Here is a 57,657-nt window from a genome sequence, read left to right on the forward strand (position 1 = left end):
AAGGGTTAAAATATGTAGGTAAAAATAGTTAACCACTTTTAACCCCATAAATAATAAAAGCAACGCCAAGAAAGATCCAAACAAATTTTCCAAACGCAATTTTATCGGCTATCCCAAAAAGACCTATAGTGGTAGTGATAATGAGAATAGTTGGCCCAATCAATGCGAGTGAACTATTGATGACCAATGCTTTTTCTACGTCATTATATTTAATCATAAGAAATGCTGCGAATATTTCAATACTTCCAGATAGTAATCGAAGTAGTGCCATGCCAATGACGGCTTTTTCTAATAAGGTAATCATTCTTGGCCTCCTAATGGGTATACTCGTTCCATTATATGTATTACTTGTCCACATCATCACAGAAAATTGCTAAGGGATTTGTATAAGTTTTCTAATTAAATTCGTAGCACGAAATGAAGGTTTCAACATAATCATTTTTCTCTCCACATAAAATGGACAAGAGAGGTTGTCCGCGGGGTGAAATGATGAAAAAATTAATAATATCCTATATCCTTTTATTATTTGGAGCCTTCTTGCAGGGGTTATCCATGTCTTTTTTTCTATTTCCACATTCAATCCCCTCAGGCGGTGCGGCGGGTTTGGCGCTACTCGTTAATCACTGGTTTGGATTTCCCCTCGGTTTATCGTTATGGCTGGCAAATGCTGTTTTTTTAGTGTTTGCTTATCAATATTTTGGTTCTTCGTGGACTTTTCGAACAATTATTGCTGTAGCAACGACCTCTACGACGATCAGTATTTTGGCGTCACAGGTTCCGTTTCCGCATGTACATATTATTTTAGATATTTTGGCTGGTAGCCTATTTTTTGGAATTGGGGTTGGGATATTGATAAGGGTTGGCTCTTCAAGCGGCGGGATGGTGATTCCGGCCTTGATGATTGCATCTTATAAAAACTGGAGTCCTGGCAAGGTGATGATGGTGATTAACCTGATGGTTTTTTTATTAACTTCTCTTGTCATCGATTATAAAATCGTCGTATTTGCCGTCATTTGCCAGTTTCTTTCAACTCGTGTAATTGACTATATTTATGAGCTGAGAATACATAGGATAGCCCTTTTAAGCCCTTATTGGAGAAAAAAATGAGAAGAACCTTAAAAGGAATCTTCTCAAAATAAGATTTTGTATTCTTTTAAATAGGTTAAAACGATGTTTAATGATTCTTCAATCGTCATTTTATCGGCTTCAATGACGATTTCAGGATTGTACGGAACCTCATAAGGCGAACTAATGCCTGTAAAATCTGGGATTTCGCCAATTCTTGCTTTTTTATATAAACCTTTAGGATCACGTTCTTCACACACAGATAGGGGACAATCCATAAATACTTCAATAAATTCTCCTTGTTCAAACATGCTTCGAACAAGCTGTCGATCCTCATCAAAAGGAGAAATAAAAGCAGAAGAAACGATTTGACCACTATCTACAAACAGTTTTGCCACTTCACCGATTCTACGGATATTCTCTTTCCGATCCTCTGCTTTAAAGCTTAAATCTCGATTTAATCCATGGCGGATATTATCTCCATCTAGCACATAGCTGTTAAATCCTCTGTGAAATAATTCAACATCTAAAGCATTTGCCAATGATGATTTTCCCGAACCGGATAAACCAGTAAACCAGAGAACACAGCTTTTATGGCCGTTCCTAAACTTACGATCACTTTTTGTTACTAATGCATCGTGCCATACAATATGACTGCTTTTTCCCATGTCATCACCTTCAATGCAAGATATAGGCTTCAGTTAATCCTTCAATAAGCGTCTCAACAACCTCTGGACGACTAAATTCCTTTGGAGGATGTTCCCCATTTTTTAACATTTCCCTTACTTTTGTACCTGATAAAATGACGTGATATTTCGATTCATGTGGGCATGTTTTCTCCGATGCCATGTTTTCACATTTTTTACAGTAAAAGCTATGTTCAAAAAATAGTGGTTGGATGCCTAGTTCTTCTTCTGTAAAATGACTGAAAATTTTTTGTGCGTCATATGTTCCGTAATAATTTCCAACCCCAGCATGATCTCTCCCAACGATAAAATGAGTACAGCCAAAGTTTTTTCTAACAATCGCATGGAATATAGCTTCTCGAGGTCCAGCATAACGCATGGCAGCCGGGAAAACGGACAAAAACACACGGTTTTTTGGGTAGTAGTTTTCAAGTAAAATTTGATAGCTTTTCATTCTGATTTCACTTGGAATATCATCTGATTTTGTTTCTCCAACAAGTGGATTTAAGAAAAGTCCATCTACGATCTCTAATGCCGATTTTTGAATATACTCATGTGCTCGATGGACAGGGTTCCTTGTTTGGAAGCCAACTATCGATTTCCATCCGAATTCCGTAAATTTCTTTCTTGTTTCAATTGGATCTAAATAATAGGAAGGAAACATAGTTTTTTCAGGTTTTCTAATAAGGGTGATTGGACCAGAAATATAGAATTCCGGTCTTTCGAAAAGCTTGTTTACACCGGGATGATTGGAATCAGTCGTTTGGTACACCAATTTCGCTTCAACATATTTGTCTGGTTTATATTTTTCTTTTACTTCCATTACTCCATAAACGGTGTCGTTATGAACAAGATTGATCGTTTCCCCTTCGTTGATTTCCCAATCGTCTACTGCTAACGTAATAGGGATGGACCATGGAATCCCGTTTTCAAGTCTCATATTGTGGACAACGGAATGATAGTCGGCTTCTCCCATAAACCCTTTTAGAGGACTATACGCACCATTTGCAATCAATTCCAAATCACTCAGTTCCAGATTATCAAGTTCTACATAGTTAAGAGAAAGGTCTACAATAGCTGAGAGATTCATTCGGTTAATCAAATTTCCCCCATGTGGCTTAATGCTCAATTGTTTTACCTCCTTTTATGACGGATGAAGTCCGCATTCGAGTTTCGTAGTGCCTGCCCATCGCCCGGAACGAAGGTCAACATGATTAAGAACGGCAGAAGTACACGGCCAACAGCCAATACTTGGATATCCTTGATCATGAAGAGGATTGTACGGCAGATTATTTAATTGGATATACGATAAAATATCGTCCCAAGTCCAATGGATGAGTGGACAAATTTTGATATTCGAAAACTTATGATCTTTATTAATAAATTGGGTATTGCTTCTTGTCGGGGATTGCTCGCGCCTTAAACCGGAAATCCACGCTTTTACATCTTTTAAAGCTTCTTGCAGGGGCAGCACCTTTCTAATATTGCAGCACTGATTAGGATTATGGGACCATAATTCCTCGCCAAACATCGCTGTTTGCTCCTCTACAGTAATTTTAGGTTTAACCATTTCGATATTTAGAGAGGGAAAACGGTTTTTCACTGTTTCAATCAATTCATACGTTTCGGGAAAATGAAGTCCTGTATCAAGAAAGATAATGGTTGCATGAGGATTTACTTTACTTATTAAATCAATTAATACGACACCTTCCGCACCGAAGCTGCATGCATACACAATTTCATCTCCATATTCCTGAAAAGCCCATTTTATGATATCCATATAATCTGGATATTCTTGCAAAATATGATTAATTTTTTCTTCATTCCAATTATGGTAGCTTAAGATGTCCGACATATCTTCACCCCATTTCGATTTAAGTGAGTATGGTAGATGCTTGCTCTTCCATAAAAAACGTTTCGCATCGTAGCCCACGACGTTGTGTCTCCAAAACTAAAACATCACTTAGTTTTACATTGCCTACATTCACATTGGGGCCAATTTCATTAATGAAGAACATTTGCTGTTTTGGCGTCGGAGCTTCAAAAATGATTTTTCTATAATCGAGATCTTCAAGTAGACTTGAGATTAAGTTTGCTTTAATATTGCCATTTCGATCATAAATTCCAGCGGTTCCAGAATCTCTTCCTTCCGTAATGACGTAATCACATCCTGCATTTAATAACAGCTCAATTTCGTTCTTCCATTCCGATACACCCATTTGGTGATTGATATCTTTTGAGCCAACTTCTGCAATTACATGAAAATCTTTCACAAATTGTGAGATGAGATTCAAGCGTTCCTGAATTGGAATGTTTAGCGTTCCTGCTGAAACCTCAATCCATTCAATTCCAAGTTGCTTTAAATAATTTACGTATTCAGAAATTTTATTTTGAAAATAACATTTTTCAAAAAATGTACCTCCACAATAAGGCTTTACATGATATTCCTTATATAACTCGATTTTTTCCTTAAGGTTCGGAGTTACATAAGCAGTGCCAATACCAAATTTAACCACATCTATATATTGACTGTAGTCCATTAACGTATTTTTTAATTCTTTGTAAGGCGTACCTAAATCAATAATTGACGTTAAACCATACGTTCTTGGTTTTGCTGTTCGATCAGGTAATTGCAAAAAGTTCATAGGGAAAATGCCTCCTCTATTTTTCTAGGTTAGCCTATTCGAAAAATGGGCGAATGTGTAAAGAATGGGCTTTTACCACGGAAAATAGGCGTTTGCCCTGTATAAAAAGGGAGGTCCATTCAAACAATAAAAAGACATTTGCAGCAGGGGAGGAACAGCTTTGCCAAAGAAAAAACCAAAAGGCGGGACCATTCTTGCTATTAGTTCGATCCCGCTCATCCTTGTTCTAGGAAACTCTATGCTTATTCCAATAATGCCGAAAATGAAATCGGTATTGGATGTATCGCAATTTAAAATAAGCTTAATCATTACCGTATTTTCAATCGCTGCCGCGGTTTCGATTCCTGTTTTAGGATATTTATCCGACCGTTTTTCGAGAAAAGCGATTATCATCCCTGCACTTATTTTGTATGGCGTTGGAGGAATATTAGCAGGAGTGGCAGCAGCTTGGTTTTCAAACGCCTATACGTGGATTCTTGCCGGGCGCATTTTGCAAGGAGTAGGAGCAGCTGGGACTGCTCCCATAGCGATGGCTTTAACCGGAGATTTATTTAAAGGGGGAGAGCAAAGTAAAGTATTAGGATTAGTGGAAGCATCAAACGGAGTTGGAAAAGTGATTAGCCCAATTATTGGTTCTTTATTAGCCCTTATTATTTGGTATGCAGCATTTTTTGCCTTTCCTATTTTCTGCCTTATCGCCATCTTATTAACGATGTTTTTTGTAAAAGAAAAGAAAAAGGATCAAGAACCTCCACCGTTTGGGGACTATGTAAAAGGTCTCGTTTCCGTCTTTAAAACAGAGGGCCGTTGGTTGTTAGTGGCGTATTTGACAGGAGCCACTTGTTTATTTGCTTTATTTGGTATTTTATTTTACATTTCCGATATCCTAGAGAAGGATCATCAAATTGATGGGGTGCTAAAAGGTGGCGTTTTAGCTATTCCATTATTGTTCATGACGACAACCTCATATATTACCGGAGCTAAGATTGGAAAAAATATGAGGTTGATGAAAGGTTTAATTGTTTTAGGGTTATTGCTCATGACGGTGTCGTTTTCAACACTCGTGTTCTTCAAAAACTTGATTCCATTTTTTTTAGTTCTCGTTATAAGTAGTATTGGAACCGGCCTTGTCCTTCCTTGTATTAACAGCTTTATTACAGGATCAGTGCCTTCCGATAGAAGAGGATTCGTTACATCTTTATATGGTTCTGTCCGTTTTTTAGGTGTTGCGATCGGCCCCCCTGTTTACACGACTTTGATGGATTGGTCGCGTACAGGAATGTTTTTATCCACCGCTGGTTTAACCTTGTTTGTTGCATTTCTATGTTTAGTCCTCATTCGTGTTGGGAAGAAAGAGCCCACGGAAGAAAACGATACCCTATTTGAAAAATTGGAGTTTACGTAAAGGAGTGCCATTACATGGAAATTTATTTTTCACCAGAGATCATGACTCAACATTATCAACTCTTAAATGTTGTGGATTCAAGAAATAAAGCTGTTGGGAATGTGGCGATCTTATTTGATGAAAAAAAGCTGTATGTATACGGGATATTGGAAGAGGAAGGAGTCGGAGCGGATTTTAAAGATTTGGTCACACCTTACGTAAAAGGATTAGCAAAAGCGTATCCCGATGTGGACATTTTTTCTTGTTTATATGTAGGTTGTAAGAAGATTGAATTGAAAGTCGATGAAAAGGAAGAGAAATAGTTCGAAAAAAAATGATGAATGTTTTATCATCTAGCATCATAAAGGAATAGCCCTCAAGGGTGAAACAAAAGTAGCCACTGATGTGACTAAATATAAAGAATCAATAGATTTAAAAACAGCCAGTTTTACGCAAATAGTGTAAACGGCTGTTTTTATTTGAAATTTTTGAACTTTTATAAAAACTGATTCAGAAAGTAACTCATTTTGTTCTATAATTATTATGAACGATTCCAAATATATTTAAAAAAGAGTCCATGTAAGGGGAGTTTGGCAAAAGGCTTGCCAAGATAATGAATAAGAAATATATATTTTTATCACTTGGATTATTTTTGATTGTGTTATCAAGCTCTGGTTTTCTGTGGATGGAATCTATTCGTGATGATAAAAATCCTCCAATTAAAGACGGCCAATTAGATTGGAACTGAGAGAATGGTAAGGTCCTTTTACTGGATGGAGAATGGGAGTTTTACCCATCACAATGGTTGGAAAAAATATAGATGAATATAAACCTAAAAACTTACCTTACTTTACAACTTTTATGGCTGATGAAAATGGAGTGATTGATATTGTCATTCAAGGAAAAAACAACAACCTATATCAAAAAATCAAGGATAAGCCCGCCGAATGGGCTAATTCTATTTAATTCTTCTGGAACATTGCCAAGAATTGGGTCATAAATTGGGATAAAAGTCTAGTCAAATGAAAAAGGTTTGAGGTGTGCCTAATGAGTATTGGCATTATTTTAATGGGACTCTTAGTTGGTTTTTTGGTTGGATTAACGGGAGTTGGAGGGGCCGCATTATTGACCCCGGTATTAGTATTAATGGGAATCAGTCCTTCCATCGCGGTTGGAACGGATCTTGCTTATAATTCAATCACAAAATTATTTGGATCTTTTCAGCATTGGCGTCAAAAAACCATCGATTTTCAGTTAGTAAAATACCTTGCAATTGGAAGCGTTCCAAGTGCGATATGTGCAGTAGGTGTGCTTCATTTATATGATTCCTTTTTTCATAATCAAGAAGAAGTGATTAAACATGCACTAGGTTATGCGCTAATTTTGGTTGCATTCACAACTCTTTTTAAAACGTTTAATAAGAAAAAATATGAATCAAGGCTGCAGCAGAAGCCATTGCATGAAAAAAAAGCATTGACCATTACGATAGGAGCTGTTCTAGGTTTCATTGTTGGATTAACCTCAATTGGTTCTGGATCCATGTTTGCCTTAGCAATGATGTATTTCTATCGAATGAAACCATCAGAATTAGTAGGAACCGATATTGCCCATGCATTCCTATTAGTGACAGCGGCAGGTTTGATGCATGCTGGTATTGGAAATGTTGATTACGTACTAATGATTAATCTTTTAGTAGGCTCCATACCGGGCGTCATTTTAGGAAGTACATTTTCATCAAAACTTCCAGCTAAACCACTACGGGCTATCATTGCGGTGATGATTTTAATTAGTGGGTATAAACTTATATAAGCATGTTAGTAGGGATAATTATGTTAAAAAGTTTGGCATTGACGTTACTGCTTTTAATCATTCCTTTAGCTGTTTTGGGAGCAATACAGGTTGGTGTTGAAGGCATTAATGAATATTTCATGAAGAAAGAAAGTTATGTTGTGAAACCCAATGAATATGAAAATAATGCAAAGCCAATCAAAAGTTATGATAACGATTGAGAGGCTTTTTTTTATTGTAAAAAAGCTCAAGTTATTTAATTTGGATTGCGCTCCTTCTATTTAATCTTTTATAAAGAAACGCTATCCAATTCAAAATAAAGGCAGGAATCTTTTTTGGAAAATACTTTTTAGAATATAGACGATAAAAAGTATTTTTTAAATCTAGCCATTGTTTGTCAGTTTCAATTTGTTTGAAGCGAGCAACATCAATCATTTTTATCTTTCCATTATGGATGATGATATTCCGTAGATGGATATCTGAAGGGTTTAAGCCTTCTTTTCGAGCGAGCTGAATAGCGATATCGACTTCATTTATATTGCTTTCTGAAATCGGAATCCCACGAGTAAGACACTCGAATAACGTGTATCCATCAACGAAATCAATGACAAGATAGTGAGGGCCAAAATCATATAATGTTGGGAAATAGCCAATATGTTGAATGCTTTTGTAAACATCTGCTTCCACTTTCGCCAAATATTGATGACTTGGAAAAAATACTTTCAATGCTTGGTTTGTATTTTTTATTTTAAATACATAGGCGCTCCGTCCCACGCCTATTAAAGTTAAAGAAGCATCATATTGAATGAGTTTATAATTTTTTGGATTGATTACTACACTTTTTGCTAACCCACTATACTTATTCATGATTTCCACTCCTTTTAAGAACAAATGCGCAAGCGCCTGCTCAGCGACGTACAGGCCCACAGGATGTGGGTCCGTCGATGTCGCCACAGGACGTGGCGGTTTTAGTCGACGTTCATTTTAGGTTTCTGACGAGATAAAGGAAACACGGTTAGCCTTGGGGAGCCGATGTTGACTTATCGTAGGAAGAAACCGAAAGTTTGCTAGTCGCTAGGCGCTGAAGCTAGACGGGAACAACCTTCTTAAAAGTTAGCCACATAGTTCCAATCTATACTTTCCTATGAAACAAAAAAACACTATAACCATTTTCGGTTACAGTGTCTAATAGTTAATAAAAGACCTTACCGAAAACTGGTAAGGTCTCGCAAACAACGTAAGTTGCCAATAAAGCCGAGGAACAATTTCCTGTATTGACGACTTTATTGCACAGCTACTCCCCTTAAAAAAATCGATATTAATTTGTTTTAATTATAAATCCCAAAATTAGGCGAGTCAAATAGTAAAAAATTGACATAATACTTTAGCATCATTTCCAAAAATTAGATTGACAATACATTTTTCTTCATGTAAGATTCAAGATAATTTCATATTGTAATTCTTATGTAGAGAGGTTGAGGGACTGGCCCAATGACACCTCGGCAACAGGCTTTTTTAAGTACTGTGCCAATTCCAGCAAGCGTAATGCTTGAAAGATAAGAAGAGACAAATGCACGGATTAAAACCTCTTCTTTATCGAAGTGGTTTATTTTTTTGCTCTAAACCAAGTAAATGGATTTGTTTACTTGGTTTAGCGTGTCTCTTAAAGAGGAGGAGATCGGAGAAAAGTTAATACTTTTGAAGTGAATATTTAACTAAAAACTAGGAGGAATAAGAAATGGCTTTAGTTGAAAGCATTGAAAAGAAAATTGGAGGGATTCATGCAATCCCTGAGCTTGCCCCACAATGGAAAAAACTTGATTTAGCAGAGATTTTGTCGCGTAGAGCGGCATTTGTATCCGTTAGCCAAAATAAATCTTTATACGAATCATGGGGAGCACAAGGCCATGAAAATCATCGGAAACGAGGTAATCTGCCTGCAACAATCAAAGTGGTAGAGGCCGCCAGAAATGCAGCAAACTTTGTCTCGTTCAATTGGATTGGCTACAGCGTTTTTCGTGAAGATTATCCGAAAACCATTTTTGATCAAGTCCAATATGAAACATGGGTAGAAAAACTAAATTTTTCAGAGGAGCAAAAGGCAAAAGATAACGAGTTGGTTGACGAGCTTCAAGCTTTAGTAAGACCTGGAGATTTGCAATTTAATGAGCTTGCGCTTCAGACAGCGTTTGTCGGCACACAGTTGCCGTTAGAGCTTGCGCGCAAGCAAGTAGAAGTAATTGTGTTTACGGGAATTCACCTTGATTGGTGCATTGAAGGAAATGCCCGCTCAGCAAGGGATCATGGATATCTCCCAATCATCATTGGTGATGCAACGGGTTGTGCCAAACCTGAGCAAGAAGCAGCTGCAATGGAAAGAATCAATAACTATTTCGCTCCAGTTATTTCAGCAGATACGTTTGTAAAGTTATTAAATCAAGGAACAGAAAGCGCATCTTGACCATGTGTTAAACATGCAGTGACAGGAGGAACGTAAATGCAAAACGTCGGCTTAATGTACTGTGGGGCAGTTCTTTTCATTAATGCATTGATGCTTTTAGGAAAGGTCGATAGTAAAAGTGCAGGGGTATTTAATCTTTTCCTCGGGGCAATTCAAGTAATTACACCTTTTTATGTCATATTTACTGCTGGCTCCGATCCGTGGGTGATTTTTAATGCATCAGGTGTCTTCTTGTTTAGCTTAACGTATCTTTATGTAGGAATTACGAACTTGAAAGAATGGGATAGTTCTGGTGTAGGTTGGTTTTCGCTGTGGGTTGCTATAATGGCAGTAGGCTATGGAATTATGAGTTTTGTCCATTTCCATGATCCAAAGTTTGGCATTATCTGGTTTATGTGGGCATTCCTTTGGAGCTTATTCTTCCTATTACTTGCCTTGAAAAAAGATATTGCTATTCTCACAGGATGGGTAACATTGATTCAAGCTCTGATTACGGCTACCATTCCTGGGTTTCTAATGCTTATCAATGTGTGGGATTCGATTGGGGTAGAATTAATGTGGGGAGTTGCAGTACTTTTTGCAATCGTTGTGGCATCTCTATTCTATAAAACTAGAACTTCACCGAATAAATCAGTAGTACAGGTGACAAAGTATTCGGTATAGAATCAAAACACTCCTTAACACGATATCATGTTAAGGAGTGTTTTTTATATGTAAATGTAATATCAAAACGTATGAATTGGAGAGATATTTATGTTTTATTTCCCAAATATATGAAAAAATTTAAAAGAAGAAAAAACAAGGCACGTGTTGAAAGACTTTTATTTAGCTTTTACAATCAACTTGGTCATATGATCTCTATTTTTGTCGAGTCTTAATTTACGGGACCTTTGACTGGAGTGTTATGGCCTATTTTATTGGAGGATTAGATAAAAAACTATGTGGAAAAACTTATTGTTGTTGAAATGTATATGAAAAAAGTCCTGAATTCGGATTGGAAATATTGTCGGATGATTAAAAAAGTTAAAATAAAATGGTAATTAAGTAGTATTGTTCATTTGGTATAACAAAAATTAAAATGATTATAACAAACTGATATTTTCATAGGTGTTTATTAAAATCATAATACAACTATGAGGTAAATCCGTATTTATTATATCAACTTTCCCCCCTAAACTATTCCGTAGTCTCCACATATATGCTTATGACAATCAAGAGAATTTCAATGCTATTAAATATTGGTGCTTATAAATGAAAAAAACTTGGAATGTGCATATAGAAGATTGAAGTTATTGGATATGTAGTATGAAAAAGTCTTTCATTGTTTATTTTAATGGAAGCGCTTTAATAATTGAACTTTAATTCGAAGTAGCGTTTAATAGGTAGCTCTATAGCCTTGCTAGCTGACTGTTACTCTACAATTCACTGTTCAGGCTAAAGTAATTAATTTTGAGGTATTGTCGGAAGTCCTGATCATTCTCTCTGCTTTGGAACTGCCTACACCTCTTTTTTTGTATAAAGATAATCCGAGCAGAGTTATTTAGGTACGATTTATTGTTCATTGCATGTAAAGCCCATAGGATTAAGGAATTATACTTATTAAATGGGTTTGACAAATACTGTTGATACATGGAGGTGAATTATTACAACTTATTATCTTAATTTGATGCAAGCAGCGTGAAAATCTACTAACTAGAGCAGCTAGAAATCTAGGTGAGAATTATTCATTGGGAAATACCATTTGGGAACATTCTATTATTCAGCAAGGTGTATATCTAACAGTACAATAGTATTTTGATAATGAAGGAATGTTAGTTTTAAAAATAATTGTAGTTTTAATTAGAGGAGAGATTATAAAACATGCTAAAAACTATTTCCAAGGGAGTTTCAATTTTTCTAATGGTTGTCACATTTTATATTGGAGGGATTCCATTGTATTCAAGCATTACTTCGGCTGAGGAGACATCTATTGGGTTTGAAGATCACTTTGATTCATTTGATCCAACATTATGGTTTAGATCCGATGGTTGGGCGAACGGGGCGGACTTTGGTGTTGGCTGGGTAAGAGATCATGTGGAATTTGCAGAGGGGAAAATGATGCTTCGACTAGATGATGCCCCAAATAATAATAATAAGCCATATACCTCAGGGGAGTTCTACACTTTGGAAAAGTATAGCTATGGCCGGATAGAGGGACGAATAAAAGTTGCTAAGGGTGTTGGACTTGTTACTTCTTTATTCACTTATTCTCAAAACGGAGATGAAATTGATATTGAAATCTTAGGAAAAGACACAACCAAGCTAGAAACAAACTTTTTTGTAGGCGGTATTCGAGGAATCAATGCCCATGCTATCATTGATCTTGGTTTTGACGCTTCGGAAGACTACCATAACTATGCAATAGAGTGGTCTGCAAATAATATTAAATGGTTTGTCGATGGAGAATTGGTTCGAACTGTAAATGGTGATGGAATCAAATTACCATCGGAACCATCCCATATCATGGCCAACTTGTGGTCTGGTGCTGGAGCAGCTGCAAGAACGTGGACGGGAGAGTTCGTTTATCCTGGAAGCCCTGTACGTGCTTACTATGATTATATTAAGTTCACACCTGAAAGAGAGGACGATTCTACAACGTTACCTTCCACTCCAAGCCTTACTTACTTAAAAGAACTACTAGACAACTATATGGCAACAGGGGAAGTAAATGGTCCACTCACAAAACAATTAATTAACAGCATTAAGCAAGCCGAGCATCAGTATGAAAAAGGACATAAAGATCAAGCCATCAAGTCAATGGAAGATTTTATTAAACATATTAACAATCAAGGATTGCAAAAACATATTTCTTCAAATGCTAAACTAGTTCTTATAGAAAATGCTGAAGCATTAATTCAATTATGGCTAAATTAAGGTAGAAATACAAAACTCCTAAGTGGCTCAAATTGTTAGATAGGGATAATTTTCACGGTTTAGAAATCCATGTGAGTCTATATCTTTTACGAAATGACAACACGAGCCCTTTTTATTTTTTTGTTTATAAGTATATTATCGAACCTTAATCCATAGGAACTTTACCTATATCATATGTTCCTAGCAATGAAAAAGTCATTGTTCATCGGTTATTATGGAAGTGCTTTTATTTACTGTTTTTAATTATGAGGGGGATGAAGATGAAGGTTGGCAAGAGAATAAAAAGAAAGATTCATTATGCATTATCATTCTTGTTAATATTGTTGCTAGTAGTTTCTAGTTCTACGAATATCACTTTTGCTAAAGACACAAATAAGGAAGATTCGGAAATAAGTAAAGATACTCCTAAAAGACCTTTTCCTCAACATGTAACGTATACAGAGGGAACGATTAAACCAAACCATATAACTCAGGAAGAAATGGATGCAACGGTAGCTAGATTATACGATGAGTGGAAGGAGCGGTATTTAAAGCAAAATCCTTATGACAAGGACCAGTACTATGTATTTTATAATCATAATGGTGAGTCGACAACTGATCCGAGAGAAGCCATTACGGTGTCAGAAGCGCATGGTTATGGTATGTTAATTACTGCCTTAATGGCTGGGCATGATCCGGATGCCAAAAAATATTATGATGGACTTTATCGTTATTTCAGAGCACATCCAAGTGAAATCAATCCACAATTAATGGCTTGGCAGCAGGCAATCATTAACGACGAAATCGTTGATGTTAATGGAGTCGATTCAGCTCTTGACGGAGACATGGATATTGCCTATTCCTTGCTTCTTGCTGATAAACAATGGGGTAATGATGGAGAGATTAATTATTATAAGCAAGGGAAATTAGTAATTGACGCTATTATGGAAAGCGAAGTTCACCAAAAGGATTATTATTTAAAATTGGCTGATTGGGCGTCTGACAATAGTAATACTTATGGGATAGCTACTCGTCCATCAGACTTCATGCTTCAACATTTGCAAGCGTTTAACATGGTATCAGGAGATGAACGTTGGAATAAGGTTATTGATAAAACTTACAGCATTATTAATGATGTGTTTGCGGAATATAGCCCAAATACAGGCTTACTTCCAGATTTCCTCTTAAAAGATTTGGACACTGGAAAGTTTAAACCAGCACATGCATGGTTTTTAGAGTCTAGTAGGGACGGAGACTATTATTGGAATTCTTCTCGTGTTCCTTGGCGTATTACAACCGATTATCTTGTGACAGGTGATGATAGAGCGAAAGCCCAACTATCCAAGTTGAACAGTTGGATACGTCAGACAACTGGAAATAACCCAGCAAATATTAAGCGTGGATATAAATTGGATGGGACTCAGTTAACAAATAGTGCGGGAGATGCAGCATTTTCCGCCCCATTCACCGTCAGCGCTATGATGGATGAGGCCAACCAAAAGTGGTTAAACGATTTGTGGGATTTCAATGTGAATAAAGAAACAGCAAAAGGAGCATATTTCGCGAATAATATCCGTATGCTTAGCATGATTATTGTTTCAGGGAATTGGTGGTCACCTACTGCAGTAAGCTTAGATCATATGAATCATCTTCTAGAAAACTATATTGCAAATGGGGATGTAAATGGCTCACTTACTAACCAATTAACTAACACCCTTAAACAAGCTGAGCATCAGTATGTCAAAGGGCATCAAAAACAAGCCATCAAGTCAATGGAGGATTTTATTAAACACATAAATAATAAAGGTTTGCAAAATCAGATTACCTCAGATGCAAAAAGAGTCCTAATTAACAATGCTGAAGCTCTAATTCAGTTATGGACTGATTGAGGTAGGAACACAAAGAAAACCCTCTGAGAAATGAGGGTTTCTTTGTTTTTAAATATAATCTTCTTTTATGCCATTAAATTCTTGGCTATTATTGTTATTATAGATTCACGACTAGTTCCTCGGCACTGCCACCCAATGTCCTTTTGAAACTTCCACTAGCTCGGAATCTTGTAACCTATATTTATCTTCATCCGTTTGTTCCTTCATTAATACTCTTTTTTTCTGTGATTCTATCTTTGGATCTGGAATAGGAATGGCTGCAAGCAACGATTTCGTGTATTCATGCTGCGGATTGCTGTACAATTCTTCACTTTCTGCGAGTTCTACAATTTTTCCGGCATACATAACGGCGACACGGTCGCTTATATGTTTCACCATTGATAGGTCATGTGCGATGAATAAATAGGTCAATCCAAGCTGTTGCTGTAGGTCTTCCAATAATTTCACGACTTGTGACTGAATCGATACATCAAGAGCTGATAATGGTTCATCACAGACGATAAATTTTGGTTCTACTGCGAGAGCCCTTGCTATCCCAATCCGTTGGCGCTGTCCGCCAGAAAATTCGTGTGGATAGCGATCGGCATGAAATGGCTCAAGTCCTACCATATCAAGCAGCTTTTCTACCTTTTTCCTTCTTTCTGCACTGCTTCCACTTAATTGATGGATATCCAATGCTTGCCCGATAATATCGAGAACTTTAAATCGTGGATTAAGTGAAGAATACGGGTCTTGGAAGATCATTTGCATATGACGACGCATCGTTTTCATTTCACTTTTTGATAGGCGATTGATGGCAATTCCTTGATATAGAACTTCTCCATCAGTCGGTTCATGTAGACGTAAAATGGCCCGGCCAGTCGTTGATTTCCCCGATCCAGATTCTCCAACAAGTCCTAGAGTTTCTCCAGGTTTTATATGAAAGTTAATATTATCAACAGCTTTTAACACATTACCTTTACCCATATCAAAATATTGCTTTAATGATCTGACATCGAGTAAAGGCATACCCTTATCCATAGTTCCTAATATCAAAGGAGCTTTTTTAGGTTTTTTCTTCTCATCCAATCGAGGCAATGCATTTAATAGTCTTATTGTATAAGGATGCTTCGGGCTTTCAAATATTTCTTCTGTTGTACCGGTTTCGACCACTTCTCCGTCTTTCATGACGACTACTCGGTCGCACATTCCAGCAACGACTCCAAGATCATGTGTAATTAAAATAATGGATGTCCCGAACTTTTGCTGAATATCTTTCATAACATTTAAGATTTGTGCTTGAATTGTCACGTCAAGGGCAGTTGTTGGTTCGTCAGCAATGAGTAGAGTTGGACGACAAGCTAGAGCAATAGCGATCATTACCCTTTGACGCATCCCACCAGAAAATTCATGTGGGTATTGGTTATAGCGCGCCTCACTGTTGCGAATTCCTACAAGCTTTAATATTTCAATTGCTTCTTTCTTAGCTTCCTTTTTTGATAGTTTTTGATGTTTAATCAAACTTTCAGAAATCTGTTTTCCAATTCGAATGGTAGGGTTTAAAGAAGTCATTGGGTCTTGGAAAATCATTCCGATATCTCGCCCTCTGATCGCTTCCATTTCTTTTTCCGTCTTGGAACCGAGATTTTCGCCAAGAAAGGTGATCTCGCCTGCTTTCATATAAGAAGGAGGCGAAGGAAGGAGACGCATGATACTTCTAGCGGTAACACTTTTTCCACTTCCCGATTCTCCTACAATGCCAAGTGTTTCGCCTTTTTTTACTTCGAAATTTATGCCACGAACAGCTTCGAATTCGCCGTCCCGAGTATGAAAAGATACACGTAAATCTTTTACTTTTAAAATAGGCTCCAATTTTTCCACCGCCAAAAAAATCTAATTATTGACTTTCGAATAAAGCTAAAATAAACTATACTATACCGGTCGGATTAATGCAATTAGACTTTTATATACTAAAAGTTTGGTAAATTAATATCCTGACTTGGGAAGAAAACAAGTCTCGAAGCATCATTGTAAATGGGGGGAGGGTATCATTATTGAGAGGGGTCATGGAAACGAATCGGAAGATCCAAAAGAGTGATAGTGGACAAGCTTTACTAAGCCGTACGTATATGAAGATGCAACTGCGCCCTTCTTATAAATATTTGCTTTGGATACTTGGTTTACCCGTTCATGTTTTTGTGTTCTTCTACTATTTATATAAACGAAAAAATGATTCCTATTTTGTCATATTAGCAGAAACAAAGAAATCATTGCTCGGCTCTGGATATAAGGAAGAACTAAAGCGAGATTTTCTAAATCAGCTACTGCGGAAAAAAGAATTTTTCAACGAAAAAATAAATCAAAACGAAATTGAACAGAAAGCGGAGAAATGGGCAGAAGAGAAATTTCAGAAGACATTACTTGAAAAAACGAATGAGAACCTTGAAAAACAAGGGGAGAAAAGATTGACGTTTGAAGCCGTATTTCAAACTCTTATCTCGAACCCGCTTTTTTTAATGTTATCGTTTATTCCTGGTTTACCAATGTATATACTTATTTTTTTATATAGTAATGCCTTTCTTAAATATATTTTTGAACGCTTGGTTATGAGTATATTCGTTATTCTTGGAGTAGCCATACTCGTATTTACGATTTTATACTTATCTCCATTTGATCCTGCAGCAAATATTATTGGTGAATCCGCAACGAAGGAACAAATTGCTAATTTTAACCATTTGTATGGTCTGGATCAATCTTATTTTGTTCAATTATGGGATACCATTAAAGGAATAGCCACCTTTGATCTTGGTAAATCCTTTACTGGAAATGAACATGTAGCAACGAGTATCGCGAATAAGTTTCCAATAACGTTTAAACTGACGATTTTTTCATTGATTATGGCGATTGTGATCGCGATTCCAATTGGTATCATATCAGCGACAAAGCCAAATTCCTTTTTTGATTATTCGTTTATGTTTATTGCACTTATTGGATTATCGATACCGAGTTTTTGGCAAGGACTTATATTTATCTTAAATTTTTCAATAAAATTGCAATGGCTGCCAGCAACATACAATCCACAAAATTGGCTATCGATTATCATGCCTGTCGTTGTACTTGGAACGGGTCTGACAGCTTCAGTTGCGAGGATGACACGCTCATCCATGCTTGAGGTAATTAATGAAGATTACATCATTACCGCAAAGTCGAAAGGTCTAAACCAACGTCATGTCTTATGGAAGCACGCTATTGGCAATGCAATGATTCCCATCATTACAGTCATCGGTCTTCTTTTTGGTGGGATGCTTGGTGGGGCTGCGGTTACGGAGAAGGTATTCAATATAAGCGGGATTGGGAGCTACATCGTTGATAAACAGTTTATTCCTGATATTCCAAGTATTATGGGCGGAGTAGTTTATATTGCGATAACGATTTCGTTGGTGAATGTCTTTATTGACATTTTATATGCTTTTTTCGACCCACGCATCCGTTCGAAAATGAAACAATATTGAAGCAGGTGTAGCGATGGCAAATATCGTGAAAGAAATAAATAGTTTTCAAAAAAAACATGCATTAAAACTATCAGCAGAATATACACAAACGAATTTTACATGGATTTCTTCTTTGGTTATCACGGTTATTCTTTTTATTAATAGTTTTAATTTTACAGCAAAAACGATTAAACCAATTATGTTCAGCGTTTTTCTCGTGTATCTTCTATTTACCTTATTCCAAATTCTGATTACGCTCCTTATCAAAAAGAATTTGGAAAAAGAGGGCTATATAAAGAAATCAACGAGAAGATTAGGATATATTCAGCTGTTGAGTATATTGACAGGAAATTTGTTTGTCAGTGCTTTTGCATTCAACCTCATTAAAGAAAAGAAAGCACCGGAATATACTTTTGCTTATTACATGTTGGTTAACCAGATTTTCATCATTGCTCTATCGGCTCTTAATCTGTTTAAACCTTATGTAACGGATTCATTTCCACTGGCGATGCTTATATTGCTAGTATCGAGTGTATTTTATTTAGTCGTACTTATATTAGTAGCAAAGCAAGGTGAAAAGACTCCGAAATGGATGACTTATATTGCTATTTTACTAGTGGTGACATCCATAACGGGGAATTTATTTGCGCTATTGCTTGGTGTTAATTTGCTGTTCAAAATACGTAACAGCGATAAACCAAGTATCGGCAAGTGGAATGTGATTTGGGAGAAAATTACTCGAAATACGACTGCGATGTTAGGAATGTTTTTTATTGTTTTCGTATTTTCGGTATCCGTGTGTAGCCTTTTCACGTTTGATTACGATATGGCAACTGAAAATAACTATGAGGTCCTATTGCAAACTCCAAGTCTTGCTTATCCACTTGGAACTGATAATTTTGGAAGGGACTTATTTTCGCGAATCGTATTTGGGGCAAGAATTTCGCTCATGGTTGGGTTTATTTCTACAATTATCCCAGCCGTTGTCGGTGGAATATTAGGAGCGATCGCAGGTTATTACAGCCCGCGGACAGATAATGTCATTATGCGTTTGCTTGATGTGTTATATGCGATTCCAGGAATTCTACTCGCCATTGCGATTATCGCAGCATTTGGTGCTAATACGATGAATTTGATTTTGGCACTAAGTGTCGGGTCGATTCCTACTTACGCCAGAACGATGCGGGCGAATGTATTGATGGTCTCTAATTTCGAATATGTCGATTCAGCCAGAGCATTGGGCTCCAGCGATTTTTCGATTATTTTTAAGCAAATTGTGCCTAACTCACTTGCACCTATGATTGTAAAAGCTACCCTTACGATCGGCTCTGCCGTCATTGCTACAAGTAGCTTAAGTTTTCTCGGTCTTGGAGTAGAGCCACACATCCCTGAATGGGGAAACATTTTAAAAGTTGGAAGTACGTATCTTGAGTCTCATTCTTATCTCGCTATATTCCCAGGACTAGCGATCATCATGCTCGTATTGTCGTTTAACTTTTTGGGTGATGCGTTAAGGGATGCTTTAGATCCAAAACTCGATTAAAATTTAGGAGGAAATTGAAAATGAAAAAAGGCATTTTGCCATTATTATTGGCGTTTATCCTCGTATTGGCTGGATGTGTCAATACGAAATCAAAAGTTGGAAATGAATCAAAATCCAACGAAGGTAATAAATCTGCAAATACATCAAAACCAACAATTGAAATTCTTGGAATGAGCACAAGTGAAGACGATATGAACATCGTTCGCGATCAACTTATTAAAAATGGTTTTGATGTAAAATTAAATATCCAACCAGACTATGGTAGTTTTACAACGCAAAAAGATGCAGGAAACTACGACTTAGCGGTATCTAGTTGGACAACTGTAACAGGAAATCCGGATTATGCAGTTCGCTCACTTTTCAAAAGTGGTGGAGATTATAGCATTATGTCAGATGAAGAAGTAGATACATTAATTGATCAAGCAGCTGCAGAAACACCAGATCAATTCGCTGATACGTATAAGAAATTTGAAGATCGTCTTGTTTTTGATAAAGCATATATTGTACCACTCTATAATTCTTTTAAAGCACAAGGTGTCAATAAAGACATTGTAAATGCAGATACTGTAAGACTAGCAAAATCTCGTGCTGTTGCATGGGAAACAATTGATTTTACCGATAAATCAAAGAGAGAAACAGACCCCTTAATCGTTCAACAAGCAATGGGAACATTGACATCCCTTGATCCAATTAAAGGGAATGACGGTTCTATCAATACACTTAATACAAATATGTATGTTCGTCTTGTGAATTTAACAGATGATGATGTCGTAACTTCTGATGGTTCACTTTCACTAAATCACAGCATTGCGGATGGAAACTCAGATTATTATTTCCTATTAAGAGATGATATTCATTTTGCGAAAATCACTGACAAAAAAGCAGTTGATTCTGGTGAGCGTGTTGGTGCGGATGATGTCGTATTCTCACTAAACCGTGCAAAAGACAAAAACTCTGTACCAGATCACCGCACATACAGCTTGCATGAACATATTAAAGACGCTGAAGTAGTAACAGATTTAAGTGAACTTGATTCAGTGAAGCAATCTGGCGGTAATGGAACAATTAGAGAAGCTCTTGAAAATGGCTTGGATGCAAAAATTAAAGAACTTGTTGCAGATAAAAACGATGCGAATAATAAAGATGGGAAATACCAAGTTGTGAAAGTAACGACTACTGAGCCATTCCCACAAGTCTTGAACTATATGGCACACCAATCTGCAGGTATTGTATCGAAAAAACAAGTAGAAAGCATTAATACGTATGATGTCGCTTCATTTGACCCAGCAAAGGATATTCCTTACGGAGATCAAAATACGGTGACTGAAGGCGATCAATACAATAACCATCTATTTGCAAGTGGTCCATATATTTTATCTTATAAAAATGATTATGAAGCTGTTTTCTACAAAAACCCTGCTTATATGAAGGGTACAGATTTCGAACCAAGAATTTCTCAAGTAACCGTTCGATTCATTGAAAATCCTGATAGTGCCCTTTCAGCTCTTCGTAATGGTGAAATTTATTTATTCAACGGTGTTCCAGAAACTAAATATGATTTAGTTGAAGGCGACAGCAAGCTTCACCTGCAAAAAAATAAGAGTAATGCAGTAGCTTACTTACTCTTTAACACAGCCAACCGTGAAGTGGCAAAAAGCGAAGATTTAAGAAAAGCGATTCTTTACTCAATTAATCAAGAAGAGTTTATCAACTTCTATCAAGGCAATAAAATGAAGGCTTCTTCGACTGTTAGCCCACTCGTCCAAACAGGAAACGAACTCGTAGCGGATTCTGCGAAAGCGAAAGAATTTTTAACAAAGTATCAAGAAAGTAAAAAGTAACATGTCTTATCTACTCCAATATATGAATTGGAGTAGATTTTTTATTTTGAGAACTCTTGTAATCAAGAGCTTTTATGTTGATAATAAATAGTAGGAAATGAAATAAGGGGAAATGAAACGGATGAACATTGCAGAGTTCTTTCAAAAAAAAGGCGTTAAACGATTCATCATTTTTGGATTAATCGTTTTAATCTTATATTTGATGAGGAGTATGATCAATTTAATTTTACTCACATTTATCTTTGCGTTTTTAATGGATCGGCTAGTGGAGTTTACGGCAAAGCGAATTCCCATTAATCGAAAAATACTGGCGGTAATGCTATATACGTTAATTGTTGGATTGTTAACGTGGGGACTTGTGAAATATTTACCAATTATTACGATGGAAATTAGTCAATTGGTGAAGAGGATCACCGCATTTTATGCAGAGCCGCATGATAATGTAGTGATCAATTATATTGAATCGATTATTGCAAGTAAACAAATCACCGCTTATTTGGAAAATGGACTTTCGTTCTTGTTGAAATATTTTAGTGATATTAGTAAAACAAGTGTTCAAGTCTTGATTGCGTTACTTTTAAGTTTATTTTTCTTACTGGAAAAACCACGTTTAAAAGAATTTACATCCAAATTTAAAGATAGTAAAATTGCTCCGTTTTATTATGAAATAGAGTTTTTTGCACAAAAGTTCACGCGTACGTTCGGTAAAGTCATTGAAGCTCAATTTATTATTGCGATTGTAAATTGTACATTAACAGTTATTTCTTTAGTCATTTTGGGCTTTCCACAAATATTTGGATTAGCGATCTTGATTTTCTTTTTAGGTCTTATCCCGGTTGCTGGTGTAATAATATCGTTAGTTCCACTTTGCCTGATTGCCTATACAATTGGCGGGTTTATAAAAGTGATTTACGTCGTTGTGGCCATCATGATTATTCATGGTGTGGAAGCATATATTTTAAATCCAAAATTAATGTCCTCTAAGACAGATTTACCTGTATTTTATACATTTATCGTCTTGATTTTCTCTCAAAACTTCTTTGGGGTTTGGGGACTTATTATCGGAATTCCAATATTTGTTTTCTTACTGGATGTGCTTGGTGTGACAAATAAAGAAATTCAAGTGGAGACTAGAAAGTGAAAATAGTAAAAATAATATTACAGATTGGGCTTTTGTATCTTATCTTTTTAATCGGAAGTTGGATTCAAAAATCTTTGAACCTTTTCATTCCGGGCAGTATTATTGGCATGTTTCTATTATTTGTTATGCTCATGACAGGTATTTTTAAGCAGGGTTGGATCGAAAAAGGATCTATCCTGCTCATTAAATACCTGCCTTTACTTTTTCTTCCTGTAACTGTAGGAATTATTAGTTTCCCAGAATTATTGAATATAAAAGGGATTCAATTGATATTCGTTATTTTGATTAGTACCGCTCTAGTGATGATTAGTACAGGGATGTTAAGTCAGAGATTGCTTCGTAAAAGGCGGTATGAAAATGAATGATAGTTTAATAGGATTGTTTGCAATTATTGTTACGATCCTTGTTTTTTTCGCTTCGAGAAAGCTAAATCAAAAATTTCCTCATCCTTTCACTTTACCCGTTTTGACATCAACCATCATCCTTGTTATTGGATTATTGATATTTAATATCCCGTACGAAACGTACTTCATCGGTGGAAAATGGATTGAAGCATTTCTTGGACCAGCCGTTGTGGCACTAGCTTACCCACTTTATCAGTACAGAAAAATTCTTACCGAGTATACATTTCCTATAATATTTGGAACTTTATGTGGATCTATTTTGGGAGTTACGAGTGGCTTACTGTTGGGGAAATGGATAGGGTTGGATCATCTCCTGTTACTTTCACTTCTACCTAAATCGGTTACTTCCCCAATCGCCATGGACATCGCCTCATCAATAGGAGGTTCTCCAACCTTAGCCGCTGTTCTTGTAATGGTCGCAGGAATAGGCGGTGCTGTCATGGGTCATACATTATTTCGATTGGTGCGGATTGACCACCATCTTGCTAAAGGTCTTGGAATGGGAAGTGCTTCACACGCAATCGGAACAGCTAGATCGATGGAAAATGATTTGAGGGAAGGTGCTGCCGGTACGGTAGCAATGGTTCTGAGCGCTATTTTTACATCAGTCATTACGCCGATTCTTGTCGCGTTGTTTTTGTAAAAAAGTAGTTTGATGAGCGATTTGGTAGAGAGTGAATGATGATGGTGCTGGTAGAGTTAATTAGCCCTCGTCTGTTAAAAATATGAATTGAGGGGCGTCAATTTCAAAATGCTCTATTATAGTCCCGATTCAGTGGCAATCGAGACAGAAGTAAGATAAAAGCAGGATATCTGTCTCGATTCAGTGGCAATCGAGACAGAAGTAAGATAAAAGCAGGATATCTGTCCCGATTCAGTGGCAATCGAGACAGAAGAAAGATAAAAGCAGGATATCTGTCTCGATTCAGTGGCAATCGAGACAGAAGTAAGATAAAAGCAGGATATCTGTCTCGATTCAGTGGCAATCGAGACAGAAGTAAGATAAAAGCAGGATATCTGTCCCGATTCAGTGGCAATCGAGACAGAAGTAAGATAAAAGCAGGATATCTGTCCCGATTCGAAGGCAATCGAGACAGAAGTAAGATAAAAGTTGGATATCTGTCTCGATTCGGGGGCAATTGAGACAGAAAAAAGATGAACGCTGGATTCCAGTCTCGATTCCAGCTCAATCGAGACTGAAATTTTCTTATAGGTGCTCTAAGTCGTTCAAAAATCGAAGCTAAGATCTTCATCCATCTATTTTTCAAAGGAGGGGAAACAATGGTTCATCATTCTAATGCAGATAATGCAGGAGGTGGGAAGCGAGGTCTTCGGGCTATTCCTACAAAAGATCTGTTGGAAGCAATCCGCGATGCTTTCAATCTACCTATCTCTAATGATGTTATCGACTTAGGAGGATCTTCAAATTTAAATTTACTTGTAACCGCTAACAATGATAAATATGTTATTCGTGTTTATCGACCTTACGTCAGCAAGGAAAGGCTTCAAGATATTCAATATGTTCGGCGAAAATTAAGAGAAGGTGGAGTGCCGACTTCTGATGTTGTCCTAACTAAAGATGGGCAATCTTATATAGTTTATGATCAGCGTCTTGTGGAAGTTGAAGCTTATATTGAAAGTGATGGAGTAATGGATACATGGGACCGTGTGGAAAAAGGCCTTCCTTTACTTGGAAAAATTCATACGATTTTAAGGAATGTCCAAGTCAGTAAACAAGGCAAACATCCCCTCTTTGCGAATTACATTAAACCCGAAGATGTTCTTGCTAACACGCGTAAAGGAATTCATCGTATTAAGGGATGGGAAAACTTAACAGATGGAGAGAAGCAACTGGCAGATGCAGCTGAGGAACTATCAGAACTTGTCTCAGCCAAAGAAACTCCTATCGTTTCAACTCTTCCACGTCAGCTTGTTCACGGAGATTTCTGGGATAATAATGTGTTTTTTCGAGATGATCGAGTAGTTCTTGTTGCTGATTTTGATTTTATGGGAGAGAGAGCACGTATCGACGATCTCGCGTTGACCCTTTATTTCTTGATCTTTCAATACGAAGAGGAACGCTTAGCGCCTCTGAGCCATTCGATTAACGCTTATGATAGTAGTTTAGGTGAACTATTAACAGCGAACGAACGTAATGCCCTTCCATTAGCACTGGCAAGGCAGCCGCTTTGGTCAATCGGAGGGTGGATCGCATTGCTCGATGGCGAGGAAACAGCCCGAAATCACGCTAATGGCATGCTTTCTCAAGTTCAATGGGCGCTAAAAATTGTTAAAGAGCTGGAAAGATGGCAGGAAGTATTTAGATCACCTATGTGTTAAAATAAAGCCAATTCATTTACTGGAGGAATCGTATAAATGGGTTGGCTTTATGTATTTTTTGCTACAATTGTAGAAGTTTTTTGGGTGGTTGGCCTTAGATATTCCACTACATTTTTGGAATGGCTCGGCACCATTATTATGATTGTGTTTAGTTTCTTTTTTATCATTAAAGCTTGTGAAAAGTTACCTTCGGGAACGGTCTATGCTGTATTTACCGGATCAGGTGCAGCTTTAATTGTTCTCGTTGATATTATTTTCTTTCATGCAGACTTTTCCGTTTATCAGTTTTTATTTATCGGATTAATAATTATTGGAGTCATTGGGATTAAAATGACAACAGAGGATCAAACGTCAAAAGAAGCGGGTGAGAATTAAAATGGCATGGATATATCTTTTTATAGCGAGCTGCGGTGAAATTTTTGGGGTTATGAGCATTAATCTTTTTCTTCAAAAAAAATCAATTAGTAGACTTATTCTTATCATTTCTACATTTGGACTTGGATTTGTTTTTCTTTCTCTTGCAATGAGAGACATCCCATTAGGAACCGCCTATGCCGTTTGGACGGGATTAGGAGCGGCGGGTGCTGTCATTATGGGAATATTATTTTTCAAAGAATCAGCAGGTTGGAAACGTATTGCTTTTCTTTTATGTATCATCTCAGGCGCTGTAGGCTTAAAACTGCTTGGTTAATTTTTTTTTTATAAAAATGAAACCTTTAATGAATATGTAAAGTATATACACTAAATAAAAATTTTCGAGGAGGGCATTAAAATGGGAATCTTATCTAGGTTTAGAGATATTATGGCTAGTAATATTAATGCGTTATTAGACAAGGCTGAAAATCCGGAGAAAATGATTGATCAATACATGCGAAACCTCAATAGTGACTTAGGAAAAGTGAAAGCAGAAACAGCTTCGGTGATGGCAGAAGAACAAAGAGCAAAAAGAGCTCTAGATGAGTGTAAATCCGATATTGAAAAAATGCAAAACTATGCTATAAAAGCAGTTGAAGCTGGAAATGACGATGATGCAAGAAAATTCTTGGAGCGGAAATCAGTTTTTGTTTCCAAAGAAGCAGAACTAACAGAAGCATATAATTTAGCTGCCAATAACGCAGTCAGAATGAGACAAATGCATGATAAGCTTATAGCAGATATTGGTGAGTTAGAATCCCGCAGATCGATGCTTAAAGGAAAGATGGCAGTTGCTAAAACACAAGAAAGAATTAATAAAATCGGTTCTTCCGTAGCTGGTGCAGGTCATTCCATTTCAGCGTTTGAGAGAATGGAAGAAAAGGTGAATAAAGCTCTCGATGAGGCTACAGCGATGGCAGAATTAAACAGTGCTCCAAAAGATGACATAAAGGATTTAGCCGCTAAATATGATAATGATACAGCAGGCGTTGAAGATGAATTGGAAGCACTAAAAGCAACATTGAAAAACAAAGAATAACATAAGAAGTCTTTAACGAAAGCTGTAGCTTAGGCTACAGCTTTCATAGATGAAATAGCTTTTAACGAAAGAGGTGAAGCAGATGGTTTTACAATATAAATGCCCTAACTGTGGAGATGATATGACATTTGACAGTGAGACGGGTACACTTTTATGTCATAGTTGTGGGAGAACCGAAAATATTGAAAACTTCAGCGAGGATCTCATCACAGCAACATTTTCAGAGGGTGAGGCGAATGAATACCATTGTAAAAACTGTGGTGCCGTCATCATTACAGATGCTGACACAGCAGCTACTACTTGCAATTTCTGTGGAGCGGGAGTCGTATTGGCCGATCGGCTTTCCGGCATATTGGCCCCAGGGAAAGTTATTCCGTTTTCCATCAGTAAGGACGAAGCTATCCAAGCGTTCAAGACCTGGTGTAAAAATGGACGTCTAACACCTAAAGGTTTTATGAGTGCGGATCGAATAAAAAACATAACTGGTATGTATGTTCCTTTTTGGTTGTACGATTTAAATAGTAAAGTAAAGGTGAACGCCACGGGGACAAAGGTTCGAACGTATACTCGAGGAGATTATATTTATACGGAGACACAATTTTTTGATGTATATCGTGATATTAATCTCGATTATCTAAAAGTCCCGGTTGATGCATCGGAAAAAATGGTTGATGGAATGATGGATAAACTGGAACCATATCACTATACGGATTTAAAAGATTTTAAAACTCCTTATCTCGCGGGGTATATTGCGGAAAAGTACAATTACGATGATAAGGAATTGTTACCACGGGTAAAGTCAAAAATTCAAGGTTTTATTGACTCATATATTAGCTCCACCATCTCTGGCTATTCTACCGTTTCATATAAAAATAAACAGATAGACACGAATAAGATGCGGAGTATTTATGCTCTTTTTCCTGTATGGATGGTCTATTATGACTATGATAAAGCGGAGCACACTTTTGCGATGAATGGTCAGACGGGAAAAGTAGTCGGAAAACCTCCAATCAGCATAGGAAAAGTGGGAATGTGGTTCGGAGGCATCGCGGGGTCCACTTTTATCGTACTAAAACTCATTTCGCTTGCTTTAGGTGGTGGGCTATGGTGAAAAAATATTTGTTCATTTTTGCCTTCATTTTGATTTTAATGCCATTTACCATAAATGCTCATGCATCAGAACAAAAAATCTATGACTATGCTGGACTATTAAATGAAGATCAAATTCAAAGGCTTGAAGCGTTGGCGAATGAATATGGAGCTAAGAGAAACACGGATTTCATTATTTTGACGACGAATGATACAGAAGGCAAAACTGCAAAAAAATACATGGAAGATTTTTATGATGAAACCGCTCCTGGCTACGATAAACCACATGGGAATGCAGCCATTCTTACCATTGATATGAAGGGGCGTAACATCTATTTGGCTGGTTTTTATAAAGCTGAGAAATATTTGGATGACAAGAGGCTAACTCAAATACGTGAAAAAATAACACCTGATTTGTCCAATGGAAACTATGAACATGCATTCGAGACTTTTATTAAAACGTCCTATAAATATATGGGATTCAAGCCAGGTGTAGATCCAGATAATATATTTTTTAACATATGGTTTCAAATCATTTGTTCACTTGGGTTAGCAGGAATTATTGTTGGGATAATGGCTTATAATTCAGGTGGAAGAGTAACAATCAACAGAAGTACGTACGAAGATAAGAATAATTCAAGGGTACTGGATAGAAGAGATATTTATATTAGAACAACGACAACGAAGCGAAGAAAACCTTCGGATAATAATAGTGGCGGAGGCAGCCGTGGCGGTGGCGGATTTACAAGTGGAGGACACTCCCATAGTGGTAGTGGGGGTAAATTTTAATAAACGCCATTAAACACATTTTAAGAAGAAAGGAATTGGTGATACATGTCTTTATTCAGAAATCAATTTGCTAACGTCGTTGAATGGGAAGAATTTAGGGACGATATGATTTTTTGGAAATGGAGTAATCGGGAAATTAAAAAAGGTAGTAGACTGATTATTCGTCCCGGACAAGACGCCATTTTTATTAATAATGGTAAGATTGAAGGGATTTTTACCGACGAAGGGGATTATAATATTGAATCGCAAATTATTCCTTTTTTATCCACATTAAAAGGATTTAAATTTGGCTTCAATAGTGGCATGCGAGTGGAAGTTTTATTCGTGAACACGAAAGAATTTACGGTGAAATGGGGTACGAAAAATGCTATTAACATCCCGACACCAATGCTTCCAGGCGGTATGCCTATCCGTGCAAATGGTACATTTAATTTTAAAGTGAATGATTACATCGCTTTGATTGATAAAATTGCCGGCGTGAAAAATAGTTATCTTGTTGAAGATGTAAAAATTAGGATTGTTTCGATTCTCGACCAGCTGCTAATGAAGTGGATTAGTCAAGAAGGAAAAGATATGTTCAATCTTCAGGCAAACTCTTTTGAAATAGCAAAAGGAATTAAGGAAGACTTAGACATGCAAGTCATTGATAGTGGCATGACGATTACTGGATTCAATATTATGAGCTTCAATTATCCAGAGAAAATTCAAGAGATGATTACAAAAACGGCTTCCCACGGAATGATTGGCGATATTCAAAAGTATCAGCAAGTTGAGATGACAGATGGTATTGCATCTGGAAAAGTAAAAGGCGGCGGTGCGGCAGCAGATATGGCGGGCATGATGATGGGAATGAATGTCGCCAATGAAATGTTGAAAAACATGAATCAGAATCAAAATCAGAATCAGTCGTCTCAAGGAAATAACGCGAACGGTAATAAAATTCCGAATTTCTGTCCAAACTGTGGGCAAAAAACGAGTGGAGGGAATTTCTGCTCGAATTGTGGGCAGAAACTAGTTTAATACAACTGTAACTCCTTTTTCATCAAATGTTGATAAGCTGTAATTCTATCGTTATCTTATTGAAAAGATGAATCGCTAATATGTAAGATAGCAACTATTTTGTCTAGCGATAAGATAAAAATGCCTTGATGAAAAAGGAGTTTGACTATGGAAGCCCATGTAAAAAAATCCTTGGAAGAATGGAAAGATGAAATAGGCGAAATTTTAGTGGACATTGAAAAAGAATATGAGGAAATAAAAAGAGAGCTGCAAGTATATTCTTATAAATTCAGCATCACGAAACAAGTCATTCAATCTACTGTAAATGAAGAGATTATCCGTAATATTCGCCATCTTTATCATACTCCTTTTCAAGAACGGTTCAACGAATTAAAAGAAGGAATCAGAGACTTGGAGGAGAAAAAGAAAGTCTTCCAAATGTTTATTGAAAAAATTGATAAAGTAAAAGGAAGAGAAGACTCAAACTCGACAATGATTCCAAATGAGCAGATGATATATAAATAAAGTAAACAGAGGGTGCCCAATTGCCCCCTCTGTTTTTTATCCGAATTTATCTACTATGACTATTAATGATTTTTAACTCACGTAAACATTCGAGTGTAATATTCTTTGCAACCGTCCCACTGCTGTCCACATTTGTTGCAAAAACCCATACATCCTTTGAAGTTTCAACATATCCAACGTACCAGCCTAAGCCTAAATCTGATAGTCTCGTGCCAGTTTTTCCATGGATCACATAATTATCTTGATCATCGTTAATCATCATTCTTTTCACAGTTTTCAATACTTGTTTATCAAATAGCAATTCCTCTTTGACAAGGTTATCAATAAACCTTGCTTGTTCACTGGCTGAAATTTTCAAGCTGCTATCTAACCAAAAGGTATCAATGCCTCCGGAAATATCCTGATTTCCATAATTCAATTTATTAATATTGCTCTGCATTTGTTTGGTACCAATATCTCTTGCCATATCTTGATAAAACCAGATCGCTGATTGCCTCATAGCAGAAGCTAATGAATGATCGGTATTCCACTCTTCCAATTCCCTGACGACTCCGTCCCATCTTTTCACTTCGTATTCATCTTTTACAGCTTTCATTGTTAGCCCAATGATGGCATTCGGCACTTTGATAGTAGATTCCGGAGTAAATGTTTCTGTGCTTCTTTATGCAAGTATTATGTATTTGCCCCAATATAAAAAAGAAAACATGATTCGATTAAGTGTTTCTCAAGTGGAAGAAAAGCATATTAATTTGGGTATAGAAAAAATCGCTAAAGCTATTAAAGAAATAGGGTAAGTTGTATAGGAATTCGTTATGATCTGAAGTCCATTCAAGGTCCAACTAAGAAGAATGAGAATGAATAGAGGGTATCCTCAATTATGCAGATCCACCAATGGGAACTTGATAAAGATATATGTAGAAATAAAATACTAGAATGAATAGAACATCAAAAATCATTTAGTCTTCCATCTAGTAAAAGTAATACGAAAGGTCCCTACTATTTTGCAGGAACCTAATAATTCAATAGAAATCAATGCTAATCTTATTCCCATAAACATGAAGGATACAGTTTTTTGAAAGCATTTGTTTTATCGTCGCCAATTCTTGCTCAGTTAAAATGAGATCTGTGATTCCTTTTTCTGTTTGTTGATAATCTTGATCTTGAATCTTATTAAATTTTAGACGTAGTAGGTTTTTAAGTCCATTAATTGTCATAAATTTTACTGAATATCCATCTGTAATGATAGATTCAAAATCCTTCTCACTATTCGTTGCTAGATTTACAAGTTCTTGAAAGTCGAAGGTTGTATCAATTTTTTGCCAAGGACTTACATCTTTTTTATTAATTTGTTTGAGTATTTGTTCGTCCGTAACGCCATTAGCCCTTAATGTTTCTAACATAAAGGCGGTTGGTAGTGAAATTTTTATAGTCTCCAAATTGTATTCCTCCGTTAAGTACATGAAAATATATATAATTATATTATAGTAATCAATTACGAACAATTAATTATTCTGATAAGGTTAATGTGAATTAATAATACTTTCCAAAATTATTGATCCAAATAACACTATCGGTAATAATCTCCGAGTAATCGGTAGTAGAGTTAGAACAATTGGAAATATAATGCGCAAAATCGGTAATATGCTTCACTTTACAGTATGATAGAATGGAAGAAACAATTATTTGAATTGGAGGAATTATATGGACTCCCATCTAAAATTTGATTTTCATACCCATCATCTTCGTTGCGGTCATGCACGAGCTGATATTCGGGATTATATTGAAGCGGCGATTCAAAGTGGGATGGATATGATTGGCATCTCCGACCATTCTCCTTATTTTGCTAGTGATAAGGACCAGCTTCATCCTAATATTGCGATGGCAAAAAGCACGTTCCCTGAATATGTGAAGGAAGTTTTACAGCTGAAAGAGGAGTATAAAGGAAAAATCGATGTTCTTTTAGGTGTTGAGTCAGATTTTTTTCCAGAATATATTGATTTATACCAAAGTTATTTTGATTCCTATCCTTTCGATTATATTATTGGATCCGTTCATTTTGTAAACGGAGTAAGTATTTTCAAAAAGGAACGTTGGGATGGGCTGACGGAAAAAGAAAGAGTTCAGACAAAAGAAGCTTACTATGAACTAATTCAACAGTCCGCAAGCTGTGGTGTATTTCAAATCTTAGGTCATATTGACGCGATGAAAGGATTTTATCCAGACTTTTCTTCCATTCAAACTGATGTAGTGGATCACACTTTGAAAATAATTGCTGAAAATGATGTGGCGATTGAAATTAATACGTCTGGAAAAACGAAAGATTGTGGTGGATGGTATCCAGCTGATGAAATTCTTGAACGTGCGCTTTATCATGGCGTTAACGTTACATTTGGCTCTGATGCACACGATCCTGAACGTGTTGGCGATGATTTTGAATTAGTTAGAGCAAAATTAAAAGAAATCGGATTCAAAGAGTGGGCTTATTTTCGAGAAAAGAAAAGATATCTTACTTCTTTATAATTCGCAGAAAGGTTGTTATCGAATGTACGAGATTACGAAAGAAAAAGATGAAAAATTTACTATCTATCACTTAAAAGATAAAGAGTCCGGTTCTTGGATAAAAGTAGCACCTGAAAGAGGGGGCATCATTACAGCTTTTGGTGTGGATGGAGTAGAAACGTTATTTCTAAATAAAAAAACATTCTATGACGAAGAGGTAAATGTTCGCGGTGGAATACCTATTCTATTTCCGATATCGGGCCAATTGCGTGACGGTGAATACGAATGGAAAGGTACCGTGTACAAAATGAAAAACCACGGATTCGCTAGAAATCTTCCGTGGGAAGTCATCGATACGCAATCGGATGAGTGTGCTTCCATTACATTAAAATTAACTAGCAATGAAAAAACTAAAAATGCATATCCGTTCGATTTTGAAGTAATTTATACATATATTTTAAAGGATAATCAGCTACAGATTTTACAGGAATATGTGAATAAATCTGATGCTGAAATGCCTATATATGCAGGTTTCCATCCATATTTTAAAACATCGAATAAAAATCTTGATTACGAAACGGACGCGAAAACCTATCGTGATGATAACGACTTTGAAATCAAAAATGTCGCGGACGGATTAGATTTATCTGATAAAAAAGAATCCTTTGTATTACTAGATGTCGAGAAACAAGAAATTGCTTTTACATTACCCGAAATCGATAAAAAGGTTACGATGAACTATGGCGAGGAATTTAAATATGTGTATTTATGGACGGAACAAGGACAAGATTTCCTGTGTGTGGAACCATGGATTGCGCAAACAGATGAGATGAATCGGAAAGAAGAATTATACTTTGTTGGAATAGGCGAATCATTAAAAACATTTTTAACTATATCTGTGCAGTAGGCCAAGTTGGTCTACTGTTTTTTTGTATAAAAGATACCTCTAGTACAAATGATAAACTGTTCAACAATGAAGGAGGGTATGAGAATGAAACAAAGATTTTTACATATTTGGCTAGTTTCCTTTATTATTTTTTTAACTATTCCTATATCCCAAGTTCAAGCAACGGAAAATGCAGTAGTAAAGAATGTTATATTCTTGATTCCAGATGGTTTTTCAACTTCTTATGCAACAAATTATCGTTTATATAAAGGAAAAGAATCGATTATGGATTCAATGTTAGTCGGCATGCACCAAACATATTCTGCCAATTCACCGGTAACAGATTCGGCGGCGGCGGCAACCGCAATGGCGACGGGGTTCAAAACGAACAATGGCATGATTGGTGTATCTTCAGACGGAAAAAAGCTAAAGACGATATTGGAAGCTGCTAAAGAAGTAGGTAAAGGAACAGGACTTGTCGCCACTTCGACCATTACATACGCAACACCGGCTGCTTTCGGAGCGCACGTATTATCTCGTAAAGACGAGTCTGAAATCGCCGTGCAATATCTAGATAATGAAGTGGATGTGCTTCTTGGGGGAGGAAAAAAGTATTTCACTTCACTAATGGAAAGCGGGAGAAAGAAAGGGTATGAGATCGTAACGAATAAAACGGAGTTAAGCAATGTAAAAAAGCCGGAAAAACTACTCGGCCTGTTTGCAAGTGAAGGAATGGTTCCTGAATTGGATCGCCATTTGACAAGTGAGCCAAGTCTTGAAGATATGACGAAAACAGCTTTAAAAATACTGAATCAAAACAAAAAAGGGTTCTTCTTAATGGTAGAAGGGAGCCAAATTGATTGGGCCGGCCATGATAATGATGCGGCTTGGGCGATGAAAGACATAGAAGCTTTTGAAAAGGCGGTGGAGATAGCAGTAGATTTTGCCCAAAAAAATAAAAACACGCTCGTAGTTATAGCAGGTGACCACGATAATGGTGGTATGTCCGTAGGGGCGTATGATAAGTATGATGCTAAATTGGATCTGCTTCGCCAAGTTAAAGCATCTGGTCGTTTTATGGAAATGGAATTGAATAAAAAGCGAAGCAATGCGAAGGAAATCATGAAAAAATATGCAGGAATTGATTTGACTAAAGAAGAAGTTAAAAGAATAGAACAAGCTGATAAACCAGTAAAAGCAATAAATAAGATTATATCTGAACGGGCGCTTATTGGGTGGACTACTTCGCAACATACGGGGGTGGACATTCCAGTGTATGCATATGGTCCTGGAGCGGAATTATTTAGAGGATTGCATGATAATACGGAGCTGCCAAAAATAATGGCAAAGGTTATGAATATTAGACTCCAGTGAGAAATTCAATGTAACCTTCCTTAAGACCTTACGTCGTATTTTACAAGGAGGTTATTTTCTTGAAAAAAAATACTTTTATCGTTCTATTTCTATTGATCATACTGACTCTCGTTGCATGCGGAACAAACGCAAACAAATTACAGGAAAATACAGTAATTCAATTACCGCCAGCTGAAGTGGAAGTAAAGGAAGGAGATTTCATATATAGGTTATTCAGTGAAAAGGACGTATATGAAAATGGTGATATTGCCGTCTTCGCTGAGCTTACTTATGTGGGCTCTGATGATTCAATTGAAATTTATCATGCTGCTTCACCTTTTTATTTTCCGATAGAGGAGAAAACGAGGGAAATTGAAATTGGATATGGAATGGCTGAGCCTCTTATCACAACAATTCTTCATAAAGATAAACCATTCCGTGAAAAATATACTTTTTCTGGTAGATACGGTGAAAATGATAAAAAAGAATACATCAAATTCGTTAAGGAAATTGCCAACAATGGATTTCCTGAAGGGAAGTACATTATTCATGGAAAAGCTGAATTTTTCACTCATAACAAAAACGGAACAGATCAAACAAACTATACACTAAATGCGGATATTGGATTTTCAGTAATGAAATGACATCTTCCAATCTATGGTAAATGATATAATAGAGAAAAAAATGGGTGGGGGCACGGAATGAAGGCTTCTATTAACTGGTTACAGATGGATGACGGGGTTGAAATTTATGTGAAAAGATGGAATGAGACGGATGCTCAACCGATTGCCATTATTCAACTTGCCCACGGCATGGCTGAGCATATAGATAGGTACAATGAATTTGCGGAGCATCTAGTTGAAAATGGAATCTTCGTCTACGGAAATGACCATCGAGGTCATGGTCACACAGGAGAAAAAGCTGGTTTTGTTGGTTTCTTTGCTGAAGAAAATGGTTTTGATCGTGTTGTAGAGGATCTTTATATAATCAACCAATCGATCCATCATGAATACCCCAAAATTCCGATTTTTTTGATGGGGCATAGTATGGGATCTTTTCTAGTAAGAAGATTTATTCAAAAATATTCATCCTCTGTCCATGGAGTCGTTCTTTCTGGCACTGCTGGAAGCCCTGGTTTAGCAGGGAAATTAGGAAAACTAATGGCAAAATGGGAAGGGCGCATAAAAAGTCCAACGACACCAAGCCCATTCCTTGATCGGCTTTCCTTTGGTTCTTTTAATAAGCGCATCCAAAATCCTAAAACACCATTTGATTGGCTTTCACGCAATCACAATGAAGTTGAGAAATATATCAATGATCCTCATTGCGGCTTTGTTTGCAGCTCAGGATTTTTTTATGATCTGTTTGAAGGCTTGGAAAAAATTCATGATCCAAACCTCAATCAATACATTTCAAAAAATATGCCAATGTTATTTTTCAGTGGAGATCAAGATCCAGTTGGAGGCAATAAAGTATTAAAGGTTATCCAGCAATATAAAGATATTGGGCTATTAAACATAGATTCCACATTTTTTGAAGATGGTAGACATGAAATGTTGAATGAAATTAATAAAGATGAGGTATATAGGCTAGTGCAGCAGTGGATTATTAAACAGCTTCATAAAAATAATATACCTATATAAAAAACGAAGCACTGTTCCTTAGAAGAACAGTGTTTTTCGTTGTATATATGTCAAATGAATGCGTAATTCTGGACTAACGATGAGCATCCCTTACTATGAAAAATTAACAACCAAGCCCATGTAAAAACGAATGAATCGTTCAAATTGCACTAACCCTAACAAATCTTAATGATTCATCGTGTTTTTTGTATTTGACTCAAAACAGCTATCTCCTGTGTGTACTTAGACGGAACTATTTTGTGTAAGTCTCCACGTCGATATACAATCATATCCATTTTTCTTATTGTAAATACTTCGGTGGTGGGTCCACAGAATGATTATTAGTGATTTCTGCAAATATGTTTTCATTTTTGTTATTACTAATAATTGGTTTGTTCAACTGACCGGTTTGTATTAATTGAATAAGTGTTTGAATATCTTCTTTCGTAGCTGGCTGTTTTTCAGGTTTTAAGGTGTATCCAATTTTTCCATTCACTTCAACTGTTGCCGTTTCCAAGTCGTTAATCGAAGCGATACCGAGTTGGCGAAGCCGTTCCTCTAATTTATCGACCGTTAATCTTAATTTTTTTAACTGTTTTTCATTAAGCTGTCCTTTTTCAACAACTGGTACAGATTTACCAGAAATTATCGTCTCAAGGAAATCAGATTTTAATTGAATTAGCTCTGTTATAATAAGTGCTAAAATAAAAACCGCCCCAACGACCATAGTAGTCCATATATTTTTACTCGTTACAGGTTGAATAAGCATCGTACCAAAGGCGATCATAATGATGGCTTCTGGCATTGTCATTTGGGATATCGTTTTTCTCCCACTTACCCTTAAATATATTGTACCTATGGCAAAAATTAACAGAACCTTCCATATCAAATCTAAGTCCATTCATAAAACCCTCTTTTGTTCATGTTAAATATTATTTTTTGCCAATTTCTTATAAACATACAAGTATTATTTGGTAAGGAATAAGGACCAATTATTTGGAGAAGATAAACTGAACTTTAAAGTGGGAGGAAATTTACCGATATGGAAATTTGGGATATGAAATTTATTAAAGACAATGAAAAAATAAATCCAAGACCAAAAGAAAACGAAAAAAACGATGAAAAGAATGAAGCAATTCGCTCCGAAAAAATTCGTTATAAAAATGCGGATAAAATATATGAATAGATTTTAATGATGCTTGATAATCCCGGATCTCGTGAGCATGAAGAAGGAAGTCCAACTGTTTGTGGGACAAGACAAAAATCGCTTGTTATTAAATACCGTTTAAATAGTTCTTGTTTTTTAGAGGATTGGAAAGTATTCGCGGAACGTAACCGACAGCTATTAGAAAAATAAAGCTTTTCTTTCTAACTTTAAATAGAAAGAAAAGCCTTTTTCCTTTTTTATGTTAATGGGTCACAGGCTTTTAATAGAAACCTCCGAAGCCACATCCACCAACAAATGATGCACCAATGATAATTAAGAGAATGAACAATACTACAACTAAGGCGAAACCTCCGCCTCCAAAGCCTCCACTCATAAAAAGGCACCTCCTTTAATCTGGATATCTTATTCTATGTACTAACCGAATCTATGTGTTAAATGAACAGTCGTAAAATGCCCATTTTTTAAAAGTAAAGAGAGTTAGTCAATTGATTTTAGGCTTATGCTGTCCAGCGCAAGCAACGTAGAATAGGAAACTTACGGCCTTTCTTTAAATTAAGCCAATAGCGACTTTTCCGTCGTCGTGTATCCTTTATCTCAGTCAGAAAACAAATGGAACTTCGAATATAAACTCCACAAAGAATGGTATGTTAGAACCGATGATATGATTTGGGGCGGTGGGCTCTGCATGTCTTTACTTGGAAGGAATTGTTTGGCTGTGTAAAAGATCAATATGGAATGCAAAAAGTATAATGGAGATATTTAGGCGTTATTGATGGAAAAAGTGGATAGTTCTTAAGAAGACGTCTTTATCATGCAGACTTCTAAATCAAAAGTTAATAAAGCCCCCTAAATTAATTATTTCGGGGGCTTCGCCTATTCTTTTTTTCTATGAATCTTGGTTCATAATCAGATAAAACTTCGAATACTTCGTCTCCTGTAATATAAAGATGATGTTCTAAGTTAGGGTGAGTTTTGCGATTATACAGGGGATTCGAGTCAAACATTTTTAAGAACTTGGAATTTTCCATTTTACAAAAGTAGGCAGCCTCAGGGTCAACTCTGCCACTACTATCTGTTTCTGTAAAACGGAGATCATGTCTGCCGATTTCAGTTGAAAATCTAAAAGCCCAAACGTAGTATTCTAACGGTGTAATATTTTGGTCATAGATGATATCAAGTCGGTTATCATGTAAGTCTTCAAGGGTTATTTTTAGATAATCACTATGTCTGATTACATTCGTTAAATTAATATCATATAAATATTGTGCCTTTAAATTTGTAACAGGCTGCCATATATGCAATTTTTCTTTATCCTCATCATTTTTCAAAGGATTTCTCCCCTTCCCTGTTTATTTTAATCAGTATAATATTATTACATTCGTTACGAGCCCTTTTATTCCTTTAAAAAATCACTCTTCTTGATATTCATGAAAATAAATAAGTCCACTCTTTGGTAAGAAGTGGACTTACGTGGATTTTATCAGGAAAAAAAGTGACCTATTTAGAGCTAATATGAAGAGGAGGAGGAATAAGCCAGCCCTTCTCTTTAACAAGTCTAAGTAATTTAGCTCCGAAGTTTGCTCTTAGTGTATGGAATTTCACGAACATCAAGGCGATGTCTTCACGGATAGATTCACCAATTATGGTACTACATGAAAGCAGGCCGGCAGCGACATCTCTAGTCAATGATGCTGCAATTTCTGGATCAAGTAACCTAGCCCCTGGTGGTATATCTTCTAAGGCAGCTTTCGATCTATCTGGGGGAGTAGGCGGTAATGATACTCCAGTTTCTTTTAATAATAGTTCTATTTCCCTAACTTCTTGTTCTGTTAATTGGATTGATTCTTTCAGTAATGATTGAAGGTCTGAATCTCCTGCATGATTTAAATGTACTTGATAGCAAGCAACTAGGCCTTTCGTTGACATTAGGTAAGTCCATAATCCGAAAACTTCTCCATAGTGCATCGGTTCATCTTTTGGATTTCCACTTAATATTCCCACCTGAATCCTCCTAACAATATTTTGAATATCGGTTATATATTCTGTTACATCCAGACAAACATACATTTAAATTTTTTTGCCCAGCATAAAATGCTTCTAATCAGTCATCGAAATTAATAAAATTCATGTGGATTTTGAAACTAGAACAATTATATATTCAGGTGTAAAATTAAAAAGTTGAAAGAGAATAAATGAATAAAGTGAGGGATCATGAATGCGAAAGCAAAAGGGGAAATTTTTTTATAGTCCACCGAAAAATGGATACCCAGAGTGGAATAACAATCCTGAAATTTTTCAATTAAACAGATTGGAAGCCCATGCGACGTTAATGCCATTTCAGACGGTTGAAGAAGCATTAGAAGGAAATCGAAAGTCTTCGAAGTATTTCAAATCTCTAAATGGACAATGGAAGTTTTCATTTTCTGAAAATCCTGATAAAAGGAATGAAAACTTTTATAAAACGGATTTTAATAGCAGTAGTTGGGATGAGATTAAAGTTCCGGCACATTGGCAGCTTCAAGGGTATGATTATCCGCAATATACGAATGTTCGTTATCCTTGGATTGAAAAAGAAGACATCAAGCCACCATTTGCTCCAACAAACTATAATCCTGTTGGGCAGTATATCCAAACGTTCACCGTGCCAGAGTCATGGGATGGACAACCTGTGTACATAAGCTTTCAAGGTGTTGAATCAGCTTTTTATGTTTGGTTGAATGGAGATTTAGTCGGATACAGTGAGGATACATTCACGCCTGCCGAATTCGATTTGACTCCATATTTACAAGAGGGCGAAAATAAGCTTGCTGTAGAAGTGTATCGTTGGTGTGATGCGAGTTGGCTAGAGGATCAGGATTTTTGGAGAATGAGTGGTATTTTCAGAGATGTATTTTTATATTCAACTCCTCACGTTCACATCCAAGATTTCTTTGTTACGACTGAGCTTGATGAAGAATATCAAGATTCGGAATTAAACATCCAGGCAAAGATTTCGAATTATTTTGAAGAGAGTATTGAGAATCAAGTTTTCGAAGCAATCTTATTTGATCAAAATCAACAGGCGGTTCTGCAAAGCCCACTCGTTGTTCAAGTGGATATTTCTGAGAAAGTTGATGTAAAAATATCTACGTCAGCATTGATTAAAAATCCTTTGAAATGGAGTGCGGAGCATCCTAATTTATACACTCTTGTGCTGAGTTTGAAAGATGCAGATGGAGAAATTGTTGAAACCGTAAGCTGTAAAGTAGGATTCCGTAAATTTGAATTAAAAGATGGGTTAATGAAAATCAATGGCGAACGGATTATTTTTAAAGGTGTCAATCGTCATGAATTTTCAGCAGATAAAGGTCGTGCTATCGATTTTGAAGATATGGTTCACGACATTACGTTAATGAAGCAGCATAATATTAATGCGGTTCGCACGTCTCATTATCCGAATAACCCTTATTTGTATGAATTATGTGATGAGTATGGTCTTTATGTCATAGACGAAAATAATCTAGAAACACATGGAACTTGGTATTACGGCCAACAAGAATTAGAAGATACAGTGCCTGGCAGCAAACCTGAATGGACAGAAAATGTATTAGATCGTTGTAATTCGATGTTCCAGCGTGATAAAAATCATCCATCCATCGTCATATGGTCACTTGGAAACGAATCATTTGGTGGAGACAATTTCTTGAAAATGCATGACTTTTTTAAAGAAATTGATCCTACTCGCCTTGTTCATTATGAAGGGGTATTCCATTATCGTCCTTCTGAAGCAGCTTCTGATATTGAAAGTACGATGTATAAGTCACCTACATTGGTTGAACAATACGCACTGGAAGCGGAAAAGTCATCAACACAAGCCAAGCCTTATATTATTTGTGAATATGCCCATGCGATGGGAAATTCCTGCGGGAACTTGTATCAATATACCGAGTTATTTGATAAGTATCCTATTTTACAAGGTGGCTTTATTTGGGATTGGCGAGATCAAGCTATTCGAACAAAAACCGAAGATGGCATTGAATTTTTAGCTTATGGTGGGGATTTTGGAGAGTCTCCTCATGACGGTAACTTTTCTGGAAACGGTCTGATTTTTGCCGATGGAACGGTAACTCCGAAAATTTTTGAAGTGAAAAAATGCTATCAAAATGTGGAGTTCTATGATGCAAATCTTGAAATAGGCGAAATTACGATTAAAAATAAGAATCTGTTTTCTGACTTAAGTGATGTTGAGCTACATTGGCAAGTAACAGGGAACGGGGAAGTTATAAAAACTGGAATAGCTAATGTTAGTGTCGAACCAAAGTCTAATGCTAACATTCAACTTGGATTTACATTGGAAGATTTTGCTTCATCCCATGGAGAACTCGTTCTAACTGTAAGCCTCCATCTTAAGGAAGCAACAGTATGGGCGGAAAAAGGTCATGAAATTGCCTTTGAACAGTTTGTGTTGAAAAGTGATATTGACGAAAAGGCTTCAGGGGCTGTGTCCAGTGTATTAAAAACAGAAGATAAAGATACTGGTATGACCATATTAGGAGATCATTTCTCTATTATATTTAACAAAGTTACAGGTGATCTAGAATCATATCAGATTTCAGGACTAGAAATGCTACAAACGCCAATTGCTCCAAACTTTTGGAGAGCGATGACTGATAATGATAGAGGAAATGAATTGGATAAACGTGCTGCTACATGGCGTGAAGCTGGTGAGCATCGAGAGCTACAATCTTTCTTTGTTGATGAAGCGAACGATAAAGTTAATGTTACAGTAACGTACAATATTCCGACGATGGATGCTTCAACATGTAAAATCACTTATATAATTGAAAATTCAGGTTCGATTGAAGTAAATTACGAATTGACACCAGGAAGTAATTTACCGGAAATTCCAGAAGTCGGCATTCTATTTTCGATGGATTCAAGCTTTGATAATCTCAAGTGGTATGGTAAGGGTCCACATGAGAACTATATTGATAAAGAAAAAGGCGCGAAAATTGGTCTATACGAAGGAAAAGTGAAGGATCAATATGTACCGTATTTAAAACCACAAGAATGTGGTAATAAAACTGAAGTTAGATGGATTACGATTGCAGATGGGAATGGAAATGGGATAAAGGTTTCTGGTCTTCCAACATTGGAAGCTAATGTCCTTCCATATACACCTTTTGAATTAGAAGAGGCTAGCCATTCTTATAAATTACCAGATAGTAAGCAAACTGTGGTAAGACTAAATTACAAACAAATGGGTATAGGCGGCGACGATAGCTGGAGTCAAAAAACTCATCCAGAATTCACAATATATGCTGACCAAGTATATCGATATTCGTTTACATTAAGTCCAATTAGAAAATAAATAGCTTATTGTAAATCGAGACAGAACTTTTTCGTTTTTCGGAATACAGTCTCGATTGAACACAAATCGAGATAGACCATCACCGAATATTTATCTCGATTAATTTAAATATAATTTTTACAGGATGTCCTAATGATGTGTTTCATCTTTCACAAGGACATCCTTTTTATGTGCTCCATGCATAATATCTGAATTAATTTCCAAACTAAATTCAAGAACTTAAACCTTATGCGGGGGGATTATATTGAAACGAATGTTTTTTTTATTGTTAACGACGATTTTGATGGTAACGGCTTGTTCGACGGGGTCGTCCAATAAAGGTGGAGGACAGACCTCCACAAATAAGGGCATTAATAAGATTACTGCTTGGGCATGGGATCCAAAATTTAATATAGCAGCACTGAAACTAGCTGAAGCCAATTACACAGGTAATAAAGATTATAAATTGAGAGTTATTGAAAACGGACAACCGGATATTGTTCAAAAGTTAAACACGGGATTAAGTTCGGGCACGATGAAAGGAATGCCTAATATCGTTTTAATAGAAGACTATCGGGCACAAAGCTTTTTGCAAGCTTACCCAGATGCTTTTTATGAAATCTCACAATACTTTAATCCGAAAGATTTTGCTGATTATAAAATAGCCCCAACGAGTTTTAATGGAAAACAATACGGGTTGCCGTTTGATACAGGAGTAGCCGGGTTATATGTTCGTACGGATATGTTGAAGGATGCTGGACTGACTCTCGACGATGTTCGCGATATTGATTGGAACGAATTTATTGAACGTGGAAAAACGATTAGAGATAAAGTAGGAAAGGGTTTCTTGACACTCGATCCGAATGATTTAGGTACTATTCGTATGATGATTCAATCGGCGGGATCATGGTATTTGAAAGATGATGGGGTAACACCAAATCTAGCTGGAAATGAAGCGTTAAAAGAAGCATTTAGAGTTTATAAAACTTTGTTGGATGAAAAAATAGCTGTAACAACATCTGATTGGAGTCAATTCTTAGCTGCATTTAACAATAGTGATATTGCTGGAGTGCCAACAGGGAACTGGATAACTCCTAGTATTAAAGCTGAAGCATCCCAATCTGGAAAATGGGCTGTCGTTCCAATTCCGAGATTACCCGTAAAAGGAGCAGTTAATGCATCAAACCTTGGTGGAAGTTCATTTTATGTTTTAAATATTGATGGAAAAGAAAAAGCGGCCGAATTTCTAGGAAAAACATTCGGCTCCAATAAAGACTTTTACCAAAAGCTTGTAAAAGAAGTTGGAGCATTAGGTACGTATAAACCAGCAACTGACGGTGAAGCGTATAAAAGTGGTGATGATTTCTTTGGCGGCCAAAAGGTTATTGAGGATTTCTCAAAATGGATGTCCGAGATTCCGAGTGTAAATTATGGAATGCATACGTATGCGATTGAAGATATTTTAGTAGCAGAAATGCAGAATTATTTAAGTGGAAAAAACATTGATGATGTATTGAAAGATGCACAGCAACAAGCCGAGGCACAGTTGAAATAAAAAAACATTGGGAAAAAGGTAGAGAAGGTCACGCGAGTTGATCTCGCGTGCACTTTCAATGTATTGTAGGGCGGTTATGTTTTCTTTAGATCAACCGTTAGTTTGAGATCACTTTATTAAAGTATATTGCCCAAGATTATTGGATAAGAGCTTCAGGTTAGGAGTGAAAGAGCCGTGAATTATCGGTTAAAAAGTAATACAATTGGTTGGTCTTTTGTCTTGATTTCAGTCATCTTTATTTGTTGGTTTTACTTTTATCCAATGATTCAGGCGTTACTTTTATCCTTTAAATCAGGTGCAGGGGCGAATCTACATTTTGTAGGGCTGCATAATTATATTCGACTATTTAGTGATCCTACATTTATTGCTGCTATCACGAATACTTTTATTTATTTAATCGTTCAAGTTCCAATCATGATAATTTTGGCTTTATTTATTTCTGTGTTATTGAATGACAGGACATTGAAATTTAAAGGATTTTTTAGAACGGCGATTTTTTTGCCTTGTGTGACTTCACTTGTTGCTTATTCTGTTATTTTTAAATACTTATTTGCTACAAACGGCTTAGTGAATAAGTTTTTATTGTCATTATCGTTGATCCCCGATCCTATTACTTGGTTAACCAATCCCTTTTGGGCAAAAATAACGATCATCATTGCGATTACATGGCGCTGGACTGGATATAATATGATTTTCTATCTTTCAGCACTACAAAACGTTGACCCATCCATTTATGAAGCAGCTAAGATTGATGGGGCCTCCGGTGTTCACCAGTTTTTTAAAATTACGATTCCTTTGTTAAAACCGATCATCCTGTTTACTTCAATTACTTCAACTATCGGAACGCTACAAATTTTTGATGAGATTATGAATATTACGAAAGGCGGTCCTGGCAATACCACAACTTCCATATCGCAATACATATATAATCTCTCATTTAAATACACGCCGGACTTTGGATATGCAGCAACCGTTTCTTATGTGATTGTAATTCTGATTGTGTTGTTCTCAATTTTACAGTTTAAAGTGGCAGGTGAACGTGATGTTTAAACGATTTTTCATCTATCTTTTTTTAAGCGTAGCTGCATTTGTCTCGATCTTTCCTTTTTTATGGATGATTATAAGCATGACAAATAAATCGGTAGACGTTACGAGGGGACGATTAGTACCTGGGAATTATTTATGGGAAAATCTTAGAATGTTATTTACAACCGTTGAAATCGTTCCGGCATTAATTAATTCCTTCATCGTCTCCATTTCAACAACAATATTGGCTTTATTGATTGCATCTTTAGCGGGATATGGATTTGAAATATATAGAAGTTCAGGAAAAGATGCAGTATTTAACTTTCTTTTGTTATCAATGATGATTCCGTTCGCAGCCTTAATGGTCCCTTTATATCGTATGTTTGGAAGTATATCGCAAGTTGTGCCGATGTTCGGTATTGATACGTTGGCTGCAGTTGTACTACCGACAATTACGACAGCTTTCTTAATCTTTTTCTTTAGACAAAGCACGAAAATGTTTTCCAAGGAACTAATCGAGGCGGGTCGCATTGATGGTCTAAGTGAAATTGGAATCTTTTTACGTATATTCCTTCCAACGATGAAAACAACGTATGCAGCTGCCGCAATCATTACCTTCATGTCCAGCTGGAACAATTATTTATGGCCGTTAGTTATTTTACAAACCCCAGAGAAAAGAACAATTCCGTTACTCATCTCAAATCTAGGAGCCGGCTACTCGCCTGACTACGGAGTCATTATGACAGCGATTGTTATTGCCACGTTACCGACAGCGCTAGTGTTTTTCCTCATGCAAAGGCATTTTGTCGCTGGAATGATGGGATCGGTAAAATAAAGCTTGTAGAGCAGATTCTTCTCTCTGCAAGTTTTTTTTGTAAGGATGAGGAGAGAGTGGTCTAGATAATGCTGAATTGAGACTATAACTGCCAGAATGTCCGAATACAGTCTTGATTTGATCGGAATCGAGACAGACCTGGATTGAAACAGAAAAAATGAAAACAAAATTCCTTCTCGATCGGACATGGATTGAGATAGAAAATGAAAAAACAGAAAAACAGTTCCTATATTAAAAACGAGGCAGAAATCATAACTTTATTCCCCAATTTCCGTTAGAGCTCTAACGGAAACCCTAAAAAAAATCACGATTCATGCTCCGTACTTCCAACCATTTAAATAACTTAAAAAAATAGTCAAAAAAAAATAAAGCAATGAAAAGTAAGAAGGTATATTATATAATGTATATTAGTTTCAGAATATAAAGTCAGAACGAACGTTGTATGTTTGAACGGCAAGGAGTGATGTCATTGCGACTATTGTGGGACTTGGATGGAACGATTTTTGATACGTATCCTGCAATATTAAATAGTTTTTGTTCTGTGTATGAAGAAGTCCATGGGAAATCCGTAAATAAAAATGAGGCGCTTCGTTGGCTCAAAAGAACATCGAAAGAAGCATTTGCATACTTTGGCATATCAGAAGAATTTAGAGAACGATTTAAAGAATTAGATCATGCTCAAGCCGAGGCAGAAAGTCCTCCTTTTGAAGGGATTGAGTTCATTTTAGCGACGGCTGATGTAAATGTGATTGTGACACATCGCACAAAAACATCGACGAAAGAGCTGCTTGTGAAATGGGGATTATACGACTATTTCGATGAAATTGTCAGTCCTGATGATGACGGGTTTCCAAGAAAACCTGATGTAGCAGCATATGAATATGTTCATAATAAATATCAATTAGACTGGGCAATTGGAGATCGTGCACTTGATTTAATTCCTGCCAAAGCGGTTGGATTGAAAACTTGTGCTTTTCAAAATGATGAGATCGAGGCAGATTTACATATCGATTCGTACACTATGTCTTTGATTGAAAAATTAAAATAACTTGGAGGTAGCGATCAATGAAAAAAGCACTTCTAAATGTGGACTATACATATGATTTCGTTGCAGAAGACGGGAGACTTACGTGCGGTAAACCAGGTCAGGATATTGAGGGGAAAATCGTTTCACTAACAAAAACATTTATTGAAAACGGTGACTTTGTCGTTCTAGCCATTGATAAGCATACGGATGGAAATCAATATCATCCTGAAGCAAAATTATTTCCACCGCATAATATTGAAGGAACAAGTGGCAGAGACTTATACGGAGAGCTTTATGAGCTTTATGAAAAGCATAAGAATGACTCGAACGTTTATTATATGGATAAAACAAGATATAGTGCATTTGCAGGCACAGATCTCGAAATAAAACTTCGTGAGCGTGGTATAGAAGAAGTACATCTTTGCGGTGTTTGCACGGATATTTGTGTATTGCATACTGCTGTTGATGCTTACAATAAAGGCTTCCAAATCGTTGTACATGAGAATGCTGTAGCAAGTTTTAATCAAGCTGGTCATGAGTGGGCGTTAGGTCACTTTGTTCAGACCTTGGGAGCGAAAGTAGTATCGGGAAGCTAAAATTATGGAGTGGTTTACATGAACGATCATTATAAAGACGATAGTTTGGCATTGCATACAGATTTATACCAAATAAATATGGCGAAAACGTATTGGCAAGATGGGATTCATAATCGTAAAGCTGTTTTTGATCTTTATTTTAGAAAAATGCCTTTTGCTAACGGTTATGCCATTTTTGCAGGATTGGAAAAAATCATTCATTATATTAATAATTTCCGTTTCAGTGAAACCGACATAGCGTATTTGCAAGAGGAAATCGGTTATGATGTGGAATTCATCAATTTTTTAAGAAATTTAAAATTTACTGGAACGATTCGTTCGATGAAAGAAGGGGAAGTTGTTTTTAACAACGAACCTATTTTGCAAGTAGAAGCACCACTAGTAGAGGCACAAATTATTGAAACAGCTTTACTCAACATTGTGAATTATCAAACATTGATTGCTACAAAAGCATCCCGGATAAAACAAATTGTCGGTGATGAAATCGCCTTAGAATTTGGGTCGAGGAGAGCACAGGAACTAGATGCAGCGCTTTGGGGAACACGAGCAGCTTTTATTGGTGGATTTGATGGAACGAGTAATGTTCGCGCTGGAAAGATTTTTGATATGCCTGTCGCAGGAACTCACGCTCACTCCATGGTTCAGGCGTACAAAGACGATTATACGGCTTTTAAGAAATATGCTGAATCCCATCGCGATTGTGTGTTTTTAGTAGATACGTATGATACTTTAAGGTCTGGTGTTCCTGCTGCGATAAAAGTTGCAAAAGAGCTCGGCGACCAGATCGATTTTAAAGGTATTCGTCTTGATAGTGGAGATATGGCTTTCCTGTCAAAAGAAGCTAGAAAAATGTTGGACGAGGCAGGGCTGACAGATGCAAAAATCTTTGCTTCCAGTGATCTCGATGAATATACGATTTTACATTTAAAAGCACAAGGAGCAAGGATTGATTCATGGGGTGTCGGAACAAAATTAATTACTGCCTATGATCAGCCGGCATTAGGTGCAGTTTATAAACTTGTCTCGATTGAAAATGACCATGGTGAATTAGAAGATACAATCAAAATCTCCAGTAATGCTGAAAAGGTAACGACTCCTAGTAGAAAAAAAGTTTATCGCATTGTAAATAGGATAAATCGTAAATCAGAGGGAGATTATATTACTTTATGGGACGAGAAGCCTGAAGATGAGCCGCGGCTTAAAATGTTTCATCCTGTTCATACTTATATAAGTAAGTTTGTAACCAACTTTGATGCGATTAACTTGCATGAAGTCATTTTCGACAATGGTGAGCTAGTGTATCAATTGCCGGAGTTAAAGGAAATCCAGAGATATGCGAAGGAAAGTCTTAATCTGTTATGGGATGAATATAAACGATCGCTTAATCCAGAGGAATATCCAGTCGACCTTAGTCAAAGATGCTGGAATAATAAAATGAAAAATATTGAGGAAGTAAAGGAAAAGGTTAGTAAACTGAAAAGATGATAAATCAGGAGGAATCATGATGTATGAACTCCAAAAGCAAATTATTGATGAACTTAAAGTTCTCCCTGTAATAGACGCACAAGAAGAAATCCGAAAAAGTATCGATTTTATGAAGGACTATTTGAAAAAGTATATGTTTTTTAACGGATTTGTACTTGGAATTTCAGGAGGACAGGATTCAACACTTGTTGGAAAACTAGCGCAATTGGCTATTGATGAATTGAATGAAGGACAAGATAGCAAAGAATACAAATTTGTTGCGGTACGTCTTCCATATGGCGCACAAGCAGATGCTAGTGATGTGGATGATGTTATTAACTTTATTCAGCCGAATATTACGTATGATGTAAATATAAAAGCAGCAGTAGATGCAAGTGTAAAAGCATTACGTGATGCAGGAGTCGACATTACCGATTTTACAAAAGGAAATGAAAAAGCGCGGGAACGCATGAAGGCATGGTACAGCATTGCAGCTTATCATAATTGTGTTGTGCTTGGTACAGATCATGCCGCTGAAGCATTGACGGGATTCTATACGAAATATGGCGATGGCGGCTCGGATTTAGTTCCCATTTACCGCTTGAATAAAAGACAAGGCAGACAACTGTTACAGGAGCTCGGCTGTCCGGATCATTTATACATGAAGGTTCCAACAGCGGATCTCGAGGATAATCGACCATTGCTACCGGATGAAGTGGCCCTTGGGGTATCCTACGAGGAAATTGATGATTACCTAGAAGGAAAAGAAGTGTCAGATACAGCCAAAAATACAATTGAGGCGTTGTATCGAAAATCCGCACACAAACGGCATTTACCAATCACTATATTTGACAACTTTTGGAAATAGATTGACGAATGAATGGGACAGGTATAAAGTATCAAAAAACTGATACTTTTTTCCTGTCCTTTCTTCTTTCATTTTACGGGAGGATTTTCCTGTTTTAGACAGAATATTAATGTTAAGCAGATTGTTTTGTTAAATATTATTGTTGAATTTGCCATTTAGTGTGATTAGATAGGAAAAAGACCCAAGGGTTTCCTATCAGCGGAGTTTAACGCTGAGGAGTCCCACTGTGAACCGCAGAAAGCGAGCGACTGAAGGGGAAATCAACATACAAATTTAACAGAGCCAAGCATACAAAATATATAGACGGCGGGTGTATGAGGATGAACAGCGATATGATGCAGCAACAGATTAAAAAGATTTTGCAAAATATTGAGAAAGTGATGATTGGAAAGACGGACGTTGCACGACTTAGTCTTTTATCCCTTTTAGCGGAAGGTCATGTGTTGCTTGAAGATGTTCCTGGAGTAGGAAAAACGATGATGGTACGGGCTTTGGCTAAATCCGTAAACGCCTCCTTTAAACGAATTCAATTTACCCCTGACTTACTTCCTTCAGATGTATTGGGGGTCTCCATATATAATCAAAAAGAAATGGAATTTACTTTTAGACCAGGACCGATTGTTGGGAATATCATTCTTGCGGATGAAATCAATCGTACATCTCCAAAAACGCAATCAGCCTTGTTGGAGAGTATGGAAGAAAAAAGTATTACCGTTGACGGTGCCACTCTCCAATTGGAAAAACCATTTTTTGTTATGGCTACTCAAAATCCAATTGAATATGAAGGGACTTATCCGTTACCAGAAGCTCAGCTTGATCGTTTTTTATTGAAAATGAAAATGGGCTATCCGGAAGCTATAGAAGAAGTAGAAGTATTAACTAGATCACAAAAAGTCCATCCAATTGAAGAACTAAAGCCAGTCATATCACTTAATGAATTAAGAGAGCTTCAGCTTCAAGTAAAAGAAATTTTTGTAGAAGATATTTTAAAACGATATATCGTTGAGCTAGCGAATCGTACGAGAATACATCCGAATGTGTATCTAGGTGCAAGCCCTCGTGCATCAATCGCACTCATGAAAGCTTCCCAATCACTTGCGTTTCTATCTGGACGTGATTATGTCATACCTGACGATATTCAATATTTGACGCCATTTGTGTTTTCTCACCGGTTGATTTTAAAGCCGGATGCAAAATATCAAGGAATCACGACTGAACAAATATTAGAAGATATCCTTGATAAAACTCACGTCCCAATAAAAAGGGCTGTAATTAAATGAAATCCTTGTTTAGACGGAGTCGATTTATAGCTAAAATCAAACCTTCCTTTGGTGCGATTTTCTTACTATTGCTTTTAGTCTTAACATATTCTTTCGCGATGTTCCAAGGGGGATTTGTCAGCTGGTTTTTATTTTTCAGCTTTCTTCCTTTTGCCATCTACTCTATTGCTTTATTAATTTATCCATTAACTGATTTTCAAATAGAGAGAGTTTTTTTTCCTACACAACTGAGTGCTGGTGATCAAGTAACGGTTAAAGTTTCATTAAATAGAAAAATCCCATTCCCTCTTCTTTTTTTAGTCGTTGCAGACTGGGTTCCCAATGAAATCTATAACCAGGATAGTAAAAAAATTCTATTTCCTGGTTTTAAAAGAAATCTCGAATTTTATTATAAAATCGATAAAATTCCTCGTGGGGAGCATGTTTTTGAAGCGATTCGTTTTAAAACGGGGGACGCACTCGGGTTAGTAGAAAAAGAAAAGTGGTTTGATTGCCGAGAAGTGCTATTAGTGTACCCACAATATGAGGAAATCGAATACCGTTCGCTTGAAAGTGATTATGAACAAGGCGGTACTGCTTCTGTTATGCAATTTCAAAAGGATACTTCACTCGTTGCTGGGATTAGGCAGTATCAGCCCGGTGATCGTTTTTCATGGATTGATTGGAAGGCTCTAGCCCGTACAAATAATATGATGTCAAAGGAATTTGAGATTAGGCAAACAAATGACCTTCTGATTATATTGGATCGAACGGAAACGAAAAATTTTGAAGAAGCAGTTAAGTTTGCTGCCTCAATCACAAAATCAGTTCTTAAATACGGTGGGCAGATTGGTCTTTTTTCTGCAGGAAAGGATAAAGCCTTTTTCCCAATTAGAGGCGGTGATCAGCAACAGCAGCAGATTTTCCTTCACCTTGCTAAAGTAAAAGCGAATAGTTCGGTTCCTTTAGCGAATATCATTGAAACGGAAACCATTCTCTTTAAACAGCCGGCTGTTATGATCGTCATTACTTCTGTATTAAGTAAGGAATTACTTGATCAGGCGGGAGCTTACATGCGTCGCAGAGGAACGTTTATTGTATATTACATCAAAAAGAAAAATGACCCTATGAGCCAAGATGAATTGATATGTAAAGCTTCGGCTTTTCAAAAAGGCATCATAATGATTTCACTTTATGATGATGAGTTTCGAACAGCATTTTCGGAGGTGAAGCGTGCGTGAATAAAAAACATTTCGTTTCTACCTTAATCTTGTATGTATTTGGTTTCTTGCTTTTATGCGAGTGGATACGACCACTTGATCAAATTACAGATACAGGTGAAATCCATTATTTTGTTATTTTTATCGCTGCTTCACTTCTATTAAATAATCTCCCAGTCTATAGATGGCTACGCCAATTGTTAAAGACGAGCTTAATTATCGTTTTTCTTTTTTATGTTTTTGGAAGTCAGTACCTGAGTTTTTTTGAATGGATCAAATCATTTTTAAAGGATATTTATACAAATGGAAAAATGTTGCTTTCGGGAAATGTATATGATTTATCAGATATATTTCGAACGCTGCTATTTTTTATTTTGCTTTGGATTATGACTTATCTACTTTCATACTGGCTGACGATTAGGAAAAGGATTTTTATATTTTATATCATGACGGTTCTTTACGTTGGAGTGTTAGACTCGTTTACAATCTATAATGCAGAGTGGGCCATTGTCCGTATTGTTGTTTTCGGCTTTACGTTGCTCGGTATTTTATTTTTTCAGCGCCTTGTTGATAAAGAGCAAATTCGGAACCGCCAACAAATATTAGGTAAATGGGTCATTCCCCTTATTATCATGATTTTTGCGAGTGTTTTTATTGGTTATGCTTCTCCAAAAGCAGGTCCGATTTGGCCAGATCCTGTTCCGTTCATTCAATCGAAGGCAGATAATGTTTTTCCAAGAAAGTCGGGCGTTTCAAGGATTGGCTATAGCCCTGATGATTCGAAATTGGGTGGTCCTTTTTTAGGAGATAACAGAGTCGTTTTTATCGTAAAAACTCCTACGAAGCAATATTGGAGAGTGGAAACGAAAGACGATTATACAGGAAAGGGCTGGGAGAAAATTGGTGAGGGGGAGTTTGGGGAGTTTCTTTCCGGAGACGAAATCAATGTATATACAGAGGATGAACCGACTCGAAAAGCAAGACTCGACTTTAAAATTACCTATCCCCATATCGTCCAACCTTACGGGTTTTTATCGGTGCATGGCAATGAAGATGGATATTTTAAATTCGATTCAGGAGAAAAGCTTTTGTCCTATAATGCGGATAATACTCCATCTAAGCTTGATCATTACGAGATAGATTATGTAAGAACAGCTTTTAGTTTAAAAGAAATGCGAGAGACTCAATCCACAGGTGATTTGGGGAATGTCTTTACGTTGAGAAATACTCAGCTGCCTAAAACAATACCTGATAGAGTTCGGGACTTGGCGGAGGAAATAACAGAAGATCACGATAATTTTTATGATAAGGCAAAAGCAATTGAAAGATATTTTAAAAATGGCGATTTTGTTTACGATCAAACCGATGTTGCGATTCCAGAGGAGGAACAAGATTACGTCGATCAGTTTTTATTTGAAACAAAAAAAGGCTATTGTGATAATTTTTCTACTTCTATGGTTGTGATGCTTCGTTCTATTGGAATCCCTGCAAGATGGGCGAAAGGATATGCCGCCGGACAATATTACGGAGAGACTGATGGAACGGATCGAGTATACAAAGTGACAAATAATGAAGCACATTCTTGGGTAGAGGTTTTTTTCCCGACACAAGGTTGGGTACCGTTTGAACCGACAATTGGCTTCAGTAGCTATGCTACTATCCTCAATGATGAGAAAAAAGAATCTGCACCAATTACACCAGCTATTCAACCTTCGAAGCCAACTGAATTAGAAAAGAAAGAGAATTTGAAAGAGGAAAATAATAAACAAACAAAAAAGGATAAAACAAAAGGGCGATCTTCAAAAGATAGTTCCTTCATAGCGAAAAGTAAGTATATATTATTTTTCATTCTGATTGTATCGATCGGTATAGGAGCTTTGGCTTATTGGCAAAGAAGTAAATGGATACCATATGTCCTTTTGTGGAAATATAAAGGAAAGAATGGCGGAGACACACTAGTTCACGCGTATGAAGAATTATTAAAACAGCTTGATCGTTTCGGAGTGAAGCGGAATATGGGACAAACCCTCCGCGAATATGCGAACTATGTCGACTATCATTTTGATACTAAAGATATGAGTGCCCTAACACAAAGTTATGAGAGAGCGATCTATAGAGGAGACTCACTTGATTCAGAATGGGAATACGCAAGTGAGTTATGGGAAAATTTAATTAAAAAAACAACTGGTTGACCATGATTTAAATCAGGTTTAAAATAAAACGCAGGTTAAATCTTATAGTGGTAATAATTAAATACATGACGACGCCTAATTATCTGTATAATTGGCGAAACTTCATATAATCCCATTAATATGGAATGGGAGTCTCTACGAGGCCACCTTAAATGGCCTTACTATGAAGGCAGTTCTTTCCATTGGACAAGCAAACCTTTTGTTCTGTCTTCTTTTTTATACTGGAATTCTGCCTTCTTAGTAGAAGAGGGCGGAATTTCAGTTTTTTATTTTATGGCTATGTTAAAGCTTACTATTGATTTTTGCTAACTTGTTGAGTGTGGCTGAAATCAACACCATGTTTTACACAGCTAATTTTATAAATACGGAGGGTCTAACATGCCAGGAAAAACGGAATTGCAAGATCAGGAAATGATTGTTGTCTTAGATTTTGGAAGTCAATATAATCAATTAATCACCAGAAGGATTCGAGAGTTTGGTGTGTATAGCGAATTGCATCCTCATACCATTTCTTTTGATGAAATTAAAAAAATGAATCCAAAAGGGATTATCCTTTCAGGTGGCCCGAATAGTGTTTACTCTGAAAACGCGTTTCGCTGTGATGAAAAACTATTTGATTTAGGGATACCTGTTTTTGGAATTTGCTATGGAATGCAGCTAATGACGGTTCATTTCGGTGGACATGTCGAAAGAGCGAAGGACCGTGAATACGGAAAAGCATTGATTCAAATTGAAGAAGGTGCTCCTTTATTTAAAGGACTACCGAATGAACAAGTTGTTTGGATGAGTCATGGAGATTTAGTTCAAAAGGCACCTGAAGGCTTTTCAATCGATGCCACTAATCCATCTTGCCCTATCGCTGCAATGAGCAATGTTGAAAAGCAACTGTATGCTGTTCAATTCCATCCAGAGGTACGCCACTCCATTCATGGTAATGAAATATTGAAAAACTTTGTTTTTGATATTTGTGGCTGTAAAGGTGACTGGTCGATGGAAAACTTCATTGAAATAGAAATGGAGAAAATTCGTCAAGAAGTCGGAAATAAGAAAGTTCTATGTGCACTTAGCGGCGGTGTAGATTCTTCTGTAGTAGCTGTTTTAATCCATAAAGCAATTGGCGACCAGCTAACATGTATTTTTGTCGATCATGGCTTACTCCGTAAAGGTGAAGCGGACAGCGTTATGAAGACATTTAGCGAAGGCTTCCACATGAATGTAATCAAAGTTGATGCAAGTGATCGTTTTCTTGGCAAGTTAAAGGGAGTAACAGATCCAGAGCAAAAACGTAAAATTATCGGTAATGAATTTATTTATGTATTTGATGATGAAGCAACTAAACTTGAAGGCATCGAATTTTTAGCCCAAGGAACACTGTATACAGATATTATTGAAAGTGGAACGGCAACAGCCCAAACGATTAAATCGCATCATAATGTGGGTGGATTGCCTGAAGATATGCAATTTAAATTAATTGAACCTTTAAACACATTGTTTAAGGATGAGGTACGAGCACTCGGAACTGAGCTCGGCATTCCAGATGAGATCGTTTGGCGCCAACCATTCCCAGGCCCAGGACTAGGGATTCGGGTTTTGGGTGAAATAACAGAAGAAAAACTTGAAATTGTTCGTGAATCTGACTATATACTGCGAGAAGAAATTAAAAAAGCTGGTTTGGACAGAGAAATTTGGCAATATTTCACCGTGCTTCCTGATATTCGAAGTGTTGGTGTTATGGGAGACTCCCGCACATATGATCACACAATCGGAATAAGAGCCGTAACGTCAATTGATGGCATGACTTCTGATTGGGCTAGAATTCCTTGGGATGTACTCGAAAAAATCTCTACAAGAATTGTTAATGAAGTAGAACATGTTAACCGTGTTGTTTATGATATTACGAGTAAGCCACCTGCTACAATTGAGTGGGAATAAGAAGAACTAACATTTGGTAGACTTATTAGTTTCGACTAATAGGTCTTTTTATTATATTAGGATAATAAAGGGAATAATTTTTTTGTAAAATTAATTGACGAGACTCGTATTAGATGGTACTATAGTGAAACAGTCAACGGAACAAACTACTTAAAAAATATTATTCAAAACAAAAAATATTTTTTAAAAAAGGTTGACTGTCGAGAAAAAAGATGATATATTAATAGAGTCGCTTCTGAGCGAGGCGGAAAAGTTTGATCTTTGAAAACTGAACGAAACAAACGTCAATAATTATTTTTAAACAATGGTTTTAAACCATTGCCAGCTTATGAGCTAATCAACTACTTATATGAGAGTTTGATCCTGGCTCAGGACGAACGCTGGCGGCGTGCCTAATACATGCAAGTCGAGCGAATGGATGG

Annotated in this window: 58 protein-coding genes, 1 rRNA gene, 1 pseudogene and 2 riboswitches (1 of these 62 only partly in view); of the genes and pseudogenes, 47 read left to right on the forward strand and 13 right to left on the reverse strand. The window is 36.6% G+C overall.

Annotated features, from left to right (window positions below; all coding sequences use genetic code 11):
• A protein-coding gene (locus KHA93_RS22635) for a DNA alkylation repair protein (protein ID WP_233711641.1) crosses the window boundary here: on the forward strand, positions 1–32 show its end. 577 nt of this gene lie to the left of the window's left edge; 32 of the gene's 609 nt are visible here — the last part of the coding sequence; the start codon falls outside the window, past its left edge; the stop codon is at positions 30–32.
• Here KHA93_RS22635 and KHA93_RS22640 read toward each other — a convergent pair.
• The gene (locus KHA93_RS22640) at positions 29–304 is read right to left on the reverse strand and encodes a YqhV family protein (protein WP_213113187.1); all 276 of its coding nucleotides are present in this window, start codon (positions 302–304) and stop codon (positions 29–31) included. The two genes, KHA93_RS22635 and KHA93_RS22640, sit on opposite strands and share 4 nt — an antisense overlap.
• 185 nt (positions 305–489) lie before the next feature.
• Between KHA93_RS22640 and KHA93_RS22645 the strand changes: the two genes are divergently transcribed.
• Positions 490–1,107: a YitT family protein gene (locus KHA93_RS22645; RefSeq protein ID WP_213113242.1), complete on the forward strand. Its 618-nt coding sequence runs from the start codon at positions 490–492 to the stop codon at positions 1,105–1,107.
• A 23-nt stretch (positions 1,108–1,130) separates the two neighbouring features.
• Here KHA93_RS22645 and cysC read toward each other — a convergent pair whose 3' ends face one another.
• From cysC to KHA93_RS22665, 4 genes are read right to left on the reverse strand one after another with little or no spacing between them, the layout of a single operon-like run.
• Positions 1,131–1,733, reverse strand: coding sequence for an adenylyl-sulfate kinase (gene cysC / locus KHA93_RS22650; RefSeq protein WP_213113188.1), 603 nt, complete (start codon positions 1,731–1,733; stop codon positions 1,131–1,133).
• A 10-nt stretch (positions 1,734–1,743) separates the two neighbouring features.
• On the reverse strand, positions 1,744–2,880 hold the full coding sequence (sat, locus tag KHA93_RS22655; RefSeq protein ID WP_213113189.1) for a sulfate adenylyltransferase: 1,137 nt from the start codon (positions 2,878–2,880) through the stop codon (positions 1,744–1,746).
• 15 nt (positions 2,881–2,895) lie between these two features.
• A complete protein-coding gene (locus KHA93_RS22660) occupies positions 2,896–3,597 on the reverse strand; it encodes a phosphoadenylyl-sulfate reductase (protein ID WP_349772371.1) in 702 nt (233 codons plus the stop codon).
• Positions 3,598–3,625: 28 nt separating this feature from the next.
• The gene (locus KHA93_RS22665) at positions 3,626–4,396 is read right to left on the reverse strand and encodes a phosphosulfolactate synthase (RefSeq protein ID WP_213113191.1); all 771 of its coding nucleotides are present in this window, start codon (positions 4,394–4,396) and stop codon (positions 3,626–3,628) included.
• A 160-nt stretch (positions 4,397–4,556) separates the two neighbouring features.
• Here KHA93_RS22665 and KHA93_RS22670 point away from each other — a divergent pair, with 160 nt between their 5' ends.
• The 6 genes from KHA93_RS22670 (at position 4,557) to KHA93_RS22690 (ending at position 7,789) form a co-directional block, all read left to right on the forward strand.
• Positions 4,557–5,801, forward strand: a complete 1,245-nt coding sequence (locus KHA93_RS22670) for an MFS transporter (protein WP_213113192.1) — start codon at positions 4,557–4,559, stop codon at positions 5,799–5,801.
• Positions 5,802–5,815: 14 nt separating this feature from the next.
• Entirely contained in the window at positions 5,816–6,103 is a 288-nt protein-coding gene (locus KHA93_RS22675; protein ID WP_213113193.1) for a hypothetical protein, read from the forward strand.
• Between the two features lie 290 nt (positions 6,104–6,393).
• Complete coding sequence (locus tag KHA93_RS23640) at positions 6,394–6,528, forward strand: hypothetical protein (protein ID WP_267917782.1); 135 nt, start codon at positions 6,394–6,396, stop codon at positions 6,526–6,528.
• Between the two features lie 32 nt (positions 6,529–6,560).
• On the forward strand, positions 6,561–6,746 hold the full coding sequence (locus KHA93_RS22680) for a hypothetical protein (protein WP_213113194.1): 186 nt from the start codon (positions 6,561–6,563) through the stop codon (positions 6,744–6,746).
• 81 nt (positions 6,747–6,827) lie between these two features.
• On the forward strand, positions 6,828–7,589 hold the full coding sequence (locus KHA93_RS22685) for a sulfite exporter TauE/SafE family protein (RefSeq protein WP_213113195.1): 762 nt from the start codon (positions 6,828–6,830) through the stop codon (positions 7,587–7,589).
• A 20-nt stretch (positions 7,590–7,609) separates the two neighbouring features.
• Positions 7,610–7,789, forward strand: a complete 180-nt coding sequence (locus tag KHA93_RS22690; RefSeq protein WP_213113196.1) for a hypothetical protein — start codon at positions 7,610–7,612, stop codon at positions 7,787–7,789.
• A gap of 31 nt (positions 7,790–7,820) precedes the next feature.
• Here KHA93_RS22690 and KHA93_RS22695 read toward each other — a convergent pair whose 3' ends face one another.
• Positions 7,821–8,435 (reverse strand): protein kinase family protein, encoded by a 615-nt coding sequence (locus KHA93_RS22695; protein ID WP_213113197.1) that lies wholly within the window; start codon positions 8,433–8,435, stop codon positions 7,821–7,823.
• 592 nt (positions 8,436–9,027) lie between these two features.
• Positions 9,028–9,131, forward strand: a riboswitch (SAM riboswitch).
• A 175-nt stretch (positions 9,132–9,306) separates the two neighbouring features.
• On the opposite strand from KHA93_RS22695, the gene KHA93_RS22700 reads away from it, so the two are divergent.
• The 4 genes from KHA93_RS22700 (at position 9,307) to KHA93_RS22715 (ending at position 14,810) form a co-directional block, all read left to right on the forward strand.
• The gene (locus KHA93_RS22700) at positions 9,307–10,029 is read left to right on the forward strand and encodes a cysteine hydrolase family protein (RefSeq protein WP_213113198.1); all 723 of its coding nucleotides are present in this window, start codon (positions 9,307–9,309) and stop codon (positions 10,027–10,029) included.
• 36 nt (positions 10,030–10,065) lie between these two features.
• On the forward strand, positions 10,066–10,692 hold the full coding sequence (locus tag KHA93_RS22705; protein WP_213113199.1) for an AmiS/UreI family transporter: 627 nt from the start codon (positions 10,066–10,068) through the stop codon (positions 10,690–10,692).
• A 1,197-nt stretch (positions 10,693–11,889) separates the two neighbouring features.
• Positions 11,890–12,942 carry a family 16 glycosylhydrolase gene (locus KHA93_RS22710; protein ID WP_233711632.1) on the forward strand — a complete coding sequence of 351 codons (1,053 nt, stop codon included), beginning with the start codon at positions 11,890–11,892 and terminating at the stop codon, positions 12,940–12,942.
• Between the two features lie 260 nt (positions 12,943–13,202).
• On the forward strand, positions 13,203–14,810 hold the full coding sequence (locus KHA93_RS22715; RefSeq protein WP_233711633.1) for a family 8 glycosyl hydrolase: 1,608 nt from the start codon (positions 13,203–13,205) through the stop codon (positions 14,808–14,810).
• Positions 14,811–14,921: 111 nt separating this feature from the next.
• On the opposite strand, the gene KHA93_RS23675 is transcribed toward KHA93_RS22715, so the two are convergent.
• On the reverse strand, positions 14,922–16,661 hold the full coding sequence (locus tag KHA93_RS23675; protein ID WP_213113244.1) for an ABC transporter ATP-binding protein: 1,740 nt from the start codon (positions 16,659–16,661) through the stop codon (positions 14,922–14,924).
• Between the two features lie 194 nt (positions 16,662–16,855).
• Here KHA93_RS23675 and KHA93_RS22725 point away from each other — a divergent pair, with 194 nt between their 5' ends.
• The 14 genes from KHA93_RS22725 to KHA93_RS22790 all read left to right on the forward strand — a co-directional run bounded on the left by KHA93_RS22725 (position 16,856) and on the right by KHA93_RS22790 (position 30,404).
• Complete coding sequence (locus KHA93_RS22725; RefSeq protein WP_213113201.1) at positions 16,856–18,301, forward strand: ABC transporter permease; 1,446 nt, start codon at positions 16,856–16,858, stop codon at positions 18,299–18,301.
• Positions 18,302–18,314: 13 nt separating this feature from the next.
• On the forward strand, positions 18,315–19,823 hold the full coding sequence (locus KHA93_RS22730) for an ABC transporter permease (protein WP_213113202.1): 1,509 nt from the start codon (positions 18,315–18,317) through the stop codon (positions 19,821–19,823).
• Between the two features lie 20 nt (positions 19,824–19,843).
• Positions 19,844–21,664: an ABC transporter substrate-binding protein gene (locus tag KHA93_RS22735; protein ID WP_213113203.1), complete on the forward strand. Its 1,821-nt coding sequence runs from the start codon at positions 19,844–19,846 to the stop codon at positions 21,662–21,664.
• A 121-nt stretch (positions 21,665–21,785) separates the two neighbouring features.
• Positions 21,786–22,805, forward strand: coding sequence for an AI-2E family transporter (locus KHA93_RS22740; protein WP_233711634.1), 1,020 nt, complete (start codon positions 21,786–21,788; stop codon positions 22,803–22,805).
• Positions 22,802–23,170 carry a CidA/LrgA family protein gene (locus tag KHA93_RS22745; protein ID WP_349772370.1) on the forward strand — a complete coding sequence of 123 codons (369 nt, stop codon included), beginning with the start codon at positions 22,802–22,804 and terminating at the stop codon, positions 23,168–23,170. Before KHA93_RS22740 ends, KHA93_RS22745 begins: the two co-directional genes overlap by 4 nt.
• Positions 23,163–23,852 carry an LrgB family protein gene (locus KHA93_RS22750; RefSeq protein ID WP_213113205.1) on the forward strand — a complete coding sequence of 230 codons (690 nt, stop codon included), beginning with the start codon at positions 23,163–23,165 and terminating at the stop codon, positions 23,850–23,852. Before KHA93_RS22745 ends, KHA93_RS22750 begins: the two co-directional genes overlap by 8 nt.
• Positions 23,853–24,490: 638 nt before the next feature.
• Complete coding sequence (locus tag KHA93_RS22755; protein WP_213113206.1) at positions 24,491–25,549, forward strand: phosphotransferase enzyme family protein; 1,059 nt, start codon at positions 24,491–24,493, stop codon at positions 25,547–25,549.
• Between the two features lie 36 nt (positions 25,550–25,585).
• On the forward strand, positions 25,586–25,924 hold the full coding sequence (locus tag KHA93_RS22760) for a DMT family transporter (RefSeq protein WP_213113207.1): 339 nt from the start codon (positions 25,586–25,588) through the stop codon (positions 25,922–25,924).
• 1 nt (position 25,925) lies between these two features.
• Positions 25,926–26,240, forward strand: coding sequence for a DMT family transporter (locus tag KHA93_RS22765; RefSeq protein WP_213113208.1), 315 nt, complete (start codon positions 25,926–25,928; stop codon positions 26,238–26,240).
• Positions 26,241–26,321: 81 nt separating this feature from the next.
• The gene (locus KHA93_RS22770; RefSeq protein WP_213113209.1) at positions 26,322–27,002 is read left to right on the forward strand and encodes a PspA/IM30 family protein; all 681 of its coding nucleotides are present in this window, start codon (positions 26,322–26,324) and stop codon (positions 27,000–27,002) included.
• Between the two features lie 82 nt (positions 27,003–27,084).
• Positions 27,085–28,113, forward strand: a complete 1,029-nt coding sequence (locus tag KHA93_RS22775; RefSeq protein WP_213113210.1) for a TFIIB-type zinc ribbon-containing protein — start codon at positions 27,085–27,087, stop codon at positions 28,111–28,113.
• Positions 28,107–28,880, forward strand: a complete 774-nt coding sequence (locus KHA93_RS22780; RefSeq protein ID WP_213113211.1) for a TPM domain-containing protein — start codon at positions 28,107–28,109, stop codon at positions 28,878–28,880. Before KHA93_RS22775 ends, KHA93_RS22780 begins: the two co-directional genes overlap by 7 nt.
• 45 nt (positions 28,881–28,925) lie before the next feature.
• Positions 28,926–29,900: an SPFH domain-containing protein gene (locus tag KHA93_RS22785; RefSeq protein WP_213113212.1), complete on the forward strand. Its 975-nt coding sequence runs from the start codon at positions 28,926–28,928 to the stop codon at positions 29,898–29,900.
• Between the two features lie 147 nt (positions 29,901–30,047).
• A complete protein-coding gene (locus KHA93_RS22790; RefSeq protein WP_213113213.1) occupies positions 30,048–30,404 on the forward strand; it encodes a hypothetical protein in 357 nt (118 codons plus the stop codon).
• Between the two features lie 46 nt (positions 30,405–30,450).
• On the opposite strand, the pseudogene KHA93_RS22795 reads toward KHA93_RS22790, so the two are convergent.
• Positions 30,451–31,065: pseudogene (locus KHA93_RS22795) on the reverse strand (penicillin-binding transpeptidase domain-containing protein); the annotation flags it as partial.
• Here KHA93_RS22795 and KHA93_RS22800 point away from each other — a divergent pair.
• The gene (locus tag KHA93_RS22800; protein WP_213113214.1) at positions 31,010–31,198 is read left to right on the forward strand and encodes a hypothetical protein; all 189 of its coding nucleotides are present in this window, start codon (positions 31,010–31,012) and stop codon (positions 31,196–31,198) included. The pseudogene KHA93_RS22795 and the gene KHA93_RS22800 overlap by 56 nt on opposite strands.
• Before the next feature lie 225 nt (positions 31,199–31,423).
• On the opposite strand, the gene KHA93_RS22805 is transcribed toward KHA93_RS22800, so the two are convergent.
• Entirely contained in the window at positions 31,424–31,840 is a 417-nt protein-coding gene (locus KHA93_RS22805; RefSeq protein WP_213113215.1) for a hypothetical protein, read from the reverse strand.
• Positions 31,841–32,105: 265 nt separating this feature from the next.
• Here KHA93_RS22805 and KHA93_RS22810 point away from each other — a divergent pair, with 265 nt between their 5' ends.
• The 5 genes from KHA93_RS22810 to KHA93_RS22830 all read left to right on the forward strand — a co-directional run bounded on the left by KHA93_RS22810 (position 32,106) and on the right by KHA93_RS22830 (position 36,785).
• Positions 32,106–32,924, forward strand: a complete 819-nt coding sequence (locus KHA93_RS22810) for a histidinol-phosphatase (protein WP_213113216.1) — start codon at positions 32,106–32,108, stop codon at positions 32,922–32,924.
• Between the two features lie 22 nt (positions 32,925–32,946).
• Positions 32,947–33,810: an aldose epimerase family protein gene (locus tag KHA93_RS22815; RefSeq protein WP_213113217.1), complete on the forward strand. Its 864-nt coding sequence runs from the start codon at positions 32,947–32,949 to the stop codon at positions 33,808–33,810.
• 84 nt (positions 33,811–33,894) lie between these two features.
• The gene (locus KHA93_RS22820; RefSeq protein ID WP_213113218.1) at positions 33,895–35,163 is read left to right on the forward strand and encodes an alkaline phosphatase; all 1,269 of its coding nucleotides are present in this window, start codon (positions 33,895–33,897) and stop codon (positions 35,161–35,163) included.
• Positions 35,164–35,222: 59 nt separating this feature from the next.
• Entirely contained in the window at positions 35,223–35,786 is a 564-nt protein-coding gene (locus KHA93_RS22825; protein ID WP_213113219.1) for a hypothetical protein, read from the forward strand.
• 57 nt (positions 35,787–35,843) lie between these two features.
• Entirely contained in the window at positions 35,844–36,785 is a 942-nt protein-coding gene (locus tag KHA93_RS22830) for an alpha/beta hydrolase (protein ID WP_213113220.1), read from the forward strand.
• A gap of 280 nt (positions 36,786–37,065) precedes the next feature.
• Here KHA93_RS22830 and KHA93_RS22835 read toward each other — a convergent pair whose 3' ends face one another.
• A complete protein-coding gene (locus KHA93_RS22835) occupies positions 37,066–37,665 on the reverse strand; it encodes a DUF421 domain-containing protein (protein WP_213113221.1) in 600 nt (199 codons plus the stop codon).
• Positions 37,666–37,806: 141 nt separating this feature from the next.
• Between KHA93_RS22835 and KHA93_RS22840 the strand changes: the two genes are divergently transcribed.
• Entirely contained in the window at positions 37,807–37,950 is a 144-nt protein-coding gene (locus KHA93_RS22840; protein WP_213113222.1) for a hypothetical protein, read from the forward strand.
• 6 nt (positions 37,951–37,956) lie between these two features.
• The gene (locus tag KHA93_RS22845; protein WP_213113223.1) at positions 37,957–38,121 is read left to right on the forward strand and encodes a hypothetical protein; all 165 of its coding nucleotides are present in this window, start codon (positions 37,957–37,959) and stop codon (positions 38,119–38,121) included.
• A gap of 70 nt (positions 38,122–38,191) precedes the next feature.
• Here KHA93_RS22845 and KHA93_RS22850 read toward each other — a convergent pair whose 3' ends face one another.
• The 3 genes from KHA93_RS22850 to KHA93_RS22860 all read right to left on the reverse strand — a co-directional run bounded on the left by KHA93_RS22850 (position 38,192) and on the right by KHA93_RS22860 (position 39,933).
• Positions 38,192–38,305, reverse strand: a complete 114-nt coding sequence (locus KHA93_RS22850; protein WP_213113224.1) for a YjcZ family sporulation protein — start codon at positions 38,303–38,305, stop codon at positions 38,192–38,194.
• A gap of 478 nt (positions 38,306–38,783) precedes the next feature.
• Positions 38,784–39,260 carry a hypothetical protein gene (locus tag KHA93_RS22855; RefSeq protein WP_213113225.1) on the reverse strand — a complete coding sequence of 159 codons (477 nt, stop codon included), beginning with the start codon at positions 39,258–39,260 and terminating at the stop codon, positions 38,784–38,786.
• A 169-nt stretch (positions 39,261–39,429) separates the two neighbouring features.
• A complete protein-coding gene (locus tag KHA93_RS22860; protein WP_213113226.1) occupies positions 39,430–39,933 on the reverse strand; it encodes a DUF3231 family protein in 504 nt (167 codons plus the stop codon).
• 214 nt (positions 39,934–40,147) lie between these two features.
• Here KHA93_RS22860 and lacZ point away from each other — a divergent pair, with 214 nt between their 5' ends.
• The 13 genes from lacZ to KHA93_RS22925 all read left to right on the forward strand — a co-directional run.
• Positions 40,148–43,282: a beta-galactosidase, LacZ type gene (lacZ, locus tag KHA93_RS22865; RefSeq protein WP_213113227.1), complete on the forward strand. Its 3,135-nt coding sequence runs from the start codon at positions 40,148–40,150 to the stop codon at positions 43,280–43,282.
• Positions 43,283–43,526: 244 nt separating this feature from the next.
• Complete coding sequence (locus tag KHA93_RS22870; protein WP_213113228.1) at positions 43,527–44,816, forward strand: ABC transporter substrate-binding protein; 1,290 nt, start codon at positions 43,527–43,529, stop codon at positions 44,814–44,816.
• Between the two features lie 174 nt (positions 44,817–44,990).
• The gene (locus KHA93_RS22875) at positions 44,991–45,866 is read left to right on the forward strand and encodes a carbohydrate ABC transporter permease (RefSeq protein WP_213113229.1); all 876 of its coding nucleotides are present in this window, start codon (positions 44,991–44,993) and stop codon (positions 45,864–45,866) included.
• Positions 45,859–46,677 (forward strand): carbohydrate ABC transporter permease, encoded by an 819-nt coding sequence (locus KHA93_RS22880; protein ID WP_213113230.1) that lies wholly within the window; start codon positions 45,859–45,861, stop codon positions 46,675–46,677. Before KHA93_RS22875 ends, KHA93_RS22880 begins: the two co-directional genes overlap by 8 nt.
• Before the next feature lie 463 nt (positions 46,678–47,140).
• Complete coding sequence (locus KHA93_RS22885; RefSeq protein ID WP_233711648.1) at positions 47,141–47,725, forward strand: HAD hydrolase-like protein; 585 nt, start codon at positions 47,141–47,143, stop codon at positions 47,723–47,725.
• Positions 47,726–47,742: 17 nt separating this feature from the next.
• Positions 47,743–48,300, forward strand: coding sequence for a cysteine hydrolase family protein (locus tag KHA93_RS22890; RefSeq protein ID WP_213113232.1), 558 nt, complete (start codon positions 47,743–47,745; stop codon positions 48,298–48,300).
• Positions 48,301–48,318: 18 nt separating this feature from the next.
• Positions 48,319–49,785 carry a nicotinate phosphoribosyltransferase gene (locus KHA93_RS22895; RefSeq protein WP_213113233.1) on the forward strand — a complete coding sequence of 489 codons (1,467 nt, stop codon included), beginning with the start codon at positions 48,319–48,321 and terminating at the stop codon, positions 49,783–49,785.
• Positions 49,786–49,804: 19 nt separating this feature from the next.
• The gene (gene nadE / locus KHA93_RS22900) at positions 49,805–50,632 is read left to right on the forward strand and encodes an NAD(+) synthase (RefSeq protein ID WP_213113247.1); all 828 of its coding nucleotides are present in this window, start codon (positions 49,805–49,807) and stop codon (positions 50,630–50,632) included.
• 335 nt (positions 50,633–50,967) lie between these two features.
• Positions 50,968–51,912 (forward strand): AAA family ATPase, encoded by a 945-nt coding sequence (locus KHA93_RS22905; protein ID WP_213113248.1) that lies wholly within the window; start codon positions 50,968–50,970, stop codon positions 51,910–51,912.
• On the forward strand, positions 51,909–53,132 hold the full coding sequence (locus KHA93_RS22910) for a DUF58 domain-containing protein (protein WP_213113234.1): 1,224 nt from the start codon (positions 51,909–51,911) through the stop codon (positions 53,130–53,132). The genes KHA93_RS22905 and KHA93_RS22910 overlap by 4 nt, the downstream gene beginning before the upstream one ends.
• Positions 53,129–55,303, forward strand: a complete 2,175-nt coding sequence (locus KHA93_RS22915; protein WP_213113235.1) for a transglutaminase TgpA family protein — start codon at positions 53,129–53,131, stop codon at positions 55,301–55,303. The genes KHA93_RS22910 and KHA93_RS22915 overlap by 4 nt, the downstream gene beginning before the upstream one ends.
• 82 nt (positions 55,304–55,385) lie before the next feature.
• Positions 55,386–55,487: riboswitch (purine riboswitch) on the forward strand.
• Between the two features lie 194 nt (positions 55,488–55,681).
• Positions 55,682–57,235 carry a glutamine-hydrolyzing GMP synthase gene (gene guaA / locus KHA93_RS22920; protein ID WP_213113236.1) on the forward strand — a complete coding sequence of 518 codons (1,554 nt, stop codon included), beginning with the start codon at positions 55,682–55,684 and terminating at the stop codon, positions 57,233–57,235.
• Positions 57,236–57,580: 345 nt separating this feature from the next.
• Positions 57,581–57,657, forward strand: a 16S ribosomal RNA gene (locus KHA93_RS22925); the annotation flags it as partial.

Origin of the sequence: Lederbergia citrisecunda, from assembly GCF_018343695.1 — a bacterium.
Lineage (GTDB): Bacteria > Bacillota > Bacilli > Bacillales > Bacillaceae_C > Lederbergia > Lederbergia citrisecunda.

What these genes read in the sequence shown, in the direction of transcription:
- KHA93_RS22760 (WP_213113207.1), top strand. Translation starts at nt 25,586, where the DNA reads ATGGGTTGGCTTTATGTATTTTTTGCTACAATTGTAGAAGTTTTTTGG.
- KHA93_RS22905 (WP_213113248.1), top strand. Translation starts at nt 50,968, where the DNA reads ATGCAGCAACAGATTAAAAAGATTTTGCAAAATATTGAGAAAGTGATG.
- KHA93_RS22740 (WP_233711634.1), top strand. Translation starts at nt 21,786, where the DNA reads ATGAACATTGCAGAGTTCTTTCAAAAAAAAGGCGTTAAACGATTCATC.
- KHA93_RS22810 (WP_213113216.1), top strand. Translation starts at nt 32,106, where the DNA reads ATGGACTCCCATCTAAAATTTGATTTTCATACCCATCATCTTCGTTGC.
- KHA93_RS22645 (WP_213113242.1), top strand. Translation starts at nt 490, where the DNA reads ATGAAAAAATTAATAATATCCTATATCCTTTTATTATTTGGAGCCTTC.
- KHA93_RS22910 (WP_213113234.1), top strand. Translation starts at nt 51,909, where the DNA reads ATGAAATCCTTGTTTAGACGGAGTCGATTTATAGCTAAAATCAAACCT.
- KHA93_RS22890 (WP_213113232.1), top strand. Translation starts at nt 47,743, where the DNA reads ATGAAAAAAGCACTTCTAAATGTGGACTATACATATGATTTCGTTGCA.
- KHA93_RS22895 (WP_213113233.1), top strand. Translation starts at nt 48,319, where the DNA reads ATGAACGATCATTATAAAGACGATAGTTTGGCATTGCATACAGATTTA.
- KHA93_RS22830 (WP_213113220.1), top strand. Translation starts at nt 35,844, where the DNA reads ATGAAGGCTTCTATTAACTGGTTACAGATGGATGACGGGGTTGAAATT.
- KHA93_RS22680 (WP_213113194.1), top strand. Translation starts at nt 6,561, where the DNA reads ATGGGAGTTTTACCCATCACAATGGTTGGAAAAAATATAGATGAATAT.
- KHA93_RS22880 (WP_213113230.1), top strand. Translation starts at nt 45,859, where the DNA reads ATGTTTAAACGATTTTTCATCTATCTTTTTTTAAGCGTAGCTGCATTT.
- KHA93_RS22835 (WP_213113221.1), bottom strand. Translation starts at nt 37,665, where the DNA reads ATGGACTTAGATTTGATATGGAAGGTTCTGTTAATTTTTGCCATAGGT.
- nadE (WP_213113247.1), top strand. Translation starts at nt 49,805, where the DNA reads ATGTATGAACTCCAAAAGCAAATTATTGATGAACTTAAAGTTCTCCCT.
- KHA93_RS22840 (WP_213113222.1), top strand. Translation starts at nt 37,807, where the DNA reads ATGGAAATTTGGGATATGAAATTTATTAAAGACAATGAAAAAATAAAT.
- KHA93_RS23640 (WP_267917782.1), top strand. Translation starts at nt 6,394, where the DNA reads ATGAATAAGAAATATATATTTTTATCACTTGGATTATTTTTGATTGTG.
- KHA93_RS22665 (WP_213113191.1), bottom strand. Translation starts at nt 4,396, where the DNA reads ATGAACTTTTTGCAATTACCTGATCGAACAGCAAAACCAAGAACGTAT.
- cysC (WP_213113188.1), bottom strand. Translation starts at nt 1,733, where the DNA reads ATGGGAAAAAGCAGTCATATTGTATGGCACGATGCATTAGTAACAAAA.
- KHA93_RS22695 (WP_213113197.1), bottom strand. Translation starts at nt 8,435, where the DNA reads ATGAATAAGTATAGTGGGTTAGCAAAAAGTGTAGTAATCAATCCAAAA.
- KHA93_RS22815 (WP_213113217.1), top strand. Translation starts at nt 32,947, where the DNA reads ATGTACGAGATTACGAAAGAAAAAGATGAAAAATTTACTATCTATCAC.
- KHA93_RS22700 (WP_213113198.1), top strand. Translation starts at nt 9,307, where the DNA reads ATGGCTTTAGTTGAAAGCATTGAAAAGAAAATTGGAGGGATTCATGCA.
- KHA93_RS22885 (WP_233711648.1), top strand. Translation starts at nt 47,141, where the DNA reads ATGTCATTGCGACTATTGTGGGACTTGGATGGAACGATTTTTGATACG.
- KHA93_RS22715 (WP_233711633.1), top strand. Translation starts at nt 13,203, where the DNA reads ATGAAGGTTGGCAAGAGAATAAAAAGAAAGATTCATTATGCATTATCA.
- guaA (WP_213113236.1), top strand. Translation starts at nt 55,682, where the DNA reads ATGCCAGGAAAAACGGAATTGCAAGATCAGGAAATGATTGTTGTCTTA.
- KHA93_RS22750 (WP_213113205.1), top strand. Translation starts at nt 23,163, where the DNA reads ATGAATGATAGTTTAATAGGATTGTTTGCAATTATTGTTACGATCCTT.
- KHA93_RS22845 (WP_213113223.1), top strand. Translation starts at nt 37,957, where the DNA reads ATGATGCTTGATAATCCCGGATCTCGTGAGCATGAAGAAGGAAGTCCA.
- KHA93_RS22755 (WP_213113206.1), top strand. Translation starts at nt 24,491, where the DNA reads ATGGTTCATCATTCTAATGCAGATAATGCAGGAGGTGGGAAGCGAGGT.
- KHA93_RS22785 (WP_213113212.1), top strand. Translation starts at nt 28,926, where the DNA reads ATGTCTTTATTCAGAAATCAATTTGCTAACGTCGTTGAATGGGAAGAA.
- KHA93_RS22685 (WP_213113195.1), top strand. Translation starts at nt 6,828, where the DNA reads ATGAGTATTGGCATTATTTTAATGGGACTCTTAGTTGGTTTTTTGGTT.
- KHA93_RS22765 (WP_213113208.1), top strand. Translation starts at nt 25,926, where the DNA reads ATGGCATGGATATATCTTTTTATAGCGAGCTGCGGTGAAATTTTTGGG.
- lacZ (WP_213113227.1), top strand. Translation starts at nt 40,148, where the DNA reads ATGCGAAAGCAAAAGGGGAAATTTTTTTATAGTCCACCGAAAAATGGA.
- KHA93_RS22705 (WP_213113199.1), top strand. Translation starts at nt 10,066, where the DNA reads ATGCAAAACGTCGGCTTAATGTACTGTGGGGCAGTTCTTTTCATTAAT.
- KHA93_RS22820 (WP_213113218.1), top strand. Translation starts at nt 33,895, where the DNA reads ATGAAACAAAGATTTTTACATATTTGGCTAGTTTCCTTTATTATTTTT.
- KHA93_RS22725 (WP_213113201.1), top strand. Translation starts at nt 16,856, where the DNA reads ATGGAAACGAATCGGAAGATCCAAAAGAGTGATAGTGGACAAGCTTTA.
- KHA93_RS22780 (WP_213113211.1), top strand. Translation starts at nt 28,107, where the DNA reads ATGGTGAAAAAATATTTGTTCATTTTTGCCTTCATTTTGATTTTAATG.
- KHA93_RS22675 (WP_213113193.1), top strand. Translation starts at nt 5,816, where the DNA reads ATGGAAATTTATTTTTCACCAGAGATCATGACTCAACATTATCAACTC.
- KHA93_RS22730 (WP_213113202.1), top strand. Translation starts at nt 18,315, where the DNA reads ATGGCAAATATCGTGAAAGAAATAAATAGTTTTCAAAAAAAACATGCA.
- KHA93_RS22690 (WP_213113196.1), top strand. Translation starts at nt 7,610, where the DNA reads ATGTTAAAAAGTTTGGCATTGACGTTACTGCTTTTAATCATTCCTTTA.
- KHA93_RS22710 (WP_233711632.1), top strand. Translation starts at nt 11,890, where the DNA reads ATGCTAAAAACTATTTCCAAGGGAGTTTCAATTTTTCTAATGGTTGTC.
- KHA93_RS22770 (WP_213113209.1), top strand. Translation starts at nt 26,322, where the DNA reads ATGGGAATCTTATCTAGGTTTAGAGATATTATGGCTAGTAATATTAAT.
- KHA93_RS22640 (WP_213113187.1), bottom strand. Translation starts at nt 304, where the DNA reads ATGATTACCTTATTAGAAAAAGCCGTCATTGGCATGGCACTACTTCGA.
- KHA93_RS22850 (WP_213113224.1), bottom strand. Translation starts at nt 38,305, where the DNA reads ATGAGTGGAGGCTTTGGAGGCGGAGGTTTCGCCTTAGTTGTAGTATTG.
- KHA93_RS22735 (WP_213113203.1), top strand. Translation starts at nt 19,844, where the DNA reads ATGAAAAAAGGCATTTTGCCATTATTATTGGCGTTTATCCTCGTATTG.
- KHA93_RS22800 (WP_213113214.1), top strand. Translation starts at nt 31,010, where the DNA reads ATGATGGCATTCGGCACTTTGATAGTAGATTCCGGAGTAAATGTTTCT.
- KHA93_RS22775 (WP_213113210.1), top strand. Translation starts at nt 27,085, where the DNA reads ATGGTTTTACAATATAAATGCCCTAACTGTGGAGATGATATGACATTT.
- KHA93_RS22790 (WP_213113213.1), top strand. Translation starts at nt 30,048, where the DNA reads ATGGAAGCCCATGTAAAAAAATCCTTGGAAGAATGGAAAGATGAAATA.